The organism is Rhodococcus sp. 24CO (assembly GCF_050586165.1).
Classification (GTDB): Bacteria; Actinomycetota; Actinomycetes; order Mycobacteriales; family Mycobacteriaceae; genus Rhodococcus_F.
Window position 1 is genome coordinate 401,729 of the sequence record NZ_JAZFNF010000006.1, and the last position, 57,671, is coordinate 459,399.

Annotated in this window: 43 protein-coding genes and 1 pseudogene (2 of these 44 running past the window's edge); 22 read left to right on the plus strand and 22 right to left on the minus strand. The window is 63.2% G+C overall.

Translation table 11 applies throughout. From position 1 onward, the window contains the following. Positions 1-4,968, minus strand: the 5' end (the start) of a protein-coding gene (locus V2B23_RS17080; RefSeq protein ID WP_430951444.1) for an amino acid adenylation domain-containing protein. It extends 12,300 nt beyond the left edge of the window; only the first 4,968 of its 17,268 coding nucleotides appear in the window; its start codon is at positions 4,966-4,968; the stop codon falls past the left edge of the window. A 258-nt stretch (positions 4,969-5,226) separates the two neighbouring features. Between V2B23_RS17080 and V2B23_RS17085 the strand changes: the two genes are divergently transcribed. The 3 genes from V2B23_RS17085 to V2B23_RS17095 are packed head-to-tail and all read left to right on the plus strand — an operon-like array spanning position 5,227 to position 7,872. Beyond that, positions 5,227-6,192, plus strand: a complete 966-nt coding sequence (locus V2B23_RS17085; RefSeq protein WP_430951445.1) for an ATP-binding cassette domain-containing protein — start codon at positions 5,227-5,229, stop codon at positions 6,190-6,192. Continuing rightward, positions 6,185-7,000 carry an ABC transporter permease gene (locus V2B23_RS17090; protein ID WP_430951446.1) on the plus strand — a complete coding sequence of 272 codons (816 nt, stop codon included), beginning with the start codon at positions 6,185-6,187 and terminating at the stop codon, positions 6,998-7,000. Before V2B23_RS17085 ends, V2B23_RS17090 begins: the two co-directional genes overlap by 8 nt. Beyond that, positions 6,997-7,872 carry an ABC transporter permease gene (locus V2B23_RS17095; protein ID WP_430951447.1) on the plus strand — a complete coding sequence of 292 codons (876 nt, stop codon included), beginning with the start codon at positions 6,997-6,999 and terminating at the stop codon, positions 7,870-7,872. The genes V2B23_RS17090 and V2B23_RS17095 overlap by 4 nt, the downstream gene beginning before the upstream one ends. A gap of 1 nt (position 7,873) precedes the next feature. On the opposite strand, the gene V2B23_RS17100 is transcribed toward V2B23_RS17095, so the two are convergent. The 3 genes from V2B23_RS17100 to V2B23_RS17110 are packed head-to-tail and all read right to left on the minus strand — an operon-like array spanning position 7,874 to position 12,266. Further along, positions 7,874-8,767 (minus strand): glycosyltransferase, encoded by an 894-nt coding sequence (locus V2B23_RS17100; protein WP_430951448.1) that lies wholly within the window; start codon positions 8,765-8,767, stop codon positions 7,874-7,876. After that, positions 8,764-9,696, minus strand: coding sequence for a glycosyltransferase (locus tag V2B23_RS17105; RefSeq protein WP_430951449.1), 933 nt, complete (start codon positions 9,694-9,696; stop codon positions 8,764-8,766). The genes V2B23_RS17100 and V2B23_RS17105 overlap by 4 nt, the downstream gene beginning before the upstream one ends. Continuing rightward, positions 9,693-12,266 (minus strand): alpha/beta fold hydrolase, encoded by a 2,574-nt coding sequence (locus V2B23_RS17110; protein WP_430951450.1) that lies wholly within the window; start codon positions 12,264-12,266, stop codon positions 9,693-9,695. The genes V2B23_RS17105 and V2B23_RS17110 overlap by 4 nt, the downstream gene beginning before the upstream one ends. A gap of 78 nt (positions 12,267-12,344) precedes the next feature. Between V2B23_RS17110 and V2B23_RS17115 the strand changes: the two genes are divergently transcribed. Next, positions 12,345-13,328, plus strand: coding sequence for an LLM class F420-dependent oxidoreductase (locus V2B23_RS17115; RefSeq protein WP_430951451.1), 984 nt, complete (start codon positions 12,345-12,347; stop codon positions 13,326-13,328). A 7-nt stretch (positions 13,329-13,335) separates the two neighbouring features. On the opposite strand, the gene V2B23_RS17120 is transcribed toward V2B23_RS17115, so the two are convergent. Both V2B23_RS17120 and V2B23_RS17125 read right to left on the minus strand, forming a co-directional pair. Next, positions 13,336-15,381 carry a VanW family protein gene (locus V2B23_RS17120; RefSeq protein WP_430951452.1) on the minus strand — a complete coding sequence of 682 codons (2,046 nt, stop codon included), beginning with the start codon at positions 15,379-15,381 and terminating at the stop codon, positions 13,336-13,338. A gap of 284 nt (positions 15,382-15,665) precedes the next feature. Next, positions 15,666-17,009: an acetyl-CoA C-acetyltransferase gene (locus tag V2B23_RS17125; RefSeq protein WP_430951453.1), complete on the minus strand. Its 1,344-nt coding sequence runs from the start codon at positions 17,007-17,009 to the stop codon at positions 15,666-15,668. A gap of 131 nt (positions 17,010-17,140) precedes the next feature. Here V2B23_RS17125 and V2B23_RS17130 point away from each other — a divergent pair, with 131 nt between their 5' ends. Both V2B23_RS17130 and V2B23_RS17135 read left to right on the plus strand, forming a co-directional pair. Then, positions 17,141-18,487: a 3-oxoacyl-ACP reductase gene (locus tag V2B23_RS17130; RefSeq protein WP_092803132.1), complete on the plus strand. Its 1,347-nt coding sequence runs from the start codon at positions 17,141-17,143 to the stop codon at positions 18,485-18,487. After that, complete coding sequence (locus tag V2B23_RS17135) at positions 18,487-19,350, plus strand: MaoC/PaaZ C-terminal domain-containing protein (RefSeq protein ID WP_430951454.1); 864 nt, start codon at positions 18,487-18,489, stop codon at positions 19,348-19,350. The genes V2B23_RS17130 and V2B23_RS17135 overlap by 1 nt, the downstream gene beginning before the upstream one ends. A gap of 89 nt (positions 19,351-19,439) precedes the next feature. Here V2B23_RS17135 and V2B23_RS17140 read toward each other — a convergent pair whose 3' ends face one another. After that, complete coding sequence (locus V2B23_RS17140; protein WP_033231699.1) at positions 19,440-20,039, minus strand: TetR/AcrR family transcriptional regulator; 600 nt, start codon at positions 20,037-20,039, stop codon at positions 19,440-19,442. A 72-nt stretch (positions 20,040-20,111) separates the two neighbouring features. Continuing rightward, positions 20,112-21,293: a glycoside hydrolase family 3 N-terminal domain-containing protein gene (locus tag V2B23_RS17145; protein WP_430951455.1), complete on the minus strand. Its 1,182-nt coding sequence runs from the start codon at positions 21,291-21,293 to the stop codon at positions 20,112-20,114. A 102-nt stretch (positions 21,294-21,395) separates the two neighbouring features. On the opposite strand from V2B23_RS17145, the gene V2B23_RS17150 reads away from it, so the two are divergent. The 4 genes from V2B23_RS17150 (at position 21,396) to V2B23_RS17165 (ending at position 27,625) form a co-directional block, all read left to right on the plus strand. Beyond that, positions 21,396-21,863, plus strand: a complete 468-nt coding sequence (locus V2B23_RS17150) for a universal stress protein (RefSeq protein ID WP_430951567.1) — start codon at positions 21,396-21,398, stop codon at positions 21,861-21,863. Between the two features lie 34 nt (positions 21,864-21,897). Continuing rightward, entirely contained in the window at positions 21,898-22,986 is a 1,089-nt protein-coding gene (locus tag V2B23_RS17155) for an isochorismate synthase (protein ID WP_430951456.1), read from the plus strand. A 120-nt stretch (positions 22,987-23,106) separates the two neighbouring features. Continuing rightward, positions 23,107-23,280 carry a DUF2613 domain-containing protein gene (locus tag V2B23_RS17160; protein WP_072782243.1) on the plus strand — a complete coding sequence of 58 codons (174 nt, stop codon included), beginning with the start codon at positions 23,107-23,109 and terminating at the stop codon, positions 23,278-23,280. Positions 23,281-23,326: 46 nt separating this feature from the next. Continuing rightward, on the plus strand, positions 23,327-27,625 hold the full coding sequence (locus V2B23_RS17165; protein WP_430951457.1) for an alpha-(1->3)-arabinofuranosyltransferase domain-containing protein: 4,299 nt from the start codon (positions 23,327-23,329) through the stop codon (positions 27,623-27,625). A gap of 23 nt (positions 27,626-27,648) precedes the next feature. Here the strand turns inward: V2B23_RS17165 and V2B23_RS17170 are convergent. Next, positions 27,649-28,698, minus strand: a pseudogene (locus V2B23_RS17170) (acyltransferase family protein); the annotation flags it as partial. Positions 28,699-28,914: 216 nt separating this feature from the next. Between V2B23_RS17170 and V2B23_RS17175 the strand changes: the two are divergent. Further along, positions 28,915-30,039: a DUF3068 domain-containing protein gene (locus V2B23_RS17175; protein ID WP_430951458.1), complete on the plus strand. Its 1,125-nt coding sequence runs from the start codon at positions 28,915-28,917 to the stop codon at positions 30,037-30,039. Between the two features lie 158 nt (positions 30,040-30,197). Here V2B23_RS17175 and V2B23_RS17180 read toward each other — a convergent pair whose 3' ends face one another. Beyond that, the gene (locus V2B23_RS17180) at positions 30,198-31,394 is read right to left on the minus strand and encodes a polysaccharide biosynthesis protein (RefSeq protein ID WP_430951459.1); all 1,197 of its coding nucleotides are present in this window, start codon (positions 31,392-31,394) and stop codon (positions 30,198-30,200) included. A gap of 33 nt (positions 31,395-31,427) precedes the next feature. On the opposite strand from V2B23_RS17180, the gene V2B23_RS17185 reads away from it, so the two are divergent. Next, complete coding sequence (locus V2B23_RS17185; protein WP_430951460.1) at positions 31,428-33,161, plus strand: hypothetical protein; 1,734 nt, start codon at positions 31,428-31,430, stop codon at positions 33,159-33,161. Here V2B23_RS17185 and V2B23_RS17190 read toward each other — a convergent pair. Further along, positions 33,102-34,322, minus strand: a complete 1,221-nt coding sequence (locus V2B23_RS17190) for a glycosyltransferase family 4 protein (RefSeq protein WP_430951461.1) — start codon at positions 34,320-34,322, stop codon at positions 33,102-33,104. The two genes, V2B23_RS17185 and V2B23_RS17190, sit on opposite strands and share 60 nt — an antisense overlap. A gap of 191 nt (positions 34,323-34,513) precedes the next feature. Here V2B23_RS17190 and V2B23_RS17195 point away from each other — a divergent pair, with 191 nt between their 5' ends. The 7 genes from V2B23_RS17195 (at position 34,514) to V2B23_RS17225 (ending at position 41,486) form a co-directional block, all read left to right on the plus strand. Beyond that, the gene (locus V2B23_RS17195) at positions 34,514-35,284 is read left to right on the plus strand and encodes a class I SAM-dependent methyltransferase (RefSeq protein ID WP_116103707.1); all 771 of its coding nucleotides are present in this window, start codon (positions 34,514-34,516) and stop codon (positions 35,282-35,284) included. Position 35,285: 1 nt separating this feature from the next. Then, positions 35,286-36,176 carry an ROK family protein gene (locus V2B23_RS17200; RefSeq protein ID WP_430951462.1) on the plus strand — a complete coding sequence of 297 codons (891 nt, stop codon included), beginning with the start codon at positions 35,286-35,288 and terminating at the stop codon, positions 36,174-36,176. Between the two features lie 133 nt (positions 36,177-36,309). Then, positions 36,310-37,473 carry a phosphotransferase family protein gene (locus tag V2B23_RS17205; protein WP_430951463.1) on the plus strand — a complete coding sequence of 388 codons (1,164 nt, stop codon included), beginning with the start codon at positions 36,310-36,312 and terminating at the stop codon, positions 37,471-37,473. 1 nt (position 37,474) lies between these two features. Continuing rightward, entirely contained in the window at positions 37,475-38,632 is a 1,158-nt protein-coding gene (locus V2B23_RS17210) for a hypothetical protein (protein WP_430951464.1), read from the plus strand. Beyond that, entirely contained in the window at positions 38,632-40,080 is a 1,449-nt protein-coding gene (locus tag V2B23_RS17215) for an aldehyde dehydrogenase (RefSeq protein WP_430951465.1), read from the plus strand. Before V2B23_RS17210 ends, V2B23_RS17215 begins: the two co-directional genes overlap by 1 nt. Before the next feature lie 119 nt (positions 40,081-40,199). After that, complete coding sequence (locus V2B23_RS17220; RefSeq protein ID WP_430951466.1) at positions 40,200-41,147, plus strand: cation diffusion facilitator family transporter; 948 nt, start codon at positions 40,200-40,202, stop codon at positions 41,145-41,147. 27 nt (positions 41,148-41,174) lie between these two features. Beyond that, positions 41,175-41,486 (plus strand): hypothetical protein, encoded by a 312-nt coding sequence (locus tag V2B23_RS17225; RefSeq protein ID WP_430951467.1) that lies wholly within the window; start codon positions 41,175-41,177, stop codon positions 41,484-41,486. Positions 41,487-41,543: 57 nt separating this feature from the next. On the opposite strand, the gene epsC is transcribed toward V2B23_RS17225, so the two are convergent. The 6 genes from epsC to V2B23_RS17255 all read right to left on the minus strand — a co-directional run bounded on the left by epsC (position 41,544) and on the right by V2B23_RS17255 (position 48,228). After that, positions 41,544-42,122: a serine O-acetyltransferase EpsC gene (gene epsC / locus V2B23_RS17230; protein WP_095887015.1), complete on the minus strand. Its 579-nt coding sequence runs from the start codon at positions 42,120-42,122 to the stop codon at positions 41,544-41,546. Positions 42,123-42,127: 5 nt separating this feature from the next. After that, positions 42,128-43,063: a cysteine synthase A gene (cysK, locus tag V2B23_RS17235; protein ID WP_033231713.1), complete on the minus strand. Its 936-nt coding sequence runs from the start codon at positions 43,061-43,063 to the stop codon at positions 42,128-42,130. 197 nt (positions 43,064-43,260) lie between these two features. Beyond that, positions 43,261-45,090: a phosphoenolpyruvate carboxykinase (GTP) gene (locus tag V2B23_RS17240; RefSeq protein WP_430951468.1), complete on the minus strand. Its 1,830-nt coding sequence runs from the start codon at positions 45,088-45,090 to the stop codon at positions 43,261-43,263. 353 nt (positions 45,091-45,443) lie between these two features. Then, positions 45,444-45,809, minus strand: coding sequence for a DUF6802 family protein (locus V2B23_RS17245; RefSeq protein ID WP_430951469.1), 366 nt, complete (start codon positions 45,807-45,809; stop codon positions 45,444-45,446). A gap of 122 nt (positions 45,810-45,931) precedes the next feature. After that, entirely contained in the window at positions 45,932-47,287 is a 1,356-nt protein-coding gene (locus tag V2B23_RS17250; RefSeq protein ID WP_430951470.1) for a hypothetical protein, read from the minus strand. Beyond that, positions 47,284-48,228 carry a hypothetical protein gene (locus V2B23_RS17255; RefSeq protein ID WP_430951471.1) on the minus strand — a complete coding sequence of 315 codons (945 nt, stop codon included), beginning with the start codon at positions 48,226-48,228 and terminating at the stop codon, positions 47,284-47,286. Before V2B23_RS17255 ends, V2B23_RS17250 begins: the two co-directional genes overlap by 4 nt. A 172-nt stretch (positions 48,229-48,400) precedes the next feature. Here V2B23_RS17255 and trmB point away from each other — a divergent pair, with 172 nt between their 5' ends. Genes trmB through V2B23_RS17270 form a run of 3 tightly spaced genes read left to right on the plus strand, consistent with a single transcriptional unit; the run spans position 48,401 to position 52,741 of the window. Then, positions 48,401-49,159: a tRNA (guanosine(46)-N7)-methyltransferase TrmB gene (trmB, locus tag V2B23_RS17260; protein ID WP_430951472.1), complete on the plus strand. Its 759-nt coding sequence runs from the start codon at positions 48,401-48,403 to the stop codon at positions 49,157-49,159. Further along, complete coding sequence (locus tag V2B23_RS17265; RefSeq protein ID WP_033231717.1) at positions 49,156-49,863, plus strand: NYN domain-containing protein; 708 nt, start codon at positions 49,156-49,158, stop codon at positions 49,861-49,863. The genes trmB and V2B23_RS17265 overlap by 4 nt, the downstream gene beginning before the upstream one ends. A gap of 10 nt (positions 49,864-49,873) precedes the next feature. Continuing rightward, entirely contained in the window at positions 49,874-52,741 is a 2,868-nt protein-coding gene (locus V2B23_RS17270) for an MMPL family transporter (protein WP_430951473.1), read from the plus strand. On the opposite strand, the gene V2B23_RS17275 is transcribed toward V2B23_RS17270, so the two are convergent. The 5 genes from V2B23_RS17275 to V2B23_RS17295 form a co-directional block, all read right to left on the minus strand. Further along, positions 52,716-54,584, minus strand: a complete 1,869-nt coding sequence (locus tag V2B23_RS17275; protein ID WP_430951474.1) for a DUF2339 domain-containing protein — start codon at positions 54,582-54,584, stop codon at positions 52,716-52,718. The genes V2B23_RS17270 and V2B23_RS17275 overlap by 26 nt on opposite strands. Positions 54,585-54,667: 83 nt before the next feature. After that, a complete protein-coding gene (locus V2B23_RS17280) occupies positions 54,668-55,393 on the minus strand; it encodes a DUF1707 SHOCT-like domain-containing protein (protein ID WP_430951475.1) in 726 nt (241 codons plus the stop codon). Between the two features lie 37 nt (positions 55,394-55,430). Then, positions 55,431-56,063: a response regulator gene (locus tag V2B23_RS17285; protein ID WP_045066679.1), complete on the minus strand. Its 633-nt coding sequence runs from the start codon at positions 56,061-56,063 to the stop codon at positions 55,431-55,433. 46 nt (positions 56,064-56,109) lie between these two features. Beyond that, positions 56,110-57,315, minus strand: a complete 1,206-nt coding sequence (macS, locus tag V2B23_RS17290; RefSeq protein ID WP_430951476.1) for a MacS family sensor histidine kinase — start codon at positions 57,313-57,315, stop codon at positions 56,110-56,112. Further along, on the minus strand, positions 57,308-57,671 hold the 3' portion of the coding sequence (locus V2B23_RS17295; RefSeq protein ID WP_430951477.1) for an AI-2E family transporter. It continues 830 nt past the right edge of the window; the window shows 364 of its 1,194 coding nt (coding positions 831-1,194); its start codon lies beyond the right edge, outside the window; its stop codon occupies positions 57,308-57,310. Before V2B23_RS17295 ends, macS begins: the two co-directional genes overlap by 8 nt.

The window sequence follows — 57,671 nt, forward strand, 5'->3', positions numbered from 1 at the left end:
GGCCGGCACGCCTTGGCGATCCACCACGAACACGTCGACCGGGCTGACTCGAGTTGCAGCCTCACACTGGCTACGGGCCGCTTCTACGGTCAGCATCACGACGGGCGACGCGGAAGACAGTATCCGCCCAATCCGCTCGGCGGGAGCACTCGGGTCGACCGGTACGTACGCGGCACCCGATTGCAGAACCGCGCACAGTGCCACCATCATGGCCGGCGAACGCTCGATGGCAACGGCAACACGATCCTCGGTTCCGATCCCCCTCGCGATCAGCGTCCTGGCCAGGTTTTCGACCTGGGAAGCGAACTCGGCGTACGACATCGACATCGTGTCGGTGACAAGAGCAATCGCGTCGGGAGTGGCGCCCACCTGAGCGGAAAGCAGGTTGGCAAGGGTCGCGTGCGGTAGTGCATGGCGCGTGTTGTTGAGCGCACCGATTACGGCCGTCGATCGATCGGTGGTCAGATCGATATCGCCGATCACCCGATCCGACTGCGCGACTACTGCTTCCAGGATGTGCACGAACTTGTGAGAGAACCGGGCAACCGTTTCTTCGTCGAACAGTGCGTCGGCATAGTCCCACTGCATGTGCACCTCGGTCGGCGCAGTCGGGCTGGTCTTCTCGGACAACGTCAAGTGCAGGTCGAACTTCGAAATGCCAAGCGGCAGATCGATGATCTCGGCGTCGAGACCGTCGAGCACCAACGATCCGGAATTGAGATTCTGGTAGGAGAATCCAACTTGGAAAAGTGGATGATGTGCGGCCGACCGCTCCGGGTTGAGTAGTTCCACCAAACGCTCGAACGGTATGTCGGCATTCGCGAACGCCCCGAGGTCGACGTCTCGAACCTGGTCGAGAAGCGCCGAGAACGTCTCGTGCGCATACACCTTGGTACGTAAGACCACCGTTCCGACGAACATGCCGACAAGATCGTCGAGAGCCGGATCGCCGCGTCCTGCAACCGGAGTGCCCACCGAGATGTCGGACGTGGCACTGAGTCTGGCCAGCAGCACGGCCAATGCCGCATGCATGACCATGAAAGCCGTTGCACCGGAGCGTACTGCCAGCGCCGAGACCCGCGCGAACAGATCGGCGTCGATCGAGCCGGAGTACGCCTGCCCGCTGGTCGACGCGAGCGCTGGGCGCGTTCGGTCGGTGGGCAGATCCAACCGAACGGGAAGGCCGTCGAGTTGCCGTGACCAGTACTCGGTCTGCGTCCTCGACAACGAATGCGGATCGAGTTCGCTGCCCATCAATTCTCGGTGCCAGAGAGTGTAATCCGCGTACTGAACCGGCAACGGTTCGAAGCCTGGATCTCGGTTCTCCAGCCGAGCCAGGTACGCCTGGGCGATATCGCGCGCCAGGGGCGCCGTCGAGGATCCGTCGGCACTGATGTGGTGGATGACGAGGATCAGCACATGCTCGCTCGGCCCGACCTTGAACAAGGCTGCACGAAAAGGAATCTCGGTCGAAACGTCAAATCCTCGGCGCGCGAAGCGTTCGAGTTCGCCGGCCAGATCCTCCCGTGAGATCTCCTGCAACGGTACGTCCATCGCTTGGTCGCTGATCTGTGCGATGCTCTGAATCGGTCCGTCCGGTGAATCCGGATAGCTTGTGCGCAGTATCTCGTGTCGATCGACCACGTCTCCGAATGCACCGGCAAGAGCCGCATGATCGAGTTCGCCCGACAGTCGAACTGCCACCGGGATGTTGTATGCCGCTGAGTCGGTGTCGAACTGATTGAGAAACCACATGCGGTGTTGTGCGGGCGAGACACCGATAGTGCTGGTTCGAGCCATGTGCCGTAGTGGCGGTCGGCCGGACTCCGGCGAGAGATCGGCGAGCTTGCCGGCGAGCGCACGCACCGACGGCGCTTCGAAGATCGATCGCACCGAGACAGTGGTACCGATCACTCGTCCGAGCACACTCGCCACCCGAGTAGCCGTCAGCGAGTTTCCACCCAAGGCAAAAAATTCGTCGTGCGCGCCGACAGTGTCGGCGCCGGTTGTCTCGGAATAGGTGGCAGCAACCAATGCTTCGAGACCTGGTGCGGGTTCGACGTACGGGGCGCGGTTCCACACGGGCGCAGGCAGAGTCGCCCGATCGAGCTTTCCGGCCGAGGTGAGAGGTATCCGATCGATCACCATGAGCGCAGCGGGAATCATGTGCGACGCCAGGGGTGGTTGCACATGCGCGAGGACACCGGCAGTGTCGATCTCCCGGCCGGGGACGGGAAGCAGATACGAGACCAGTGACGCGGAATCACCGGACGGCCCACCTTCGTAGGTGATCGTGATTGCCGACTCCACGTCTCGGTGGCTGGTGAGCGCAGCGTCGATCTCACCCAACTCGATGCGAAAACCACGGATTTTCACCTGAAAGTCGGCGCGCCCGAGATAACGCAACGTGCCTTCTGGTGTCCACTGCACCAGGTCCCCGGTCCGATAGATCCGGGACCCGTTGGCTGCCAGTGGGTTTGCCACAAAATGTGCGGCAGTCAGGGATAGTCTCCGGTGGTAACCACGGGCTAGTCCCCTGCCACTGACATACAGCTCACCGGTGACGCCACGAGGAACCGGCTGCAAGAACTTGTCGAGCACCACCACTGACGTGCCGGTGATCGGATAACCGATATCTACGGGTGCGCCAGGATCCAACGGTCCGGCAACCGTTGCCATGATTGTCGACTCGGTCGGTCCGTACGCGTTGAACATCGCGCGCCCGCGCGCCCATTTTGCTGCCAGTTCCGGCGGACACGCTTCACCACCGACGATGACCACAGCAAGATCCGGGAGTTGATCGGGCTCCACCGAGGCCAGCGCGGAAGGCGTCAAGAACGCGTGGGTGATTCGCTCGGCACGCAGGAAATCGGTGAGCTGTTCACCGCCGTAGAGATACGGGGGTGCAATCACCATTGCCGCCCCGGCTCCGAATGCAAGAATCAGCTCGAGGATGGATGCGTCGAATCCGGGAGACGCGAATTGCAATGTGCGAGAGTGCGGTTTCACACCGTACCGATGCTGTTGCTCGGCCGCGAACGACGCGATCCCGGAATGGGTGATCGCCACACCTTTGGGCTTTCCAGTCGAACCGGAGGTGTAGATCAGGTATGCCACATCGCTGATCCGAACGCGAGGACGCTCAGTGTCGGTGATCGGAGCCGCTGAGGTGGAAGCGAATTCGGATCGCGCGGCCTCGTCGTCGAAATCCACAGTGACCGGGTGGTACGACCAGTTCCGACCTGCTGCGATCACCACGGCAGCGCCACAATCTGCGATCGTCGCTTCGATCCTGGCCGTCGGAAGTTCCGGATCGACGGGGACGAATGCGCCTCCCGACTGGAGCACTGCCAGTTCTGCGACAACCAGTCGCGGCCCCCTCGGCAGCACCACTGGCACAAAGCTTCCCGGCCCGACACCGCGGGCCAGCAGCATCCGGGTGAGCTTGTTCGCGCGGGCGCCGACTTCTCGGTAGGTCAGAACCTCGTCCCCGTGAACTATCGCCGGGCTGTCCGGATGACGGCTGACGGCAGCCGTGAGGACAGTCTGCATGAGAGTGGGTTCCGGAGCGGGTCGACCGTACGCGGGCACCAGGTCACGCCGATCGTGATCGCTGACAAGCGAAATCTCGGCGACGCGACGATCACTGGGCGCATTGACAAATCGGTCCAATAGCTGCAGGAAGCGACTGTGGTGATTCGCGAGTTCAGCTCGGCTGTACAGCGAGGGATTGGCCTCGAAGTCCACGCGCGATTCCTGGTCCGCGACGCTGGGATAGACGTTGATCGACAGGTCCTCGACCGGCCCGGTCGACAGAATGTGCAGTCGTCCGGTCATCGATCCGAAAGTGAGTTCGTTGCCGAACATCATGATATTGACGGCAGGTCCGAAAAGCCCACGCCGGCCCGAGGATTGAATCTCCCCTCGATCGGCTGCGTCCCGCCTCATATCTTCGAATCGGTACCGCTGATGACGGAGTGCACCCGTCAGTTCCAGCGACGCATCCGCCACCAGATCGGCAACCGTTGTTGTTGCGGTAACCGACAATCGGATCGGAACGACGTTGGAGACCATCCCGCCGGAGTTGCGCAACAAAGCACTCACTCGCGACGAGACCGGCAAGCTCAGTACGACATCGGAGCTGCCGGTCATCTTTGCGAAGTAGAGCGCAGTGGATGCGACGGCTATCGATGAAAACGTGGCCCTCAGACGCACTGCTGCACTGTCGATCGTGGTGGCCGTCTCCGCGGGCAATGCTCCGCTGACCACCACCGAGTGGGTGTCGAGCTTCCCGGTTCTATCGGCCAGACTGATCGGATCGGGTAGGTCGCGTAGCCGCTGTGCCCAGTGCTTCGCGTCCAGCTGGAATCTGCTCGACTGCCGGTACCGTTGTTCGTCGGAGACGATTTCCGGCAACGACACCGCCTTGCTCGGCCTGGGTTCACCACCGGCCACCGCCGCCGTGTAGCGCTCGGCAACTCTGTCGACAAGTGTCTTGGCGCCAAAACCGTCGAGCGCGATGTGATGGATGCGGGCGTACAGGAAGTGCCTGCGATCGGCGACACGAATCAGCGCCACCTCGATCGATCGATCCCGAACGATGTCGATGGGCCTGCTGTACTCGCCCTGCATCCACTCCTGAGCGGCGCCCTCGGGATCGGATTCGGAACGCAAGTCGAGTCTGATCAGTTCGTCACGCTGGGTGTCGTCGACGACTTGGTACGGCACCGGCTCAGCCGCGACAAAACGAATCATCGCCGTTCCGAGTTCACGAGCGGTGTGTCTGGCTGCCTCGGTGAGCAGATCAGCGTCGAGATCCCCGTCGATCGCGACGTACTGAGCAATCGTGATCGGAACGGAGCCGGCCGCATGTTGTGCGAACCAGATACTCTTCTGCGCTGCGGACAGCTCGAACGCCCCGGCCGGCAGATTCGAGAAATCTCGAGCGCCACCAACAACTACCGACATCGCTCGTCATCCCCAATTCACGCATCCGCGAAACTCGCTGTACACCCAAGCAGAAAAGCTTAGGCTAACCTATAGCTTCGTTCACGAATCGACGCGGTGGCGATTGGCACAGATCAGGTGACATCGCCTCAACTCGATGGACGCCACGCGAAACCTGGTCTGTACGCTCGTTCACGGCGAGCCGGCACGCCACCGGACTCACCCGATATCGACAAAGTGCTAGGTCGGTTCGAACCACCGACAGCGCATGGAGAGCAAATGCCCGAAGAGCCCAAAGCCGTCGTCGTCGAGGGCATCACCAAGTCATTCGGCGACGTCGAAGCGCTCCGTGGAATCTCCTTCGAAGTCGAACGGGGCAGCATCCTCGGGATACTCGGCCCCAACGGCGCAGGCAAGACCACGACCGTCGACGTCCTGTCCACACTGCTCACCCCGGATTCCGGACGCGCCACCGTCGCCGGCTTCGACGTCGTGGCAGATGCCGCTCAGGTGCGGGGGCTGATCATGATGACCGGCCAATACGCAGCCATCGACCCGACTCTGACCGGCCGCGAGAACCTGATGTTCTTCGGCAGAATGATGGGGCTCGGTCGCCGCACCGCAAAACTACGTGCGGACGATTTACTCGAACGATTCGAACTCACCGAAGCCGGCGTGCGCACGGTCGACGGATACTCGGGTGGCATGCGCCGACGACTCGACATCGCCTGCGGACTTGTCGTAGAACCCTTGGTGGTCTTTCTCGACGAACCCACCACAGGCCTCGATCCGCGCAGTCGCCAAGGTTTGTGGTCGCTCATCGGCTCACTCAAAGATCTCGGGATCACCACTCTCCTCACCACCCAATATCTCGAAGAAGCCGACGTTCTCAGCGACAACATCATCGTGATCGACAAGGGACGCGTCATCGCCGAAGGCACTTCGGACAGCCTCAAAGCCGAGATCGGTGATCGCTATTGCGAAATCGTGCCGGTCGATCCGGGCGCGATACCCGCCATCGTCGAACTGCTGGGAGATCTACTTCCCCCGGCTTACGAGTTCGATCCGTCGACGGCTGCCGCCGCGCTGTCCATTCCTGCCGAGTCAGGAGTCGACCTGATGGCCGAAGTCATCGCTCGCACCCGTCACGCCGGTATTCGACTCGCCGACATCGGATTGCGAAAGCCCTCACTCGACGATGTGTTCATGACGCTGACCGATCACGAAAACAGCAACCGTGGTTGATCGATCCGAACTGCGAGTTCCCGAAACCGAATTCGTCGCCCGCACACCCATCCGGCCGGCGTTTCTCCCCCAATGGCTCACCCTGACCGAGCGATCACTGCGATCGATGGTGGCGGAAGGCGAATTCGTCTCGGCTGTTGTCGCGCCTTTGGTGTTCGCTCTGGGTTTCTACCTGCCGCTGCGGATCGTCATGGAGGACCGCGGTCTCGACTACGCACAGTTCCTCATGCCGATCATCGTTCTGCAGGCAATGACGTTCACCGCGCTCTCAGCAGCCCAACGCTCGGCGATGGACTCCGTTCGAGGTATGAGTAAGCGACTGCAGACAATGCCGGTCGGACCCCTTACCCCGCTGGCGGCGCGAATGAGCGTCGCTCTGGTGCGCTCGGCGCTCTCGCTATTCGCCTCGATCGTCTACGGCTACGTACTCGGCTTCCGATTTGTCGGTCCAAGTGCAAATATCCTGTACTTCTGCGCGTTTGCCTTGATGTTCAGCCTCGTTCTCTCGCTCGGCGCCGACGCCATCGGATTGCTCTCGAAAAGTCCGGAGGCATCCGGGCAGGCGTTGGTTCTGCCACAGATGATTCTCGGCATGCTGTCCACCGGCTTTGTCCCCGAATCCGGCTTTCCCGAATGGGCGCGACCATTCGCTCGCAACCAGCCGATCTCGCATTTCTCTGCTGCCATGCGTGACATGGCAACCGGAACACTCACCTGGCCAACTCTGGCGCCGGCGTTGTTGTGGGCAGCGGGGTTGGCTGCCGTATTCGTTCCGTTGGCACTATGGGCAGGGGCACGTCGATCATGACCGATTCCACAGCGACGGAAGCATCCACCCCATCGGCACCGCCGTCGAACACCGCGGCGACGCCCTTCAGTTTTCGCCCGCGTGATCAAGCCCATCACGAGACCTCACTACGCGCGTTGTCGGTCCAGAGCGGACAGCAGTGCAAGCGAATCCTGATCAAGTGGTCACGCGATCCGGTCACTTTGGCGCAGTCGCTGTTGTATCCCGCGCTCATGGTGTTGATGTTCCGACTCGTACTGGGCGAATCGATCTCCGAACGAACCGGAGTGAGCAGTTCGTACGGAATGGTCCCGATGGTTGCGTTGGTGGGAGCCATGGCCGGTGCCTCCGTCAGCGGAATCGGCCTGCGCCGCGAGCTGGCGGGCGGAATGCTCCACAAGTTCTGGACGATGCCGGTGCATCGATCGTCGGCACTGCTCGGGCGTCTGTGCGCCGAGGTCGTGCGGATCCTCGTCACCACGGTGCTGATCTTCGTCGTCGGAACGTTCATCGGCTTCCGAATCGAGACCGGGATACCGGGTCTGCTCGGAATGCTGGGCGTCGCAGTGCTCTTCGGCATCTCGTTCTCGATCATGGTCACCGCGATCACGCTGCTGACGAACAAGTCGACCATCACCGAATGGATCGCGATCACGACCAATCTGCTGATGTTCTTCAACTCCGGATTCGTCCCGGTGGACGCCTACCCGACGTGGCTCCAGCCCATCGTGGAGTACCAACCACTCAGCTGCGCAGTCGATGCCATCCGTGGCCTCGCCGTGAACGGCGAGATCGCCCGCCCGATGTTCCTGACCTGTGCGTGGTCCGTCGGCATCCTCGCGGTGTTTCTGCGTCCTGCCGTCATCGGTTACCGCAAAGCGTCCCGCAAGTAGCTCAGAGGTAATACACGCGGTGGCGCACACTTCCGACAATTCGTCCCCACAGATTCCCGGCATGGAAGAGCCAACGTCCGGTGGGTACCCGCGAGATGAACTGTGGCAGTAGCGGGTTACGCAAGATCAGATAGGCAACAGTGTCTGCCAGCGCGAGCTGGCTGCGCCTGGGCATCCCGTACGCACGGTACTCGGCGTACAACCGAACATCGCCCTCACCGCACATCACCGATTGCTGCCAGATCCCAGCTAGCGTGTCGCGCTGCCGATAGGCGATCTGCGCGTCGGGGGCGTGACCGAAGGACATGCCCGCCAACTGGATCCGCAGACACATGTCGCTGTCTTCGCCGCCCCTGGTGAAGGTTTCGTCCCAGCCGCCGACACGCTCGAATGCCTCTCGCCAGATCCCGAAGCTTCCACTGAGGCCAACCGGCAGGAATCGGTACAACGAATAACCCTCGTGGCGATCCGGCATCTGCCGCCACGACTGCACCAATTCGCTGTTGATCGACTCGATTTCGGCAGTGCCGGTTACCGCATCGTGTTCGGCCGCCACCCTGACCAACTCCGACAGCCAGTTCGAATGCACCCGATCGTCGCCGTCGCAGAACGCCAGAAAATCTGCGACGGTACCACGCGCGGCGACATTGCGAGCGTGTGCGGCGCCAGGGCGATCCGAGGCATCAACCCGCCGCAGTGCCAACTCCTCAGCTCTCGGATGCCCGGTGAGATACTCGGCAAGCCCGTCGGTGGAACCGTTGTCGGCAACGATCACCTCGAAGGAACCCGAGTAGTCCTGTGCCGCCAACGCAGCGAGTTGAACGTCGATTGTCGCGAGTCCGTTGCGGACCGGAATGATCACGGCCACCGACTCGGGTTTCTTCGGTGCGCTCACGAGCGAGATCTCGACAGAACTGCCGCACGGCGCAACACAGCGCCGGGGACCTTTCCTCGTTCACCGCGAGCTGCGCCCCAGAATCCGCGCACAGTCAGATACGTTCGGGCCATTCTCTCGGTGCCGAAAAGCATTGCCCGTCCACGGCTGAGCACGTCCTTGGCCACAGAAACCATGCACCACAGCGGTTCCGTTCGCCAGTACCGCGCATACATGATCGCGCGGTTTCGGGCGATGTAGTAGTGCCGGAACGGCGCATCTTCGGTGAACGAAAACCCGCCACGCCGCGATCCGAGCACCAAGCGCAGTGGTCTCGGCGGAATCCATGTGGTCGGCGACCCGAAGCCGTGCTCGATATCGGTACCCGGCGTTATCAAGGAATGAACGCCCTGGGCGCGCGCCCGCAGATAGAACTCCGTCTCGACACAATCGATGAACAGTTCTTCCTCGAACAGTCCGACCTGCTCGAGCACTTCCCGGGGCAACAACATGCCGGACTGGATGGGCTCGAAGGCCAGCGTCAGTCCCCGTTCCGCATGCCAGAACGGAGCCACCTCGCCGTTGATCGTGCTGGTAGCCAGTATCGTTCGATCCAGACCGAGCGACCGAGCCAACTCGAGATGCTCATACATGCGACGCAGATATCCAGCCGAAAGAACCGTGTCCTGGTCCAGCGTCAGAACGTGGTCAGCGCCACCGGCCAACGCACGCTCGATGCCGCGATTGATGGCGTGCGCAATCCCACGATTGGTGCCCAACTCGATCACTTCGTAGCCCGCAGCACGGCACTGCCCGAGAACGGCGGACACGTCCTTGGTAGACCCGTCGTCCACGACGACAACAACATCGACCTGCTCACGCACAGCCCTGCACGTGTCGAGCAAACCTTCCGCCGGATTGAAACTGCTGACCACAGCCGCGGTTGTCATGACTTCTCGTTCCCCAGATTGCTCGCGCCTTGTCGGCCGGATACAGCTGCGTCCACCACCGCCGCCGTGCGAATGACAAACGGCTGCCGCAGAATTGACTGATGATCACCGGGAACACTCTCGATGTGCAGGTCGTTCGGCGCGAGGACTGCCCATAGCTTCGCCTCGGCGGCCACGTCTCTGTCCCCGATGTCACCCGGTTCGGATGCGGTGATCACCTGAACGCGGCCGACGTGCCGGCTCGGCTCGTACTTGGCCAGCATGCGCCGGCTCAGCTCGTAGTAGACGATCCATTGCGCCGACGCCCGCAGACGGAACAAGCCTGCAGTCGCGACCAACGAATTCATCAACACCTTGCTCCACAGTCGAGCAAACACGTTCTGCGGCACGTACTCCTGCGGTGTCTCACGCTGCGGCAGTGCGGCCGCAGTGCGGGACTTTGCTCCCCTACTGATCGGCAGGCGCGCGCCACCGAGCGCTCCCACCTTCGCTGCCACGTCGCCGTCGAGCACCGCATCCAGCAGCACCACTATGTCGACATGCTCGCCCTCGCGCTCGAGTAGCGACGCGATTTCGAGAGCGACAAATCCGCCGAAAGAGTATCCCCCCAGCCGATACGGACCGTGTGATTGCACCGTTCGAATGGAACGCAGGGCTCGGGCGGCAGCGGCGGCAATCGTCCGATCCGCGCGACCGCGGTGCTCGAGTCCGTGAGATTGGATTCCGTATACCGTTACGCCGCTGCGCATTTCCCGAACGAGGTGAGCAAAGACCGCGGCGGGTGCTCCGCCACCGGCAACCAGGAAGAGCGCAGGTTCGCTGCCGTCGGTTCGCAGCGGTACCAACGAGGAATCCGAAAGCGGCGAACGACGACGGCCCGCGGAATCGACCAGTTTTGCCAAACCCTCGATGGTCGGCGCCTGCGCGAACTCAGCCGACGAGATCTGAACGTAGAACTGTTCAGCCACTTCGCCGAGCATCTTTGCCGCAGCAAGCGAATCACCACCGAGCGCAGTGAAATCCTCGTCTCGTCCAACCGCCTCGATACCGAGAATCGGTTGCCAGATGAACGAGAGGAGCGTCTCGGTGGGGCCGCGCAACGGGACCGGTTCGCCGCGCATCGGCACGGGAGGAAGGCCGGCGCGATCCACCTTTCCCCGTTCGTTGCGAGGCAAAGCCGCAAGAATCACGATATCGCGTGGCACCATCCACGTCGGGATTCGCTGCCCAAGCGCGCTGCGCACCTCGGCGGCAGACGGCGTCCACTCCGATCCACCGACTGCTACATAGCCGATCAGAATCGGTTGCGGCACAGCCTTGTCCGCTACAACGACCGCGTCGGATACCCATTCGAGGGAGCGCAACGCCGCTTCCACTTCGGCAGGTTCGACAAGGTAGCCACGGATCTTCACCGCGTCGTCGCTACGACCGGAAAGATGCAGATCACCGTTCTCGTCGAAGCGTCCGAGATCTCCCATCCGGTAGCGCGTCGAACCGTCGGGCTGCACCACGAATTTCGACGCCCCCGACTGATCTTTGCCGTAGTAGCCGTTAGCCAAATACCTTGATACAACGTAAATTTCGCCAATGCACCCGACCTCGACGGGGTTCTGATCCGCATCGAGAATCAGAACGTCCTTGTTGGCCGCAGGACGGCCGACCGGAACCACACCGCCTGGAAGCTCTCGGTCACTCGGGTACGGATTGAAGGCGAGGTGCCCGGTCTCGGAAGATCCGGACCAGCTGCAGTACAACGCATCCGGTCGTAAGTGTGGCCGCAGAGCTGACACATCAGAGCTGTGAATCGACTCGCCGCAGGTTGTCAGCACGCGTAGCGAGGACAGAGCCGGAGTGTCTACGGAGGTGAGCTCCGGTAGCCAGGATCTCAGGAACGACGGAGTGCAATGCGCAGTGCTGACGCCGCACTCGGACAACCACTCGGCCAGCCCGGTTGTCGACTCGGTACGCGGATCCCAGTAGTACAGGCCGGCGCCGTTGAGCAGCGACATCACGATCACGTCCAGTCCGGCGCCGAAACTCATCGGCAGCAGCATTCCGACGCGATCACCCGGTCCGATCTCGAGCGCTTCCTTCGCTTCGAAGGCCTGGTTTATCCAATTCTCGTGACTGTGCAGAACGCCCTTCGGCTGCCCCGTCGAACCGGACGTGAACACGATAATCGCCGTGTCCTGCACATTCGGCTCGGGCAGCGTGACGTGCGAAGCCGGCGGGAGTTCGGTCAGCATCGGCACGTCGACGCGCAGTGCGCCGGTCAGTGAGAGGATATGTGTGCGTCGTTGCTCGGGCAGTAGAGGATCAAGCATGATCAGCGGATGTCCGGAAGCGATTACCGCTAGCGCAGCGACAACAGATTCCGCACCGGCGCCGGGCTCGAGCGCTATCGCACGCGATGTGTCCGGTTCACAATCGACCAATGCGCGTGCCCATGCTGTCGAGAGCGCGTGCGCCTGCGCAAACGTGAACTCACGATCACGGGTACGCACAGCAACCGCCTCGGGAGTATCGCCGCAGACGGCGTTCCATCTGGCAGTCATCGTCTCGGCATGCACCAGGCAAGGCTAACCTACTGAAGTTTTCGTAGTCTTTTCGCAGTTCATGTAGGCGGCCTAACGAGTAGCGTCGAACGAGTGAGTACTCGCCTCGGATACCAAATGCCCAATTTCAGCTACGGTGGCCCGGTCAAGGACCTCTTCCCCACCGTCATCGCGCAAGCTCGGGAAGCCGAAGCCGCCGGCTTCGACACCGCGTTCGTGATGGACCACTTCTACCAACTGCCCGGCATCGGAGACCCCGATGCACCCATGCTCGAGGCGTATTCAGCGCTCTCCGGACTGGCGACGGCCACCGACACCATCCAGCTGTCCGCCCTCGTCACCGGCAATACGTACCGAAACCCGCCGATGCTCGCCAAGACTGTCACCACACTCGATGTGGTGAGCGGTGGTCGCGCCATCCTCGGCATCGGAGCGGGCTGGTTCGAACTCGAACACGATTCCTTCGGCTACGAGTTCGGCACCTTCACCGAGCGGTTCCAGAAACTCGACGAGGCCCTGCAGATCATCGAACCGATGCTCCGCGGCAAACGGCCTACCTTCGACGGCACCTGGTACCACGTCAAGGAGGCCATCAACGAGCCCCGCGTCCGCGACGACCTGCCGATCCTGCTCGGTGGCGGCGGCGAGAAGAAGACGTTTGCCCTCGCCGCGCGCTTCGCCGACCACCTCAACATCATCTGTGACCCGTCCGAACTGCCACGCAAGATGGACGCCCTCGCAGCCCGATGCGACGAAGAAGGACGCGACCGCACCACCCTCGAAACCAGCTTCCTCACGTTCATGATGATCGACGAGGATGGCGACAAGGCTCGCGCGCATCAGCGAACATTCCTTGCCGAGCGCGGGCTCGACATCACCACAGCGCCGGACGACGTGGTCGCCAAGGCCACAGAACGTCACTTCGTCGGCAACCCCGACGACGTCGCCGAGCAGGTTCAGACGCGCATCCTCGACCACGGGATCGACGGAGTGGTCATCAACCTCATCACCAACGGCAACGAGCCGGGAATCGTCGACCTAGCCGGGCGCACACTCGGCCCACTGGTCGGCAAGTAGTAGTTTCCTACTCGCACTTCACGATCGGAACCGGATCGTATTTCACGGTGCGAGTATTCGAGGAAATCTCCGCGCCGGTGGCGTGATCGGTGATCACACGGGTATCACTCGCCGTGAAGCCGGGCGCGCCACTGGACGCGATACATCCGTCGCCCTTGGGTAGGACCACGGTATCGGGCGTTGTGGGAGACGTACGAGGACCGGTGATCGACTCCACGTCGACGGCCTTCGTTCCCCAGATCTTCACTGTCACATTCGATGACGTCGTGATCGTCTGGATCATCACACCGGTCTTCGACGGGTTGCGGAACTGCAGGTCGATCGCGCCGTCGAAGATCGTGGCCTCACGGGCCTCCGGGTACCGCGAGATGTAATAACTGTGCTCGGTGTGCGCGACGTCTTCCATTCCGGCGAAGTACGTTGCGTTGTAAAGCGTCGTCGCCAGCTGGCTGATGCCGCCGCCGACGGCTTTGTCCGGTCGACCGTTGTTGATGATTCCCGATTCCACGTACCCCTGGGCAGCGCCGCGCGGTCCGGTGTACTCGTTGAACGAGAACGTTTCTCCCGGTTTGACTATCGCACCGTCGAGCACCGACGCCGCCAACGCGATGTTCACGCCGGACGCGTACTCGAAGCCGCCAGTGGTGAACTCACCGATCACTTCCTTGATGCCGAGCGCCTCGGCTCCCTCGGTGGTGAGTGCCGGTGGAACCGCCGCGTACACCGCCGGAGTTGCCCGAGAACCCGTGCTGGCGAGCAGAACCGGGAGATCCTTCACGGTTTCCGGCCAGTTGATCAGGTCGCCGACTACACCCGGAACCACAGTCGGTGCACCGCCGGCCAGCGTGATCGACGCGTCCTTCGGTGCAACCTCCGTCGATACCAATTGCGGCGCCAAGATCTTCACGGCAGCTTCGGTGTTGTACTGCGGTGCCAGTCCGCCCGAACCGTCGGGAGCAAACGTCAGAATCTCGCCGATCTGGTCGACGCCGATGGTCGCTTCCTTGCCGTCGCGGCCGTTGACCACAACCTCGCCGGACACAGCGGGCTGAGCAACGTCCTGCAACGCACGATCGACACCGGCCTGCGTCACCGTAACGGGGGTGTCTTCCACGGGTAGGTCGACAACATCGCCCGAGGACCACTCGTCACTGAATGTTGCTGCCGCACCCGGCAGATCGAGGGCGCGGCCCACCACCGGCGACACACCAGATGCTTCACCACCGGAAATGACAACAGCACCTTCGACCGGCGCGCGATCACTGGTAGCCGCGACAACCGTCATCGACGCGTCCAATGCCGCCTGATCGACCGTCGACACCACCGGCACCTCACGCGAGCTGAAGAACGAGGTGATCCGGGTGATCGGATTGAGCGGTTGCTCATTCACGCCCGCCAACGTCGCCGACCAGTCCACGTCGATACCAGCCGACGCGGGAATGATCGTGGACTCCACATCGTCCGCCCTCACCGGGACGGGTTCGACAAGCTTCGGAGCCAACTCCGCGCGCAGGACTGTCTCCGCGTCGGCCGGCGAGCGGTTACCGATGTCGATCCCGGCAACCTGAGTTCCCCGAGGCGTGTTTCCGGACGACGTGAACACGTCCACCCCGTAGGCAAGAACTGCGACCGCAAAAATCCCGCCGACAATCAGAGCGGGCTTGACCCACTTCTTCGACGCCGGCTGATCAACTGCCACAGGCTCGGGCGCTACTGCCGGCAGAACCGGTTCGAACTGTTGGGTCGGCTCCGCTGCACCGGCGGGAACTTCAGCGTGGGTTGGAACAGCCGCAGTGGCTGGAACAGCCGGGCCAGTCGGAATCTCGGAGTTAGCTGGAACTACCGGAATGACGGTCGTGATCTCGTTGGCCGATTCATCCGGAGCCGGCTCGTCGAGGACTGGTTCCTCCGGTGTTGCTTGATCCGGCTCCGCTTGATCCGGCTCTGCTTGATCCGGCACTGATCCTTCCGGAACCGACGGGGAGAACTCGGGAGCTTCGGAGCCGTCCACACCGTTGTTTTTCTCCGGGGGTGAACCGTCTGCGTCACTCACTCGTTTGACTCCTCGCTGCATCGACCGGGGCTGCGGCGCGTACCCAGCACTACTCAACAGGATATCTGGACATACAAGAGCCCCGCGTTGCTGCCAGGTCGGGGGTCAGGCAGCAGCACGGGGCTGTCTTGAATATCGGTAGCTATCCGTCAGCGTTACACGGCCACAGAAATTTGTCCGAAAAAGAAAAGGAGATCCGGTCACCCCTCGCGACCGGATCTCCTTCTTCACCACCCCAGACCGACTGTTACCGCAGGTGAGCGCAGCAATTGCCAGTCACGGGACTACCGCTCGATGATTGCGGTGACGCCCTGTCCGCCCGCTGCACAAATCGAGATAAGACCGCGCCCTGAACCCTTCTCCGCAAGCATTTTTGCGAGAGTCGCCACAATGCGTCCGCCAGTCGCAGCAAACGGGTGTCCGGCGGCCAAAGACGAACCGTTGACGTTGAGTTTGCTGCGATCGATCGAGCCCAATGCGCCGTCGAGGCCCAGGCGTTCCTTGCAGTACTCGTCGGACTCGAAAGCCTGCAGTGTCGCGAGAACAACAGAGGCAAATGCCTCGTGGATTTCGTAGTAGTCGAAGTCCTGCAAGGTGAGTCCGTTGCGGGCCAACAGGCGCGGGATCGCGTACGTCGGCGCCATCAGCAGGCCGTCCTTGCCGTGGACGTAATCGACGGCAGCTGTCTCCGAGTCGACGAGATGCGCGAGGACGGGGAGGTTGCGCTCGGCTGCCCACTCGTCGGTCGAGAGGAGCACCGCCGACGCACCGTCGGTGAGAGGTGTCGAGTTGCCTGCCGTCATGGTGGCGTCGCCGAGCTTGGTGCCGAATACGGGCTTGAGCGTCGACAGTTTCTCGACGGTCGAACCGGGACGGAGGTTGTCGTCGCGGGTCAGGCCGAGGAACGGGGTGACGAGGTCGTCGAAGAAACCGCGGTCGTAGGCAGCCGCCATGTTCTTGTGGCTGGCAGCGGCAAGTTCGTCCTGGTCCTCGCGCTTCACGCCGAATTCCTTGGCGGTGATCGCAGCGTGGTCACCCATCGACTTGCCGGTGCGAGGCTCGCCGTTGCGCGGAATTTCGAGGCCGAGCATGCCCGCGCGGACGTTGCCGAGAAGCTTGATGCGGTCGCCCGTCGACTTCGCGCGATTGAGGGAGAGCAGGAACTCGCGTGCCTGATCGTTGACGCCGATCGGAGCGTCGGACGTGGTGTCCGTACCGCCGCCGATGCCGGAATCGATACGGCCGGCCGAGATGGCGTCGCCGACTGCGACGATCGACTGCAGGCCGGTGCCACAGGCCTGCTGAAGGTCGTACGCGGGTGTGTACGGGCTCAGCGCACTCCCGAGAACCGACTCACGGATGAGATTGAAATCACGGCTGTGCTTGAGCACCGCGCCACCGACCACCAGGCCGAGTTGCTCACCCTGCAGGTTGAAACGGCTCACCAATCCGTCGAGCGTGGCCGTGAACATGTCCTGATTGGACGCCTGCGCGTAGGCCTTGTCCGAACGGGCGAAAGGAATTCGATTGCCACCGACGATGGCAACGCGGCGGCGCTGACCTGCAGGCTTTGCGGCCGGCGTCGTTTTGGCTGCGGATTGTGTGTTCGAACGGGCTTTGCTGGTCACTTGCGTCTCCAAGGATGGTGCGATTACCTGTTGAAGACTATTCTTACTCAGTAGTAAGTTACTTGTCTATCGCCACATCCGATTCGGATACACGGCGCAAGGCACACCGAAACACGACAGAAGGTAGGACCGTGGCAGCCAGCAAGGGAGCTCCCGACCTCTATTCACAGTTCCTCTCGTCCGGCCCCGGCGCATTCATTGCGTCGAAGGCAGGCCTGCCCAGGCCCGAGAACCTGCGCCGCTACAAAGCCGGAGAACCGCCGTTGGCCGGACCGGTCCTCATCGGCGGTAAAGGCCGACTCGTAGAACCGCTGCGCGTCTTGCTCTCCGATTACCCCGCCGCGCAGGCCCACGACACGACCTTCGGCGCACTGGTATTCGACGCCACCGGAATCACGCAGGTCACCGAACTCGAGCAGCTGTTCGAGTTCTTCCAGCCCGTGATCCGCAACCTCGCATCGTGCGCTCGCGTTGTTGTGCTGGGCACGACGCCCGAAGAGACGTCGAGCGTCGACGAGCATGTCGCGCAGCGAGCCCTCGAAGGCTTCACCCGCAGCGTCGGCAAGGAGATCAAGCGCGGCTCCACCGCGCAGCTGGTCTACGTTTCCCCCAAGGCATCCACCGGCCTCTCGGGCGTCGAATCGACTCTGCGCTTCCTGCTTTCGGCCAAGTCCGCATTTGTCGACGGCCAGGTCATCGTCGTCGGAGACGAAGATTCCGTTGCGCCGGCCAACTGGGACAAGCCGCTCGACGGCAAGGTAGCAGTCGTGACCGGCGCAGCCCGCGGCATCGGCGCCACCATCGCCGAGGTCCTGGCCCGCGACGGCGCGCACGTGGTCTGCGCCGACATCCCCGCTGCGGGAGAAGCACTTTCGGCCACCGCCAACAAGGTCGGCGGAACCTCCCTCGCACTCGACGTCACAGCAGACGACGCAGCCGAGGTCCTCGCGGCGCATCTGCTCGAGCGTCACGGCGGCGCCGACATCATCGTCCACAACGCCGGAATCACCCGCGACAAAACCCTCGCCAACATGGACGAAGGCCGCTGGAACATGGTTATCGGCGTCAATCTTCTTGCACCGCAGAAGATCACCGAGCACCTCGTCGCGAAGGGCGCACTCAAGGAAGGCGGACGCGTCGTCGACGTGTCCTCCATCGCCGGTATCGCCGGCAACCGCGGCCAGACCAACTACGGAACCTCCAAGGCCGGCGTCATCGGCCTCGTCCACGCCGAAGCTCCGGTCCTGGCAAAGAAGAACATCACCATCAACGCGGTGGCACCCGGCTTCATCGAAACTGCCATGACCGCAGCCATCCCCTTCGCGACCCGCGAAGCCGGCCGCCGCATGAGCTCCCTACTGCAGGGCGGCGAGACCGTCGACGTTGCCGAGACTGTCGCCTACTTCGCCAGCCCGGCATCCAATGCCGTTACGGGACAGGTTGTTCGCGTGTGCGGCCAGAGCCTCCTGGGAGCATGATGGCAACCAAGACCGTCGCACTCACCGAGCAACCCAAAACCCTCGACATCTACTCCCGCGCAGTGCTCGGGTTGATGCCGTGGAACAAGTCGGACTCGCGCTCGGTGCCGCAGCAGAAAATCACCCTCACCGGACTGAAGGTCGACACCGACAATCTGGCGGCCTACTGCCGAGTCACCGGCCTGCGATTCGGTGATTCACTGCCGATCACCTACCCATTCACGTTGGCATTCCCGACGGTGATGAAATTGATGGTGTCGAAGGAATTCCCCTTCCCCGCAGTCGGTTCCGTGCACGCCGAGAATGTCATCGAATCACTGCGCCCCATCTCCGTGAGCGAACCGCTTGATCTCTCGGTGCACGCCGAGAACCTGCGCGAGCATCGCAAGGGTCTGCTGATCGACGTGATCACCGAAATTCGGGTGGGGCGGGAACTGGTGTGGCGTCAAACGTCGTCGTTCCTCAATCAGCAGAAGACCTCCCTGTCCGGCGAAACCCGACCGGAACCGAAGGCCGACGAGGTTCCGCCGACGCCGATGACCACCATCCGCGTCGACCAGACCACGATCAGCAAGTACGCATCCATTTCCGGGGACCGGAACCCCATCCACGTCTCGTCCCTGGGCGCCAAGGCTTTCGGATTCCCGAAGACCATCGCTCACGGAATGTGGAGCGCCGCGGCACTGCTGCGGACCGTCGAAGGGGATGTGGCCGACAAGGTCACGTACAGCGTGCGATTCGGTAAGCCGATTCTCCTGCCGGCAACACTGAACGCGTACGCCGATCGCGTCGACAACGGTTGGGATCTGGCGCTACTGCACCCGAAGAAGGGCTACCCGCACGTCACGGCGACGCTGCGCTGAGTCTGGTTTTCACCCACCCCGTTTGAGCGAACGTACCTTTCGGCGCATCCAAGGCGCTGAAAGGTACGTTCGCTCGATGCGGGTGGGGACTATTCGGACTTCTTCTTGCCCGACAGTCCGCGCCATGCCAAGGACTCGAGGAGATCGGCTGCCTCGTCTACTTCGATTTCTCCGCCGGCAACGCGGTCGGCCACAGCCTCACCTGCACCGACCAAGGCGATTGCGATGATCCCGAAGTCGTGAGACGCATCCGGATCCTTGGTGCTGGACTCGAGCAGGTGCGCTGTCAGTTCGATCAATCGATCGCGACTCGTCTGCACGGTGCCCGCAAAAGCCTGCTGTCCGACGGCCTGACGGTAGAGCACCATCCACGACTTTCGGTTGGCCCCCACAAATCCGAGGAAACCTTCGAGAGCGGCACGCAATTGCTCGCGTGGCGACAGATCAGGTGCACCTGCAGGAGCCAAGGCTTCGACAAATCGCAGACCTTCACGATGGATGCACGCGGCAAACAGTTCTTCCTTGGAGCCGTAGTACAGGTACAGCATCGGCTTGGAAATCTCTGCTTTGGCCGCAATGGCGTCCATCGAGGTTTCGTGAAAACCTCTGTCGGAGAACACGTCCACTGCCGCGTCGAGCATCTGCTGCTCGCGTACCGCGCGTGGCAGTCTCTTCGTGCCACCGGCCATGTATCCTCCAACCACAGGGTAAGTGTCTATCTTACTCTACGGTAAGATCCGGCGTCGAATCGCACTAGCGTCTCAGCAGGTAAGAGCGCCCTTCGCCTGCGCGACCGTCACCACGGCCTGATCCACGCGGGCCTGCGGCAACACACCCGACGCAACGGCGCCTTCGAGCTGATCGAGCACCCGCGGTACGTCATCGGTGGTGAGCCACAACGCCTGGTCCACGCCTGCCACCAATGCAGCCTGCACCGCGTCGGCAATATCGTATCGGTCGGTAATCGCCTGCATACCGCTGAGGTCGTCGGTGAAGATCGGCCCTGTGAACGGCGCTGCGCCGTAACCCACTCCGTCGCGAAGCAACGACACCGCGGCCGGACTGATACTTGCCGGGACACCCGGTTCTGTCAGACCCGGAACCTCGAGGTGACCGATCATGACACCGACCCCGGTGTTCACCAACTCCCGGAACGGAACAAGATCCGAGTTCATCAGTTCTTCCAGAGGAGGCGTCGTCACCGCGCCGGTGTGCGAATCGCCGGACGCGCTACCGTGTCCGGGGAAATGTTTGATCACCGGGAAGATTCCGGCGTCGCGCATTCCCTGGGCGTACGCACCGGCGTAGGCGATCACTGTTGCAGGATCATCCGAGTACGAGCGGTCACCGATTACCGAATTATCAGGCTGCGAGCTGACATCGACGTCCGGTGCGTAGTTGACGGTGATGCCGAGGTCCTTCAGACCCTGGCCCCGCTCGAGCGCCATCTGGTACGTCTGTTCCACTGTCATCGTCTCGGCAGTTTCCCGCGCCGACGGATCGGGTCCGAGAATGTCCTCGACGCGGGACACGCGGCCACCCTCCTCGTCGATTGTCACCATCAACGGAATTTTCGACGCCGAAGCCACTTGCGGCACTTCACGATTGGTCAGCATCGACTGATCGGTCCAGCTGCCGACAAAGATGCCGCCGATCTGCTCGCTCGCAACAATTGCCAACGCGTCGTCGGTACCGGTCACGCCGACGTTGAGGAGCTGGGCAAGTTTCTGCCTGGTGGACAACGACGCCAGGAGGTCACTGCCGCAGACCGTAGGTGCGGGGAGGGCGGTGGACGTCTGCGATGTTGTCGTGATGTCGGACGTGACACTCGCCGCAGCCGACGTCGACGGCGCTGCCACGTCCCCGCCGTCGCCCGAGCATCCCGCTACCAATCCACCACACAGGGCAAGAGTGGTTGCCGTTTTCACAAACTTGATCCGCATTCCTACGACGGTATCGGACTCCGTACCCATACACTCCCCTCACCGGCACGGCAGGAAGGTAACCTGGACGTGAACCGATTCCCCGCTGACGAGGAGGTCGTGATGCCACAAGGACTGATGCTCATCGCGTACGACGGTTCCGAGAACGCCCGACGTGCCGTCGAGTACGCAGGACGTTTCCTGTCCGCCAATCGCGCAATTCTCGTCACGGCCTGGGAGCCGATGGTTCGCCAAGCCGCCCGGATGTCCGGGCTCTCCGGTGTTATGCAGCCCGAGTGGATTCCCGACGACGATGTCGAGGACATCGCGTACACCGATGCCAAGGCAACTCTCGCGGAAGGCGTCGCACTGGCCGAGGCCTCCGGCTTGACCGTCGAAGGCCGTAGTGCCGAATGCCGGTCGGCCATCTGGTCCGCAATCGTGGAGACTGCCGACGAATTGGACGTCGACATCATCGTCACCGGCACTCGCGGCACTACCGGTTTGCGCTCGTTGTTGCAGAGCAGCGTGGCGGATCATGTTCTGCGTCACAGTCATCGGCCGGTGTTGATCGTCCCTCCTGGCAAGTGAGCGTCCGTCCCAGGCGACTAGTGTTCCAGTCACCATGAACGGTTTTGTTCTCTCTCGGCCTGATCACAGCGTGCTCACCCGCGGCGTACGACGCAGTTTCGACGACGCGGGCGCGGCGACGCACGCGCTGTCGGAAGGTTCGGCGACTCTGATCGTCGGGGCTCTCCCCTTCGACCCGTCGGGAGCGACGGCGTTGTACGAACCGGCCGAGGCAACCGTTACCGGTAGCGCGTGGCGGCCGGACAGTTCCGTGGACTTGCCGGACACGCGTGCGGTGCGGGAAATTCCGTCGTCGGCAGATCATCTTCGACGGGTCGAGAAACTTCTCACCCGCCTGCGTGACGGCGACCTCGGCAAAGTGGTCTCAGCTCGGACCGTCGAACTGCGTGCCGAATCTCCCATCTCACCAACAGCACTCGCGGCCCGGATGGCTGCGCTCAATCCCGCGGCCAATACATTTGCCGTCGACCTCAGCGCTGCCGGAACCGATTTTGTAGGCCACTCTCTTGTCGGCGCGACACCCGAGGTTCTGGTGAGCCGACGCGGAAATGTCGTGACCTGCCGTCCGCTGGCGGGTTCCGCGCGTCGGACAGCCGAATCCCAGCTGGATCGAGCGGCCGGGGAGAACCTCCTGGGTTCGACGAAGAATCTAGCCGAGCATGCCTTTGTCACCGACTGGATTCGGGACGTCCTCGGTCCGCTGTGCAGTGAGTTGTCGATACCGTCGACACCAGAATTGACCAGTACCCACGAGGTCTGGCACCTGGCCAGCCCGATCCGCGGCGTTCTGCGCGACTCCACCACTGCGCTCGAGCTGGCAATCGCGCTCCATCCGACACCCGCGCTGTGCGGAACACCCACCAGCGCGGCATTGAACGTCATCCGCGAGACCGAGGAGCCGAGACGCTTTTACGGCGGCGCAGTGGGGTGGTGCGACAACGCCGGCGACGGCGATTGGGTGGTCGCGATCCGATGCGCCGAAATCAGCGCCGACGGTCGAACTGCCTGGGCGAGCGCGGGAGGCGGGATCGTTGCAGATTCGGACCCACAGGACGAATTGGACGAGACAACCACCAAATTGCGGACATTGCTCACGGCGCTGGGCGTCTCGGACACAAACTAATCAGTCCGCTGCGGGGCCAATCGTCCGAATTCTCGGTGGCGAGTGATACCTTGACGCGAACAGTTCGTACGGACCGGTAAGTCCCGGACGACCGACACACGACCTATTGGGAGATCCACGATGACGAAGTTCCTTGTCCCCGGTGTGGCCAGCGCTGTCGTCGGCGTCGTTCTGGGCGCTGCTGCCATCTTCGGCGCCACGGCAGTAGCTGCGGACAACACTCGTCCCGACATCGACCGCAGCGGAAATGCCGATTCTTCCGTGCTGAACCAGGTTGAGTACGGCAGCCGCTGAGAGCGCAGGCTTCGCGAGTTCCCGTTCTTCCGCCGAAGGCACCGTTGTGCCTTCGGCAGAGCCTCTGTCGAAGCGGTGGCTGTTCGGCGCCTCCGTCGTAGCGTTTCTTCTCACCTTTCTCCAGTCGCCGGGGCTGATCACTGCCGACACCAAGTACGACCTGACGCAGAACCCGTTCGGCTTTCTCGAACGCGCTTCGCATCAGTGGAGTAGTCAGGCCCCGCTCGGCCAGGTGCAAAATCAGGCCTACGGTTACTTTTTCCCGCACGGGCCATTCTTTGCGTTGGGCGAACTCGCCCACATTCCGCCGTGGATCACGCAACGCATCTGGTGGGCGCTGCTGCTGATTGCCGGGTTCTGGGGCATCGTCCGCGTCGCCGAGGCGCTGGGTATCGGTAGCCGCAGTTCTCGTGTCATCGCTGCAGTTGCGTTTGCGCTCTCTCCACGCGTTCTGACAACTCTCGGATCGATTTCCTCGGAAACCTTGCCGATGATGTTGGCGCCGTGGGTCTTGTTGCCGGTGATTTGGGCATTCCGCCCCGTGCGCCTTTCCGGTAGCCCGGACTACCACAAACGCGCACAGTGGAAATTGGCCGCCCAATCCGGCCTTGCGGTTGCCCTCATGGGCTCGATCAATGCCATCGCTACTGCAGCCGCCTGCCTCGTCGCCGTCATCTGGTGGCTCTCGCACAAGCCGAACCGCGCGTGGCTGACCTTCACCGCGTGGTGGGCTCTGTTCGTCGCACTGGGCACCCTGTGGTGGATCGTCCCGCTCCTTCTGCTCGGCAAGGTCAGCCCACCGTTCCTCGACTACATCGAATCCGCCGGCGTCACGACGCAATGGGCGTCACTCGCGGAGATCCTGCGCGGCACGGACAGTTGGACGCCGTTCGTCTCACCCGAACGCATCGCAGGCGCGGTCCTCGTGACCCAACCGGCGGCCGTGGTCGCCACCGGACTGGTCGCCGCCGCCGGACTTGCCGGACTCTGTATGCGGTCGATGCCCGCCCGCGGACGCTTGACGCTCATCTTGTTTGTCGGCATCACCGGCTTGGCCGCGGGATACGTCGGCGAACTCAGCTCCCCGATCTCCGATCAAGTACGCCTGTTCCTGGACTCTGCGGGCGCACCGCTGCGCAATGTCCACAAGCTCGAACCCCTCGTGCGTCTGCCGTTGGTGCTCGGCCTCGCGCATCTCCTCGCAAAAGTTCCCTTGCCCGGTTCGGTTCCGATGCCGAGGTGGCGACGCGCCTTCGCTCATCCCGAACGCGAACCGATGGTCGCCCTGACCTCCCTGATCCTGGTTGCTCTCACCCTCTCGACCGCCTTGGCATGGACCGGCAAGCTCGCACCGCGCGGCGCATACCCCGAGGTGCCGTCGTACTGGACCGAAGCCGCGCAGTGGCTCGAGGACAACACCGCACCCGGCTCCGAAGCCGAGCGCGCCCTTGTTGTCCCCGGAGCGCCGTTCGGCAGCCAGGTATGGGGACTGACCCGAGACGAGCCGCTGCAGGCACTGGCCACCACACCGTGGGCGGTGCGCGACTCCGTCCCCCTGACCCCGCCCGGCGCCATCCGTGCCCTCGATTCCGTACAGCGCCTGATCGCCGACGGCCGCCCCTCCGCCGGTCTCGCGCAGACTCTGCTCGGCCAAGGCATCCACTACCTCGTGATGCGCAACGACCTCGACGGCGACACCTCACGCTCAGCCCGCCCGCTCCTCGTTCATCAAGCCGTCGACGGTTCCCCAGGCATCACGAAGGTCGCCGAGTTCGGTGAAAACGACAACCCCGAGCCCATCGAAGGGCTGGTTGCCGACAGCGACCTGCGACCCGGCTACTCACCGATCGAGATCTTCGCGGTCACGCCGCCTGATGGAAGCACGGCGGTCAGCGGCCCGTACTCGGTGGATCTCGATCAGGTTCCCGTGGTTCAGGGTGGACCGGAAGCCTTTCTCCGCCTTCATGAAAGTGGAACGCTCCCCGGCACCGGCCCCGTCGTTCTTGCCGCCGACGCCGCTGCGGCCGGACTGCCGGTCGACGCACTCACCGTCACCGACACACCACGTGATCGAGAAACCGATTTCGGTCAGGTCGACAATCACAGTTCTTCTCTGCGGACACCGGACAGCGAGCGACGCACGTACAACCTGGTTCCCGACTACCCTGTCGCCGATACGCCTCTGGTGCAGGGCCGTTGGAACGGCGCCGAGATCACCGTCTCCAGTAGCGCCTCCGACGCCACCCAACTGGGCGGAACATCGCCGTCGAGTAGCCCGGCTGCAACGGTGGACGGCGATCCGGGCACCGGATGGTTCAGCAACGGAATCGAACGCGCACTGGGACAGTGGCTGCAGATCGACTTCGACACTCCCATCTCGAGCGGACTCCTGCATCTGACAACCAGTGCAGCGGCGATCGGCGCTCCGGTCAAGTGGCTCGAGATATCCACCCCCAACGGAACGAAGGCTGTCAAGGTCGACCGGCCGGGTGAACCCGTCGCAGTATCGATTCCGGGCGGCACCACACCCTGGGTTCGGGTGACGGCAACACACACCGAAAATGGCTCGGCGGGAACACAGTTCGGCATCAGCGAACTGTCCGTGGAGGACTTCTCCGACCGTAGTGCGCCGACATTCGTGCCCATCACGTTCGACACCGTGCTGCCTGCGGTGCCGAACGACGCATCGGTGTCCTCCTGGAATCTGACGCAGGAGTTTCCGGGCCGAAATTCCTGCGCCGACAGCGCCGATCGCGTTCGCTGCAGCAACGCCTTCATGGCGATCCCCGAGGAACCGAACCGATTCCAGCGCACTCTGAGTGTCCCGGAAAATACCTCTGTCACAGCCGAACTGACAGTTCGGGCCCGACAGGGCAGCGAACTGGACTCACTTCTCACGATTCCCGGCCGCATCATGGCATCAGGCTCGAGCGACATCGGCGACACCCGTGGTTCAGCCTTTGCCGCCACCGACGGCGACGCTCGGACAACCTGGTCGGCGCCGCAGAGCACCACCGAGCCGGGTGGCCCGAAACCGACTCTCACGCTGACACTTCCGGAACCGACACTGGTGACAGCACTCGATATCACCCCCAGCGTCGGAATCCTGCCGTCACCGCCCACCAGTGTTGCCGTCAACCTCGGAAACGGGCCTCAGGTTCGCGAGTTGCCGCAAGGCGACACGCGGGTGCCCCTGTCCCCCTTTGTCACCGACACGATAGTCCTGAGCATCACCGACTGGGATCCCGTTCTCGATCAGAATGCGCTCGGCTTCGCTCAGGTGCAGCCCACCGGGTTTGCGGAAGTCGGCGTGATCGGCGGCGACGGCGCAACCGTCGCCGATTCCGGTGTGCAGACCGACAACACGCTCGACAACCGTCAGATCACGGTCCCCTGCGGCATCGGTCCCACGATCACCATTGCCGGGCAACAGTTCCCGACGTCGATCGACACCACGGCGCATGAACTCCGCACCGGCGCTCCCATCGCGGCGAGTGTCTGCGGCCCCACCGGAACGGCACTGTTGCCGGCGGGCCGGCCGGAGGTGTTGGTCGAGCCCGGAGCTGCGTTCTCCGTCGACAACCTGGATCTCACGACAGTTGGCTCCGATCCGCTCCCACTACAGAGCCAGAGCGCTCTCACATCGAGCGCGTGGACAGCAAACCATCGCGAACTTGCCGTCGCCGCATCGACGTCTGATCAGTTGATCGTGAATCCGGAAAGCACCAGCATCGGCTGGATCGCCACCGCGCCCGACGGTTCCGAACTGATTCCGGTAGTGGTGAACGGTTGGCAGCAAGGGTGGATCGTGCCCGCGGGCACGTCCGGAACGATCACCCTCGATTTCCCCAGCGACCGCTGGTACCGCCTGGGCATCTTCGGCGGCCTGGTGCTGCTGATCCCACTGTTGCTCGCTGCCCTGATTCCGGTGCGGCGTGTACCGAAGCCCACCGAGCCCCCGCGCCCGTGGCACAGCGTCGTAGCGGGGTGGCTGGGCGTGGCTGTGGCTGCCACCGTGATCGGCGGCGTCGTGGGAACCGGAATCTTCGTGGCGTGCTCACTCGTCGCGCTGGCGCTCGTGCGAGCAGTCGGCCCGGATCGCACGGCGCGCATTCTGGTCGGCACCGCCGGAGTGGCAGCGATTGCCGGAATCACGCTTCTTTCGACGGGACCGTGGCGAGCACCGGGTGGATACGTGGGCGATTCGTTCCTGATTCAGTTCGTGATGTTGCTGGCGTTGGTGGTCACGGGGTTGGCAGCGTTGCCCTTTGCGGGTTCACCGATGTGGCGACGATTCTCCCAGCGCTTGATTGCCACACGCGCAGGTTCCTCCACCAGGGCGTAACTCGCCGACGCCACAGCCACACTCAGGACAAGTGTCAAGGCAAGCACGTAGAAGAAGCTGCCGGAGAACGGCGCGATGCCGAATACCGGGAACACCGCGTTGAGCACTGCCAGATGCCAGATGAAAATTCCGTACGACCAGCGACCGATCGCCAAGGCAAGCGGACTTGCCAGGAATCGGTGCTGCGCCTCGTCCCGCAGAACCAACGGTGCGATCAGCGAAAAGCTGATGATTGCGCCGAGCGCGATCTTGACGGCGAACTGCCAAGGTTCCGGACGTACCAATCCCTCCGGGCCGGCGAGGTCGGTGCACGAGAGTACAAACGCCACCAACGCCACGCCGGTCAGCAGAAGCCGGCGATGCGCCAGACGATGCACCCACGTCGAATCTCCGACGGCGAGTTCGGCCAACACCATGCCGACCCCGAACCACGGAAGGTATCCCGGCAACCAATTGTCGTGATGGATGAAGTCCGGCGCGGGAATCGGCAGGAATGCCCAACTGAGAGCAATCACCGAGACAACGGTGAGAACTGGGATCCGGAACCTGGCGCTGCTCCCGCGAAGACGTACCAGCAGAACCGCGAACAACGGCAGCAACAGATAGAACATCACCTCGACCGACAGGCTCCACATCTGAGTGAGGCCCTCGGTGAGGGTGAGCGGAACAAAGACCTGCACCAGGCCGAGGTTCGCCAGCCACACCTGATAACCGCCGCCGGTACCTGGCAGGAACAGGAGAATCAGCGTCACTGCCACCCAGTACGCGGGCAGAATGCGCGTCGCTCGGGATATCCAGTACCGCACGGTGGCCTGTGGTCGACCGATTCCGCGGGCAGCGGCCGCATGCGGACGCCACAACAGAAACCCGGACAGCGCAAAGAACACTGCGACGGCCAGGTCGAGCCGTCCGAAAGCCCGGCCGATCGCGCCCGACTGAGCTTCACCCGTCTGGAACGCGACGTGGGTCACGAGAACCCCGAGCGCTGCCAAACCTCGCATACCGTCCAAGGCCGGAACGAAGCCACGGGCCTGCGGCGGGACGGCTGAGGAAGAATTCACGGGACTCATCATCACGGATAAGTGTGCACCGCGACGCGTTCGCCCTAAACCATCCGGACGCCCTGTAAAAAAATGCGAGGCCAAATCGCCACCTCATGCGACAAACCGGGCCGCTGGACTGTTAGTGTTCTGCCACACATGGGTTCTACTGTGACCCCATACGGCCAGCACAACTCATATTGTGCAGGTTGCACCACGTCTAAACTACTAACGGGTAGGAGTCCCAGCATGGCGGAACGCTCAGGGTCGAGCCGGATACTTCCTTGCATTCTGGTAGGTCTCGGCGCCTTCCTCTTGGCCATCGCTGTTCTCATTCCCACCTACATGGTCGGCAAGTTGGAGAAGACGCCGCTCGACCTCGAGGTCACCACGATCGCCACGGGTAACGGCAGCGTCCTCAACTCCGCCGCGCTACTTGCCGGCAAAGCTCAGGTCGACAAGAACGTCCCGATCGTTGCTCAGCGCTACGTCACGACGCAGGAACCGTCCAACGCCGACGACATCACCGTCCAGGCCGGCCAGACCGTCATCCGCACCGACAAGCAGGGCGAGAGCGGCCTGCTGACGGCAACCGTGGACACCGTCACCCTGGACCGCGTCAGCTCGATGCCGACCAACGATCCGGCCGGAACTATCCAGACGTCAGCTGATCAGCCGGCCGAGGAAGTTTCCCGCGACGGTCTGCAGTACAAGTTCCCGTTCAACACGGAGCAGCAGACCTACCCCTACTTCGATCTCAACGCTCGCGCGACCTACGACATCAACTTCGTCGAAGAGACCGAGATCAACGGCACGAAGGTCTACCACTTCAACCAGACCATCGAGCCCGTCGACCTCTCCAAGGTCGTCAACTCCCCCTCGAACAAGCTCACCTTGCCTGCCGATACCTGGGGCGTTCCCGGCGGCACCACCCCCGTCACGATGACGCGCTGGTACACCAACGTCCGTGACCTGTGGGTCGAGCCCAAGACCGGTGTTGTCATCAAGGGCCAGGAGCAGCTGCACCAGTACTACGGCCGCAACAAGAACTCCGTCGACGTCGACGTCCTCAACGTCACGCTGCCGTTCGACGAAGAGACCATCGAGTACCAGATTCAGCAGGCCAAGGACGGCACAGACCTGCTCAACCTGGTCGGCCGCACCGTTCCGATCATCGCCGGCATCCTCGGCGTGATCGCTCTGATCGCCGGTATCTTCCTCGGCGTACGCGGCGGCAAGGGTGGAACCCCGGCGCCTGCACACGGCGGCGGTGGCCAGTCTCCGAGCGGAGCAGGTACCCCCGCTCCCGGCGAGCACGACTGGACCAACGACGACACCCAGGTGATCCCGCGCCCGGATCTGCGCAAGGAATAGCACGTCGCCAGTGAACCTGGCACAGGTTGTATAAAGCGAGCACCCCTTCCAGCCAGTCGGAAGGGGTGCTCGCTTTGCAGTGGGGGTGCTAGCTACAGGGGTGCTCGCTTTGCAGTGGGGGTGCTAGCTACAGGGGTGCTCGCTTTGCAGTGGGGGTGCTAGCTTGCGCTTGCCCGGTCCGCGCTGCGCACAGCGGCAACAGAGACCGCCAGAGCTGTCGCCGACGCCACGACAACCGCTGTCCCGATCAGCTGCCCCGGCGTCGTTGCCCACAGGAGCATCACGACGGCTTCGACGGCCAATCCAATCCAGGCCAGCACGGCGACTCTCGTGCGTTCCGACGCGATGGCGGACAGCAGGGCGCACTGCAGCACCGCGAGGACGGCACCGTGCAGTGCAAAGGCCCACAGCATCGGTGCCACCCCGGCGTAGGCGTCGCCCACCAGGATCGGTACCAACGGTCCGGCGAGGGCCGCGCCGAGCACCAGCACAGCCCCGATTCCCACCAACACAGCCAAAGCTGTGCGAACGGCCTGCGCCGACTGCGCTGGATTTGCCATCTTCGGGTACAGGACAACACCAACCGCTTGCGGCAGCCAGAACGCGGCTTTGGTCGCGACGGCGCCCAGTGCGTACACACCCGCGTCGTATTCGCTCAGAACCACACGCACGACAAGCAGGTCAAGCGACGACAACGCAATCAGGGCGAGCTGAACCTGGGAGGCCGCGAGCACCGAGACAACACCGATCCTCGAGGTCGCGTTCTTGCTCACCGGCGCCGTACGGTCCAGCACCCGGACAACCGCGACCAGAACCGCGGTTCCGGCCGCGCTCGCCACCAATGCCGCGGCCGCAGCGCCGCCCAGCGCCAGGACTGCCACTGCGGGAAGAACTTTCATCACACCCGCACCCGCCAACACCGCGCTGAGCACGCCAAACCGGCCGTGCCCCTGCAACAATCCCTGTTCCGTCGCCAGCAGCACCAGCATCGGCGCCGTCACCAGAGCCGAGAACGCTGCGACCATTCCGGTGTCGAGTAGCCACGCCATCGCCGGGGTCAGCACCACCGCCAGAACAGCCACGATCGCTGCGCATCTGTACCCGAGTGATCGCAATGTGTCAGCACTCTTGCCGCGCACAGCCTCTCGGGCGACCACTGTCTGCAGGGCCAACGCCGGCACGGCCAGCACCAACTGCGCGGCGAGAAGACTGGCGAATTCTCCGTAGCCCGCCGGACCCAACCAGCGACTCGCCAACCAGGCCAGCAGGTACGACGCAACATTTGCCGTCATCGAACCGGCCAACACCATACTGACCCCGGCCGCAGCGGAACGATCAAGAGGTTGGCGGGCCATGCGACCAATGATGCACCACGTATCGTGCCCGTCATGACAGTGCGGCCGAAACACCACAGCGTCGTGGCCGCGATGTACAGCCTGGCGTTGACGCTGTTGATTCTCGGGCCGCTGCTCGGTCCCGGTTATCTACTGCTGCGCGACGCTGTCAGCACTCCCCGCTCGTACCTCACCGACTCCGCGCTCGGACTCACCGACGCCGCCGCCCGCGCAGTTCCGCAGGATGCGCTGATCGCCGCATTGAGCACGGTCGTCGACGGCGGGTTGGTGGTGAAGGCGCTACTCCTCGCCGCACTGTGGTTGGCGGGGTGGGGCGCTGCCCGCTTGGTCGCGGCGCTACTGCCGACGGCCGGTCTCGGGCCGCAATTAGTGGCGTCGACGGTGATGCTGTGGAACCCGTACGTGGCCGAGCGTCTGCTGCAAGGACATTGGAGCCTGCTGGCCGGGTACGGAGCGTTGCCGTGGATCGTGATCGCGGGCATCGGGGTGCGACGCGCTCAGCCCGGCGCCTGGTGGGCCTTGGCCGCATCGCTGGCATTCGCGGGTCTGACACCTACCGGCGCGCTCCTGGGATTGACAATCGCATTGGTGGTCGTGGCCTCCCCCGGCGGGCGAACGTCGGTTCCGCGACGCGTCAGCGGCGTTTTCGCACTCTTCCTGATCACTGCCTCACCCTGGCTCGCGGCAACACTTCTGTCGAGCGGCGCCGCCGACGGTTCCGATCCGGCCGGTGTGGCAGCCTTTGCCGCCCGCGCGGAACCGGGCCTCGGAACGCTCGGCAGCCTCGCCGGGTTGGGCGGCGTCTGGAACTCGGCTGCCGTCCCGGACTCTCGCACAACACTCTTCGCGGTGGTTGGGACGCTATTTCTCCTGATCGTTGTTCTCGGCGGTATTCCCGCGCTGTGGCGACGGCGTCGCAATCCTGTGATTACCGCCCTGGGCTTGCTGGCACTCGTCGCGATTCTCGCCCCGGCGCTCGGCGCGACACCATGGGGCCTGGGCGTTGGGCGCTGGTCGGTCGAATACTTCTCCGGCGCAGGCCTGCTCCGCGATTCCCAGAAATGGGTGGCGCTTGCCGCACCGTTCTACGCACTGTCCGCGGCAGCCGGCGTGACGTGGGCACAGCGCCGCTTCACTCTTGCGCGCCCGACCTGGTCGATCGCCGCCGTTGTCGTGACGGTCATGGCTCTGCCCGACCTCGCATGGGGCGTCGGCGGGGCTCTGAAGCCGGTGCAGTATCCGCAGTCCTGGACCGTTGTCGCCGAGCAACTGCGGGGCGAAACCGGTGATGTGGCAGTGCTTCCCGCTGGAATGTTCCGCGCCTTCTCCTACACCGGTGATGCTCCGGTTCTCGATCCGGCGCCGCGATTTCTTCCCCTCGACGTACTGCAGACCGGCGAACTGATCGTGGCCGGCGGCTCTGTCGGGGGCGAGGGAACACGCGCCGCCCAGGTCGAGGAACTCCTCCTCGCGGGCGGAAGCAGCACCGAACTCGCCGCCCTGGGCGTTGGCTGGGTGCTGGTGGAACTCGACACACCTGGCCGATCCGACGATGCGGCACTACTCAGCCTGGAAAGAGTGTTTGAAGACAACTACCTCGAGTTGTACCGGGTACCGGCAGATGTTGCGCTGCACCAGGCTTCGACGTCCGCACGGATCATCGTCACGCTCGCCCACATTGCCTGGGTGATGACGGGCGTTGTGGCTCTACTCGTGCTCGGACTGAACCAGAACAGAATTCGACTCGCGCGCCGTCACCAGCCCTGAAACGCGCCGTCCGGCCGTCGTCGCCGACAGCACCTCGAAAACACCGGTTCCCGTTTGCTCCCACGAGAATTCGCTCGACCACACCCGAGCTTTCTCGCCGAGCACCGTCCGCAATTCGTGATCACGCAGCAGGGTGCCTGCAGCCTGCGTCAATTCCGCCACGTCGCCGTTGCCGACACTTTCGCCGCCTACCAGCAGACCCGTCACGCCATCGACGATGGAATCGGTCAACCCCTTGGAACTGCGGTAACCGACGGTCGGAACTCCGTGTTGCGCAGCCTCGATGACGGCGAGGCCCCACCCTTCCTTGCGGGACGGCATGAGGTGAATCCAGGACTGCGCCAACAATTCATGCTTGCGCGACTCGTCGACGTGCCCGTGGAATGTCACCGCGTCGCCGATTCCGAGTTCGGCTGCGCGATCACGCAGGTTCTGCTCCCACCAACCGCCGCCGATGACGTCGAGGTGAAGTTCGGGCTCCGTCGGACGAAGTGTCGCAACCGCTTCGAGAGCGTCTTCGATCTGCTTGTGCGGCACCAACCGCGAGAGCACCGACATCGTGGGCCGACTCGCCCGGGTGATCGAACCACCGGCGTCGACGCCCATCGGAAGGCGATCAGCTCCGTTGCGCACCACGGCAATTCGATCGCGCTCGACACCCAGATCCACCAGTTCCTCCGCCGAGGGCAGTGACACCGTCAAGTACTGGTTGTCACTGTGCCGTTTCGGCGAGAGTCGGGATTCCACCCACCACCCGATCCGTCCGACGAGTGTGCCTGCGACCGGCCACTGTTCGCGATGGCAATGGTGCACGAGCAGCGTGACCGGCGCACCGGCCACCATCTTCGAGAAGAAGGGGATCCCGTTCTGCGTGTCGACGACAGCGTCGGGGCGAATGCCCTTCAACGAACCGAACCCGAGACGGCCGGCCGCAATCGCGGCCAGTGCCCGCGGGTACACGCTGAAACGTCCGCCGGAACGACTGATGGTGATGCCGTCTCGATACTCGGTGGCGGACGCACCCGGGTACGACGCCGTCCGCAGAGTCACCTTGATTCCGCGCGCCGCCAACTGGGTTCCGACCTGCTCGAGGTACCGCTCACTTCCGCCGCCCTGCGGATGCCCGGTGTCACGCCAACAGAGCAACAGAACCTCGTGCACGTGCGTTACTCCCTAGAGCTCGTCGGTGACCGGCGCGGATGCGAGTGGTCCTGCGGGGGATGCCCACCCTGACCGGTCGGTAACCCTGCGGAACACCCTAACTGTTTCCGCGTCCGTATTGCCGCGCTCCTCACATTGAAAATCGACGGTGTTCATGGAGTAAGAACTCGCAGTCGCTAAAGTTGATTCTCGTGACCAAGCCCGCAGTGACCCGCATTTTCGGCCGACGGGCAACCCTCAAACGATCCGTCGGCTTGCTCAGCGACTTCCGCCACGAGCAGACCGCGCCGGATATCTTCTACGGCGCGCTCGCTCGCGATTCCGTCGAATTGATCTCCGACCTGCATGAAGGTCACACCGGCCACACGCTCGACGGCCTCACCGTCCTCGACGTCGGCGGCGGACCGGGCTACTTCGCGGAAGTGTTCCAAGCTGCCGGTGCCCGCTACATCCCGGTCGAACCCGATCCGTCGGAAATGCATGCCGCCGGCTTGACCGTCGGCGGTGCGGTGCGCGGATCAGGCCTGGCGTTGCCGTTCCGGGACTCGTCGGTCGATATCTGCTTCTCCTCGAACGTGGCGGAACACGTCAGCGAGCCGTGGCTCATGGCGGAGGAAATGCTGCGCGTCACCAAACCCGGCGGACTGATGGTCCTCTCCTACACCCTGTGGTGGGGTCCCTTCGGAGGGCACGAGACGGGGCCGTGGCACGCATTCGGTGGTGAATACGCAGCCAAGCGGTACCGCCGCACTACCGGCCGCGAACCGAAGAACAAGTACGGGGAGTCCCTGTTCAAAGTTGGTGCCACCGACGGCTTGCGCTGGGCCCGCGGAACAGACCAAGGCGAACTACTCGCCGCGATCCCCCGATATCACCCGTCCTGGGCATGGTGGATGGTTCGCGTTCCCGGCCTTCGCGAATTCCTCGTGAGCAACCTCGTTGTGGTTCTCGAGAAGCGTTGACATGATTCGCGTCGCCCTCGACATCGGTGGCACCAAGATGGCTGCCGGCGTGGCTTCCGAGGACGGGCGCGTTCGGGAACCCCGCACGGTTCCCACACCGAAAACGGATACGTGGGCGGCGTGCGCGGCATTACTTCGGAGTGTCGCCGACGGACGTGCGGTCGACGCCGTCGGAATCGCCTGCGCCGGCCCGGTTGATGCCGCCGGCGGTGTTGTGGCACCCATCAACATCTCCGAGTGGGCCGGCGGATTCTCCCTGCAGGACGCGATTCGCAGCATTTTCCCCGGCGCTCGAACCGCTCTGGCCATGGACGGGGCCGCCGCCGCCCTGGCCGAACATCACCACGGCGCGGGACGCGGAACACCGGACCTGTTGAGTCTGGTCGTCTCCACCGGCGTCGGCGGCGGAGTTGTCATGGGCGGACACATCGCACCTGGTCGTACGGGAAATGCGGGCCACATCGGGCACCTGGTTGTTCCTGGGACTGACGAACCCTGCTCGTGCGGTGGCGTCGGCTGCCTCGAGACGGTCGCGAGTGGCCCGGCTGCGGTTCGCTGGGCTCGCAGTCAGGGGTGGACCGGCACCACCGGCCTCGAACTTGCCGACGACGCCAACAGCGGCGACGCAATCGCCCGGGCTGCGCTGCACCGTGCCGGAACCGCGCTGGGAATTGCCATCGCATCGGCTGCGGCGCTACTGGATGTGAATCTTGCTGTGGTGGGCGGCGGATTTTCCCAGTCCGGCTCAGCCTTGTGGAAACCCCTCCGAGAATCCGCTGCCCGACATGCCCGTTTGTCGTTCATCGAGGACCTACGAATCGTCTCCGCCGAACTGGGTGAGCGTGGAACTCTGACCGGCGCGGGGCTCCTGTCGCTCGTCGCCGCCATCTGACACGCGTTCTTCTGCGAGAAATCCGCAGGGAGTCCCACTAAACGGGTGCCACCTGTTCCTAATTTCTGTAACGTGTTTTAGTGTTCTGACTCACACCGTTGCGGGCATTGCGCGTGACACAAGCGGGAAGGAGGTGACCGTGAGCCCCGATGTTTCCTCGACTGAAGCCGAGCATCACGCACAGGTCGCCCGACCAAGTGATTCCCTCCGCGATACCGAAGACCTCCGCGAACGCCTGGAACGCTGGATGGCTGGGAAGGTGCCGACCGGATCAACCGTGACCGTCGCCGATGTCACCCTGCCCGCAGCCAACGGCATGTCCAGCGAAACCATCCTCTTCGACGCGACCTGGGACGGCGATCATCATCCACTCGTCGCCCGTGTTGCCCCGGCCGAGACCACCATGCCGGTGTTTCCTACCTACGACCTCGAATCCCAGTTCCGCACCATGGCGCAGGTGCACGAGCATTCCGCCGTGCCCGTACCGACGGTGTACTGGTCCGAATCCGACCCGGACGCGTTGGGTGCGCCGTTCTTCGTCATGGAACGCATCTCCGGTGACGTGCCTCCCGACGTCATGCCGTACAACTTCGGATCGTGGGTCACCGAAGCGTCCCCGGCGCAGCGAAAGACTCTCCAGCAGAACTCGGTAGACGTCCTGGCGCAATTGCACGCCATCGACAATCCGATCGAGCGCTTCGATTTCCTTCAACTGCCTGGTTCGGGACCGACTGCGCGAGAGTCATTTTCGGCGCACATCGCCGAGCAGCGTGCCTATTACGAGTGGGTCGTCAAGGATGGCGTCCGGTCGCCGCTGATCGAGCGTGCCCTCGACTGGGTCGAAGCACACAATCCCGCCGACGATTCACCGGCAGTGCTTTGTTGGGGCGACTCTCGCATCGGCAACGTCATGTATCAGGACTTTGCCCCGGTCGCCGTACTCGACTGGGAAATGGCAACTCTCGGCCCGCGTGAAATGGACCTGGGCTGGATGGCGTTCCTGCACAGGTTCTTCGAGGACATCGCCGGCTTGGCAAACCTGCCCGGTCTTCCCGACTTCCTGCGACTGCCGGACATCGCGGCAACCTACGCGGACATCACCGGTCACACGCCACATGATCTGGAGTTCTACGTTACCTACGCCGCGCTGCGCCAGGCCGTGATCATGTGGCGGATTCAGGCCCGCGCCATAGCTTTCGGCCAAGCCGAGCAACCCGCAGACCCCGACGACATGATCATGCACCGTGCATCGCTCACGGCGATGCTCGACGGCACCTACTGGGAGAGGTTGAACTGACATGTTGTCGCCGATGGACGATTACCCCATTCACCAGATCGCAGAACCGGTCCGCCACGTCGCCACCTCGGACCGAAACTTCTACGACCGCTACTACTTCAACTGCTACCCCACCGACAACAACGACACATTTCTCATCGTCGGTCTGGGCCAGTACCCCAACCTGGGTGTCATGGACGGCTTTGCGGTCCTGCGCCACGGCGATCATCACATCGTGGCCCGCATGTCGAAAGCCCTCGGCGCCGATCGCACCGACACCACGGTCGGACCACTACGCATCGAGGTTTTAGAAGGCCTGCAGAAACTTCGTGTCGTGCTCGAACCCGGCAGCGAATACGACCTCTCCTTCGACATCACCTTCGACGCCACCATCCCGGCGGCGCTCGAGCCCAAACACTTTCGACGCCAACTCGAACGCGTCACCTTCGACACGTCCCGCTTCCTGCAGACCGGAACGTGGACGGGCCACCTCACCGTCGACGGGGAGAGAATCTCGATCGACCCCGACACCTGGCGCGGAAACCGTGACCGCTCCTGGGGCGTGCGCCCGGTCGGTGAAGCCGAGCCACCCGGCCGACGCGCCGTCGACGGTATCCAGAACTTCTTCTGGGTCTACTCCGTCATGCAATTCGACGAGTTCACCATTTCCGTCATCATGCAGGAAGACGAGCAAGGCCGTCGCATCGTCGAGGAAGCGATGCGAATCTGGCCGGAGGAAGGACGCGATCCGGAATGGCTCGGCCGGCCCGAGCACGACCTGATCTTCTGCCCCGCCACCCGCGACGTCACCGGAGCTACCCTCACCTTCCATCGTCCCAGCGGCGAGGTTCTGACCGTCGACTGTGAACTGTTGCTGGCCAACCACATCGGTATCGGAACCGGGTACGGCCTCGAACAGGACTGGCGCCACGGCATGTGGCAAGGCGAGCTGGTTGTCCAAGGCCTGCGGCACAAGGTCCACGAATTCGAACCGATGCAGCGCATGTTCTCGCCCGTGGACAATCTCAGCAAATTCCATCTCACCGAGGGTGATCAGACCTTCGATGGCACCGGCCTTTTCGAAGTCGCTGCCATCGGACCCCACGAGCGTTACGGCTTCACCAGTTTCATCGATATGGCACCAGAGCGCGAGACCGACAACACCGAGGAAAGATTGTGATGACGAACTACGACAAGCTCTACATCGGCGGCGAGTGGGTAACCCCCGCCACCGACCAGGTACTCGAGGTGTTCTCACCGGCAACGGAGGAGCGCGTCGGAAGCTGTCCCGTCGCCGCTCCGGCAGACATCGACGCCGCAGTCTCCGCTGCGCGCAACGCTTTCGACAACGGACCATGGGCCAAGACGACCCCTTCCGAGCGCGGTGCGATCCTCGCGAAGGCAGCCAAGCTCCTCGAAGAGCGCAGCGCAGATCTCAACCAGCTCATCTCCAACGAGATGGGCCAGCCGCCCGCCATGGTCGGCATGATGCAGCAGACCCCGTCGATGGCGACGCTCGGTTTCTACTCCGAACTGGCCGACAAGTTCGCGTGGGAAGAGAAGCGCACCGGCGTCTTCGGGCAGACCAAGGTCACCCGCGAGCCCGTCGGCGTTGTCGCTGCCGTTCTCGCGTGGAATGTTCCGCTGTTCCTCGCGATCAACAAGCTGGCCCCCGCGCTGCTCGCCGGCTGCACCGTCCTGCTCAAGCCCGCCCCCGAGTCACCGCTCTCGGTCCATGTGATCGCGGAGATCTTCGCTGAGGCAGGCGTTCCCGCCGGCGTCATCTCCGTGCTTCCCGGCGGCGCCGAGACCGGCGAATACCTGGTCTCGCATCCTGACATCGACAAGATCACCTTCACCGGCTCCAGTGCGGTCGGGCGCAAGATCGGCGCCATCGCCGCACAGAACCTCAAGCGCTGCTCCCTCGAACTCGGTGGCAAGTCCGCCGCCATCATCCTCGAGGACGCCGATCTCGCTGCCGGGATGCCGATGCTTGTCATGTCTGGCCTGATGAACACCGGTCAGGCGTGCGTCGCGCAGACCCGAATCCTCGCTCCCCGTTCACGTTACGACGAGGTCATCGAGGGACTCAAGACCGCGGCTGGTTACATGACCGTCGGCGATCCGTCCGATCCGGCCGCGCAGCTCGGCCCGCTGATCTCCGAGAAGCAGCGCGAGCGCGTCGAGGGCTACATCGCCAAGGGCAAGGAAGAAGGCGCTCGACTGGTCCTCGGTGGCGGTCGTCCCGCCGGCCTCGACAAGGGCTGGTACGTCGAGCCGACCATCTTCGCCGACGTCGACAACTCCATGACCATCGCCCGCGAAGAGATCTTCGGACCCGTGCTCTCGGTGATTCCGTACGACTCCGAGGACGAGGCCGTCAAGATCGCCAACGATTCCGACTACGGCCTCGCCGGATCCGTCTGGACCACCGACATCGATCACGGCCTCGAAATCGCGGCGCAGATCCGTACGGGCACCTACGCGATCAACTGGTATGCCTTCGACGCCGGTTCACCGTTCGGCGGTTACAAGAACTCCGGCATCGGCCGCGAGAACGGACCTGAGGGCCTCGAAGCCTTCTGCGAAACCAAGTCCGTGCTCATGCCGCCCGGATACACGAGCTGAGTTAGCACCCGTTGTGCACAGTGAGCACCCCTTCCAGCACGACGGAAGGGGTGCTCACTTCACAGAAGCTGTGCTCACTCCCCAGACATAACCGTCCGAGCGGGCTTAGCCTTAGCTCCGTGACCACCGAAACGGAAGCATCGGCCGACGAGAGCACCACCACCGTTGTACTGGCCTTTGCCGCAAACGCGCTGATCGCCGGAGCAAAAACAGTGGCCGCGATCGTCACCGGATCGGCGTCGATGGTTGCCGAAGCCACACACTCGTGGGCCGACACCGGCAACGAGATCCTGCTCCTGATCGCCAACCGACGATCCAAGCGCGTGCCCGATCGCGATCAACCCCTCGGTTACGGCCGCGAAGCGTACATCTGGTCGATGTTCGCGGCCCTCGGACTCTTTGCGCTTGGTGCCGGAGTATCGATCACGCACGGAATCCAGGAACTCTTCCATTCGGAACCGGCCACCGATTTCGGAGTTGCCTACGCGGTTCTCGGAGTCTCGTTCATCCTCGAAGGCATCTCGTTCCGCCAGGCCTACAAACAATTGCGGGCAGAAGCGTCAGCCGTCAACAGCGACGTTCTGACACAAGCACTCAACACTTCCGACCCCACTACCCGGGCCGTGTTCGCCGAAGATGCAGCGGCACTTATCGGTTTGATCATCGCCTTTACCGGCGTCCTGCTCCACCAGATCACCGGTTCACCGATCCCCGACGCACTGGGATCCATCTTCGTCGGCATCCTGCTTGGCGTCATCGCGATCATCCTGATCGACCGCAACCGGCGTTTCCTGGTCGGCGAGGAAGCGTCACCGACCTTGCGCGCCGCCGGCATCGAAGCACTGTCACAGCTACCCGACGTCAACCGAATCACGTTCCTGCGCATGGAATACCTCGGGCCACGGCAGGTCTACCTGGTTGCCAGCATCGACGTCGTCGGGGACTACGCCGAATCACGAGTAGCCCACACACTGCGCGACCTCGAGCGCACACTCGAGCAGAGCCCACGCGTCGTACGGGCGATCCTGACGCTCTCGACGCCGGAAGAACCGTCGATCACGGTCTGAACCGAACCTGGGCGATACGCTCATTCGATGCGCGCACTGGTCGTTGTACTGATGGTCCTAGGTCTTGTCGTCGGAGGAATTCCCTTGTTGGGCGTCCTGATCGACGTAATGACCAGTTCGGACGACAACAACATCGTCTATCAGGGTGCGTACGCACCGCTAACGAACGTGCAGATGAGCCGGGATTACGAATCGTCGCTGAACCTTTACTTCGATTCTCAATCGAATGCGTCCAGAAATTGGTTCATCCTCGCCAGTTTCCCATTCCTCGGAGCAGGTTTGGGCGCTCTGACGGCGGCGCTGATGGGGCGCCGCGGGTGGCGCCTGACGCGAGCCTGAACAGACGCCGATGGCCGCCCACCGTCGAAACGAGGGGCGGCCACCGTCAGAACAGAGTCAGATGTACATCGCAGGATCGATGTAGCTGTTCGGATCCACCAACTTCTCCTTGGCGGTCCGCGGCCGAGCCACTGCCGGAATACCCGTTGCAATGGAATCGGCTGGAACATCACGCGTCACAACAGCATTGGCGCCGATAGCACTACCTTCGCCGATGAGAACAGGTCCCAGGATCTTGGCACCCGCACCCACGGTGACCCGATCGCCGAGCGTCGGATGGCGCTTGACCTGCTCGAGTGAACGGCCGCCGAGCGTGACACCGTGATAAAGCATGACGTCGTTGCCGATTTCAGCCGTCTCACCGATTACCACGCCCATGCCGTGGTCGATGAAAAACCGTCGACCGATGGTCGCGCCGGGATGAATCTCGATGCCCGTGGCAAAACGTGTCAGCTGCGACAACACCCGGGCCGGACCGCGCAGAGCGGGCACAGCCCACAGCTTGTGTGCGATCCGATGCGACCAGATGGCATGCAGCCCTGAGTAAACGAGGGCATTCTCCACATTGCTGCGCGCGGCAGGATCCTGACCGCGCGCAGCCTGTAGGTCCTCGCGAATGACGCCGAGGATACTCACGTATCTCAGTCCCGGATGTGTTCGAACAGCGGGGTGGAGATGTAACGCTCACCGAAGTCGCAAACAACCGCCACGATCAGTTTGCCCGCATTCTCGGGGCGCTTTGCCAACTCGAGGGCGGCCCACACGATGGCGCCGGACGAGATGCCACCCAGGATGCCTTCCTGAGTTCCGAGAGCGCGAGCGACCTCGATGGAATCGGGGAACGACACGTCGATGATCTCGTCGTAGATTTCACGATCGAGGATCTCGGGTACGAAGTTCGCACCGATTCCCTGGATCTTGTGGGGGCCGGGCTGGCCACCGTTGAGGATCGGCGAATCGATGGGCTCGACGCCGACGATCTTGACCTCGGGCTTGTACTTCTTGAGAGTGCGTCCGACGCCGGTGATGGTGCCGCCGGTGCCGATACCGGAAACGAAGATGTCGACGGCGCCGTCAGTGTCGGCCCAGACCTCTTCACCGGTCGTCACCTCGTGGATGGCCGGGTTGGCGGGGTTTGCGAACTGGCTGGCCGAGACAGCGTTTTCAGTCTGCTCGACAATTTCCTTGGCCTTGGCGACTGCGCCGGCCATGCCCTCGGAGCCCGGGGTCAGCACGATCTCGGCGCCGTACGCACGCAGCATGACGCGACGCTCGGTGGACATCGTCTCCGGCATGGTCAGGATGACCTTGTAGCCACGAGCAGCACCGACCATGGCAAGTGCGATACCGGTGTTACCACTGGTGCCCTCGACAATGGTTCCGCCGGGCTTGAGTGCTCCGGACTTCTCGGCGGCGTCGATGATCGCAACACCGATCCGGTCCTTGACGCTGTTGGCCGGATTGTAGAACTCGAGCTTCACTACAACCTGTGCGTCCAGACCCTCGGTCAGGCGGTTGAGTCGCACCAGCGGGGTGCGCCCGACCAATTCGGTGACGTTGTTGTAAATACCGGTCATTTCCGTACCTCCATGTGGCCGCAGTCTCGACCGGGTCGTTTCGTTAATGACGTTATTGCATCATTCGGTGTGTCCTATAGCTCAACCGGGCCGGTAAAAACCCGAGAACTACCAAAATAATCTCCTCGAATGCCGAATGCCGCATCTGTTCGATCAGATGCGGCATTCGGGTTACGCAGTACAGAATCGCGAGGGACTCAGCCCAGGCGCTGCTTCAGAGCTTCGAACTCGTCACGGATGCCGGTGGGCAGCTTCTCGCCGACGAAGTCGAACCACTCCTCGATCAGCGGGATCTCGGCCTTCCACTCGTCGATGTTCACAGCGAGGGCCTCGGTGATGTCGGCGTCCGACACGTCCAAGCCGTCGATGTCGAGAGCCGAACCCGTGGGAACGACGCCGATCGGGGTGTCGATACCGGCAGCCTTGTGCTCGATACGCTCGACGATCCACTTCAGGACGCGAGAGTTCTCGCCGAAGCCTGGCCACAGGAAGCGTCCGTCGTCGCCGCGGCGGAACCAGTTCACGTAGAAGACCTTGGGCAGCTTGGACTCGTCGGCAGACTTGCCGAGGTCGATCCAGTGCTGGAAGTAGTCGCCCACGTTGTAGCCGAGGAACGGAAGCATTGCCATCGGGTCGCGGCGAACCGTACCGACCTGGCCTTCGGCTGCTGCGGTCTGCTCAGAGCCGACCGTGGCACCCATGAAGACGCCGTGCTGCCAGTCGCGGGCCTCGGTGACCAGCGGAACCGTCGTCTTACGACGTCCACCGAACAGGATTGCCGAGATCGGCACGCCCTTCGGGTCGTCCCACTCGGGAGCCATGATCGGGCACTGCGACATCGGGGTGCAGTAACGCGAGTTGGGGTGAGCGGCCTGCGTACCGGATTCAGGCGTCCACTCGTTGCCCTTCCAGTCGATCAGGTGCTGCGGGTCGCCTTCGAGGCCTTCCCACCAGACGTCGCCGTCGTCGGTCAGTGCAACGTTGGTGAACACGGTGTTGCCCTGGTCGATGGTGCGCATCGCGTTGGGGTTCGAGGACCAGTTGGTGCCCGGTGCCACGCCGAAGAAACCGAATTCGGGGTTGACGGCGTACAGCTGTCCGTCGTCACCGAAACGCATCCATGCAATGTCGTCACCGAGGGTCTCGGCGCGCCATCCGGGGATGGTCGGCTGGATCATCGCGAGGTTGGTCTTGCCACACGCAGACGGGAATGCCGCCGCGATGTAGTAGGCCTTGTCCTCGGGGGAGATCAGCTTGAGGATGAGCATGTGCTCGGCCAGCCAGCCCTCGTCGTGCGCCATTGCCGAAGCGATACGCAGCGAGTAGCACTTCTTGCCGAGGAGAGCGTTTCCGCCGTAGCCGGAACCGAAGCTCCAGATCTCACGATCCTCGGGGAAGTGAGTGATGTACTTGGTGTCGTTGCACGGCCACGCGACATCGGCTTCGCCGTCGGCGAGCGGAGCGCCCAACGAGTGCAGCGCCTTGACGAAGAATCCGTCGGTGCCGAGCTTGTCGAGAACCTTGCTGCCCATGCGGGTCATGACGCGCATGGAGACGACGACGTACTCGGAGTCCGTGAGCTCGACACCCAGCTTCGGATCCTCGGCGTCGAGGGGACCCATGCAGAACGGCACGACGTACATGGTGCGTCCGCGCATGGAACCGCGGTACAGGTCACCCATGAGGGTGCGCATCTCCGACGGGTCCATCCAGTTGTTGGTGGGGCCTGCGTCGATTTCTTCCTTCGAGCAGATGTAGGTGCGCGATTCGACGCGAGCCACATCGGAAGGATCGGAATTACCGAGGAACGAGTTCGGCTTCTTCTCGTCGTTGAGGCGCGTGAACGTGCCTGCCTCGACCAGCTTGTTGGTCAGCCGGTCCCACTCTTCGTCCGAGCCGTCCGCAAAGACGACGCGAGCGGGCTGGGTGAGTTCGGCAACCTCTTGCACCCATGCAAGCAGTTCCTTGTGCTGCGTGGGGGGCGTGCCGTCAGTTCCGTTGAGACCGGGAATGGTCGCTGAGGTCATCAAACTCTCCTGGGGTGAGCCGGAACCGGGTTCTCGTGACACCGGATGCGAACTGCAGCGCCCCGATACCAGTCGATCCCGGTGTCCCCCTCTCGACGGGGTCCAGCCGCGTCATCCACTCACGTGGATTTCACGGACGCCGGGTGTCCTATGTATTGAGGTTAACGCTGGCTGTTCACCTGCAGGTAATCGGGTGCGGTCAGAAATGTCACAGAAACGATTCAGATGGTGTATCCACACCGCGTACCCGGCTTCGAATAGAGGCAAACGGTCCCGGATCGCAAGGCGAACAGTCCTCTAGGCACGTCACTCAGTGCCTCTTTTCGGTGTCACACAGTGCCAGATTTTGTGTGTCACACAGTGCCAGAATCGATGCGGTCCCACACCAATGCACCGTGCGTGTCTCGGTGGCATTCCCACGCCGCGAAGTCTCCGTCCGACTCCACCATCGTCACGCGGTCGGCAGCGCCGTCACGATCGAAATCCGACACCACGATGATGGCAGCGGCATCGTTGTCAGGCGCCACGACGCGACTGTCGACGATCCCGTCGCCATCGAGATCGAATGCGTCGAATGTCGTCGTCAGATCACCGACGTCGACAGTCCCCGCACCCGGCCCGAAGGTTGCCGGGTCGATGCCCTCTGCCGGTAGTTGATCTGCCGGCACGTCGAACCGCCCCATGTCGACGACGTCGGCGGTGATCAGAAATCCGTCCATTACTTCCCCCTGTGCTTGATCTTGCTGGTGTCTTCTCCCGGCAACCCCTACCGAGATGCATCAGTACTACCAGATTTCCGTCGACATTCACCGACAAAAATCCGAGCCTGTGGACAACTCGTTCAGGCCCCGGCACCGTTCAGAATTGCCAGGTCACGTTCACAGGCGGCCAATTGTCCGGAACGTGCCTGTCCCAGTGCTCGGAGCTCGACATCGATCTCCGCAATTCGCGCTTGCGCCGACGCAACCAGCTCTCGGCTCTCGGCCAGGATCGCGCTGCCGAGATCCACTTCTGCGTCAAGGAGCCGGTTCAGCACGCGCTGCTCCCATTGCGCTCTGACAGTGGCCATCGTTTCCGCCAGCCACGCACGAGCGTGCGCCCGATCTGCCGCAACGCCTCTCGTGCGGCTCAACCACCACGCCGCAGTTGCGCCCAGCACCAGAGTTACCGGAATACTCGCAATGTCCAGGGCCGGCACCATCTCCAGCGGAATGACCGCGATCCGCCCCAAGCCGAGCCCCGCCGACGCACCGATCAACACGGTGATGCGCTCTTCGTTACTACGCGGCCGTATTGCCGGATCGCCGGGAAAATGTGGGAGCGCGACGCTTCCACCCGTTTCGCCGATTCCGACCGCTGTGGCGATCGCAGCGTCGAAAGCCACTGTGTTGCTCTCGACTTCGTGTTGCAGCCGTGCCGGTAAACTGTCGAGTTCACTTCGGGTGGACTCGTCGATCCACAGGCGCGCCGACGCCACTGTCGTTCGAGTGGTGTCCGCGATCTGCTGCGAAAGCTCCGCTCGCGCTCGCTGGAGCCTGGTCCTCATCTGAGCAAGTCGTTCACTACGTCGACCGTCACGGTCGGTGAGTAACTCACTGCGCTCCGCGCGAAGTTCGGCACCGGGATCGCTCTCACGCAGGTTACGGATCTCGAGGTCGATCATCCGTCGGGTTTCCGCGATCACACCGCCGCCAGGCTGCGATACGGCACGTCGACGAACTGCGTCGACGACGCGGAACAACGGTGCGATACCGCCACCTTCGGACAGGACGATGATTGCCGCCCCACTGTAAATATCACTGTGATCTGCAAGAATGCGCCGATCACGGTCGCGAACCGATTCCCAGTCCTGGCTCACTTCCGTCTTGGTCATCACAACCACGAACGGCAAGCCGCCAACGCCGGACTCGTCGAGCAGTTCCAACTCTTCCCGCCCGATCACGCTTGCCGCGTCGACCACCAGCAGCGCGATGATCGCGTCGCTCGCCTGATCGACGCTCGTGTATCCGCCCGCCACGCTCAAGAGCTTTTCAACGTCTTCCCGACCACATCGCGGCAGACCCAGAACGAAAATACTTGCATTACTTGATGATTCATCAGCCCACGCCACATCGACATCACCGGAGAGTCCAGCTGGGTTCCATCTCCGAACCACAGGATGGATCGCCGCGGGCAGAACCGAAGCCACATCACTCACGCGCTCACCTCCGACCGCTCTCGCTCGCCACCGAGAAGCACCCACCGCCTGACGTACGCCCGGTGGATCAGCGATATCGCGTCGGCCCAGGCGGGATGTTCACGTTGCGTAGGCCCGCCCCACCACTGAGCGCATCTGCGTGCTTCCTCGACCGTTGTGGGCGCAGGTGGTGCGCTTGCCACGAACCCACGCAGTTCCGGACGCACCAGCGCACCCGTCGCGGCAAAGATCAGACCGGAATCGGTCCGTAGATACTGTTCGACCTCATCCCGGGCACCGGCGACCTCCTCCGCCTCGGCGCCGGCAGCAACGCGCTCCAGTATCGATCGAATTCCGTCGACTCTGCTCCACCACCACATCTCGAGTAACGGTGACAACTCACCGAAGAACGCCTCTCGACCTTGTCCGGTCGACGCGACCAGAGGAACTGTGACGGCGGAGAGCTCTCCGGAAATCTCGGCGGCACGCGTGAGCGCATCCTCCCACCCGTCACCGATGTGGTCGGCTTTGTTCAGAACGGCAATGCAGTGATCGGACACTCGGCCGACCGCGCGTCGATCTGCGTCTCGGAGTGCGTCGACCACGACGACCACCACGCAGTGACTGCTCAGATCCGGATCGATCGCGCCGGGCACGTCGAACGCCCTCGCCTCCGTCGGAATCACCGGCGCTCCGCCGACGCGGCGGCTCGCGAAGACATCACTCTCGAGCAACGTGGTCACCGTAGAGCGGCCGACTCCGCTACGACCGGCAACCAGTACCTGCAACGGCGCGGTCAGCGATCCGACTATCGAATGCACCGCCTCCGCGGCGTGCTGATCGATCGACATCAACCGGTATGCAAGCCGTCGTAACTCGTCCATCGGCGGCGCGCAAGCGTCATCGAGTGAGACTGCGGGCACAATTCGAGCCCACATCTTCACATTTTCCCCTGTGTTCATCCCCACCCCACGTTCCCCCTCGTGCTGGGCAGATTCTGTCAGGTTTACGACGACACGGCTGTTCCCGGCAGGTCATCTCTCGTTCAGCTGTCCGTTTTCGCGGGCCGTTCTCCGGATTTTTCCCAGAAAGTCTCAACTCGAACTTCAGACCCGTCTGCGCTATACGGCAGTCATGCGTGACAATGGACGCGTGAACGAAGCCGATCAGCACGCACTGCCAACCCCGAACGCGGGCGAGACGGAAGACTCCAAGGGTTCCCGTCTCCATCCGCGCGTGACAAGTTTCCGTTCGCGCAGGGGTGCGCTGACCGACGCACAGCAGAAGTCCTGGGACCGCCAGTGGCCGCTTATCGGTGCCGATGTGTCCGACACTCCCCTCGACGCGACCACCTGGTTCGGACGCGATGCCCCACTGATCATCGAGATCGGATCGGGCACCGGAACCGCGACCGCTGCGATGGCCAAAGCCGAACCACACGTCAATCTCATCGCCATCGAGGTCTACCGTCCCGGGCTCGCGCAACTCCTCCAGCAGGTCGAACGCGAAGAGATCCCGAACGTCCGCGTTCTGCGCGGTGACGCGATGGACGTACTCGAGAACATGGTTGCCCCGGAGTCACTGACGGGTGTTCGGGTGTTCTTCCCGGATCCGTGGCCCAAGGCTCGCCATCACAAGCGTCGCCTGTTGCAGTCCCCGACGTTCTCGTTGATCGCCAATCGCCTCAAGCCCGGCGGAGTCCTCCACGTCGCCACCGACCACGCTGAATACGCGGAGTGGATCGAGGAAACCGGAAACGACGAACCGCTCTTGACCGCTCTCGACTGGGAATCCCCGATGACTCACGAGCGCCCCGTCACGAAGTTCGAAGACAAGGCCCATAAGGTCGGAAGTGCAATTACCGAGCTTATATGGGGGAAGATCAGAGCATGAGCGTCAGCGAACAGCTATCCGACGACCTCGAGTCGTCAGGATCTCCCCTCGACCTCGGTCGTGACTCCCGCCACCCCAAGCGGGTTCTCCTGGTGTGGGATGCCCCCAACCTGGACATGGGCCTCGGCGCCATCCTCGGCGGCCGACCTACCGCTGCCTACCGGCCACGATTCGACGCACTCGGACGTTGGTTGCTGTCACGGACCGCTGAACTCTCCGCGCGTGAATCCGGCAACCTCGAACCCGAAGCAACGGTCTTCACCAACATCGCCACGGGCAGCGCCGACGTTGTGCGCCCCTGGGTCGAAGCGTTGCGTAACGTGGGTTTTGCGGTGTTCGCCAAGCCGAAGGTCGATGAGGACAGCGATGTCGATTCAGACATGCTCGAGCACATCGCTCTGCGGTACGGCGAGGGACTGGCCGGAATCATGGTCGCGTCCGCCGACGGTCAAGCATTCCGCGAACCGTTGGAAGACATCGCAGCGACCGGCATTCCGGTTCAGGTACTCGGATTCCGCGAGCACGCCAGCTGGGCTGTGTCGTCCGACATCCTGGACTTCGTCGATCTCGAGGACATTCCCGGTGTCTTCCGCGAGCCTCTGCCGCGGGTAAGCCTGGATACTTTGCCCGACGAGGGCGCCTGGTTGCAGCCGTTCCGACCGCTTTCCGCCCTGCTCATCGGGCGAAAAAGTGTTGCCGAGTAGGAGTTGATCAGTGTTCGCCAGCTGGGGAAGCATCGTCTATCGTGCCCGCTTCACCGTCATCGCTGTCATGGTGGCGGGACTCCTCGGGCTTGCCGCGTACGGCATGAGCCTGCAGGACCATCTCAGCCAGAGCGGCTGGGACGATCCGGGGTCACAATCGGTCGAGGCTGCAAAGCTCGCCGACGGCACGTTCGGACGTAGCACCGCCGGCGACGTTCTGGCGCTGTACACAGCGCCCGAAGGAAAAACCGTCGACGACCCCGAGTTCCAAGCGAAGGTCATCGACAGCCTGCAACGACTGGTCTCGGACAATCCGGATCAGATCATGAAGATCAACGGTTCCTACTTCAAGGTCGGCGACGGACTTTCCGTCGCCGCCTTGGCGGACCCGACAAAGCAACATGCCGTTGCCAGCGTGGCCATTGCCGGCGACAACGACACCGCGGTGTCCAACAACTTCCGCGATGTCGAGAGCGAGTTCTACATCGACGGCGTCAACGTGCAGTTGGCCGGCCTGCAGCCGGTCGCGAACTCGTTGAACGACACGATGGCCAACGACATCAAGCGCATGGAAATGCTCGCAATTCCAGCTGTCGGTGTGCTGCTCTTCTTCGTGTTCGGTGGCGTCGTCGCTGCTGCACTGCCCCTGATCGTGGGCGGCCTGACCGTCATCGGCGCCAACGGCATCATCCGCCTGATCACCAATTTCACCGAAGTCAACGCGTTTGTCGCGCCGGTGGTGTCCCTGGTCGGGCTGGGTCTGGCCATCGACTACGGACTGTTCATCGTCAGTCGTTTCCGTGAAGAAATCGCCGAAGGGCACGAGACGCCGACGGCGGTCCGCAGAACGGTCATGACCGCCGGCCGAACTGTCATGTTCTCGGCGACAATGGTTGCCGTCAGCCTCGGCGGCCTTCTGCTGTTCCCCCAGGGCTTCCTGAAATCCGTCGCGTACGGCGCAATCGCGGCTGTCATGCTTGCGGCCATTTCGTCCGTCACGATCCTGCCTGCCATCCTCGGAATCCTCGGCAAGCGGATCGATGCGTTGACCTTCAAGAGGCTTCGCCAGACCAAGACCAACGAGGAAATCGAGAACGGCTTCTGGGGCAACCTCACCAGGTTCGTGATGCGGCATCCGCTCAAGGTCGCTGTTCCGATCGTTGCCGCACTGCTCCTCATGATCATTCCGCTCACCGGTATCAAGTTCGGTGGCATCAACGAGACGTACCTGCCGCCCGACAGCCCCACGCGCGTAGCTCAGGCCGAGTTCGACGAACTCTTCCCGGGCAACCGCACCGAACCTGTCCGTCTGGTCATCCAGGGCGCAGACAACACCGCTCTCGGCCAGATCGCGAAGACCGCCAACAACGCACCGGGCCTGGTCGAGAAGTTCACCCCCGAAGTGGCTACCAAGGACGGCGTCAACGTCCTCAAAGCCGGCCTGACCGAGCGCAACGAAGCTCGCCCCACCATCGACTACCTCCGCGCCGCGGACTGGCCGGAAGGCACGACAGTCCTTGTCGGCGGCACCCCCGCCATCGAGCAGGACAGCGTCGACGCTCTACTCGACCGTCTACCGCTGATGGTCGTCACGGTCATTTTGCTGACCACACTGCTCATGTTCCTGACCTTCGGATCGTTGGTCCTGCCGATCAAGGCAGCTCTGATGAGCGCTCTCGGACTGGGTTCGACGCTGGGCATCTTGACGTGGATCTTCATCGACGGCCACGGCAGCGAACTGCTCAACTTCACACCCGGCCCGATCATGTCGCCAGTTCTGGTGCTGATCATCGCAATCGTCTACGGGCTTTCCACCGACTACGAAGTCTTCCTGCTCTCACGAATGGTGGAAGCGCGCGCCCAGGGCGCGAGCACCACCGAATCCATCCGCATCGGAACAGCGCACACCGGCCGTATCATCACCGCGGCGGCGTTGATCCTCATCGTGGTGACCGGCGCGTTCGGCCTGTCCGAACTGGTGATGATGAAGTACATCTCGTACGGCATGATCGCGGCCCTGGTCATCGACGCCACCCTCATCCGCATGTTCCTCGTGCCCGCCACGATGAAACTGCTCGGCGACGACTGCTGGTGGGCTCCGGCCTGGATGAAACGAATCCAGGAGAAGATCGGCCTGGGCGAGCCGATCCTCGACAACGAACTTGCACTCGTCAACGTCCCAGAGCTAACGCCCGTCGGCGCGATCGCCGGACCGGCGCAGGCAAAAGCTGCGATGCCGTCGCGGGTACTCCCGCCCTCTGCACCGGTCGGGGGCAAGCGCGAACCCGATCCCCTCACCGAGCCCATCCCCCTCAGCGAGATGTCGGTCAAGGCGCCAACGCCCAAGACGTACGCGCCCGGTGAGACACCCCGCCGGCGCAGTACCGACCGACCGGCCGGTGCGCCGCAGGATCTGATCGAAGCACCGGTCCCCAACCCGACGTACAAGGCGGCCAAGCCGGAACCAACGGCAACACCGACACCGGCTCCGACCGCTCGCCGCACCTCCCCCGCTACACCGGCTCCCACCGAACGACCGATCGAAAGCTGGTTGTCGGACCTGCGCACCCCGGGTGAGGCGCAGCCTGCATCGAGGCCATTGCCCGCCGTCCACACTTCGGCACCGACCAACGGTGCAGCAGCAAACGGTGCGGCCACAAACGGTGCTTCAACCAACGGTGCCGGCACCAATGGTGCTTCAACCAACGGTGCAGCGACCAACGGCGCAGGCAGTAACGGCGCAGCCACCAACGGCGCGGCGTCCGAATCCACGCCCAACGGTCCGTCCTCCGGCAACGCAGCCAGCGGACGCCACCGCCCCGACGACGGTAATGCCGTGAGCGTCAGCGAGCTCATCGCGCGGCAGAAGCGGAGTTGATCTGGTCCGCCTTGCCGAAGGCGCGTGCATAACGCGTCCCGACAAGGAGGAGCAGTAGCCCGACCACCAGGAACGCGATACCGCGAACCAGCCCGCTCAGTGTGGCCAGATCGAACAGGAAGAGTTTTGCCAGCGCTGCGCAGGTCAACGTCAGGCCGGTTCCCAGCATCGTGTGTGCGTACTCACGGTTGTTGAGTCCGAATACGAGTGCGGATGTGGCGGCCAACATCCACACCACCGTTGCTGCACTGTGGCCGAACACAAATCCTGTTGTGCCGCCCCATATCTCGATGCCCGAAGCAACCAGTGCGCAGGTAGCGGCGTAGAGAATACCCATACCGCTGATGGCCCAGGCGACGGCGATGTTGTTCTCCGAGACCACTGTCAATCGCCTCATGACCCACACGAATGCCACGAGCACGCCGATCGCAGTCAGGCTCGTGAGTGCCGTCAGCGCATCGAGATGGGCAGACGCGGCACGGGAAGTCATCAACATGGACGGCGATGCGGATTCCAGGAATCCGATCAATCCGATTGCGGCAAAGACGGATCCGAGCGCACAGACGAAACGTGATCCGGTCGAACCTGCAACCACGATGAAGACGGTGGCGACGGCGAGCAGAACAGCAGCAGTCAACGACTGCGGCGATCCGGCAACACAGCACAGCAGCAGAGCCACAGCGCCGGTACCGGCGACGCTCATGCGCAGGTGAGTCGACAAATCCGTGCCGACCGCAGCACCGGACAGGAACACCAGAGCCATGACGCCGTAGAGCAGGGCGGCCACCTGATCACCGAGGAGTACGTTCACTCCCAGCAGTGGGAGCGTTGCGACAATGAACGTTGCACTCGACCAGGCGCCCGCAACACCGTCACGCGACGGTGATTCCTTCCACTGCAAGGCAACTGCTGTGCCCAGTCCGATCAGGGAGACAACAACAGCACTGATCGTCAATGCCGATGAATCAACCTGCATTCCATCGAAGAGGGACACTGCGATGATTGCTGCGACCAATACGAACGCAACCGGCGCTGTCCGAGCCATGCCGAGATATTTCCAGTCGCGACCGAGTTGAGCGGAGAACCCTGCCACTTGGAGAGCAACAAGAAAACCGATGAGCGACAACGTCAGTGCGCCGGCCAAAGCGGGAGCCGCCAATGCGGCGCCGAGCACGATCAGCAGTGCAAGAGGCTCGGAGTTCCACCTGACCGCGACCGAGACTCCGGCAGCAGCGATACCGAAGGCAATCACCATCGACACCGGCGAGACGATCCAGCCGTACAGGACCGACGCTGCCATCACGTCGAGGTACAGACCGGCAAATCCGGTGGCCGCCAGCGCGATTGCTCCCACCCTGCCGCCCGGGCGTCCGTACACCCGGAACCCGGCGAAGATCAACGCACCGGACAGGGCTGCTCCGCCGATCACGCGAAGCGGTGGTCCGAAGAAACCGGCCTGGGCTGCCAGAACCAACAGCATGACAACACCGATCAAGGTGACTGCCACCCCGGCAATCGCGAGGAGTCGGCTGATCATGCCGTCACGTTGCCACCACGGCACAGTGGGCTGCTTGGGTGGACTCGGTTGCATCGGCGGACTTTGCGGACGCAGGTACTGCGGCTGCGGTTGCGGGGCAACGTGCTGCGGAGCCGGTTGGGGAACGTACGCGGGAACCTGAACGGGCGCCGCGGCCGGCGCTGCAGGCCGCATCGTGGTCAGCTGCGTCTGCAGAATCGACAGGTTCTGCCCCATGTGGCGCAACTGCCGTCCGATGCTTTCGCATTCGTCCGACAGAGCGGTCACCAGTCGCGGATCGACGGCAGGAGAACTTGGTGTGGTCATACACCGAGCCTGCTCCAGTGCGCCCTCGATTGAATGAGTAGTACTACTCGACCGGCATAGGGGCTTTCGGTGAGGACCGCGATCTAGGACCCCAGGAATTTGCGGAAGGTGGTCCCGAAGGGGTGCTTTGCGGTGACGCTGCCGAAGCGCACCTTGCCGTGCACCACAACGTGAAGGGGACCCATCTGTGGCCCTGACCGCACCTTGTTGGAAGCGCTGCCACCAATGGCTTCGATGTCATTCATGTCCACCGTGGCCTCTTCGGGGACGATCAGCGAGATCGAGCTTGCATAGTCGTTGATCGAGACGTGCACGATCTGCGTTTGCATGACAGCACGCGTGAAATCGACGGTGACACTGGACATTCGAGTATCGATCACAACGGCCGGCGGAACAATCCACGCGCCGTTGCGCGTCACTGTCGACATCCGTCCGCGGATGATCGCGGCATTGGCTGCGCCGTAGGCACCGGCCGCGGGATCCCCACTCTGTCCGGCATAGGGCTGCGGCTGCGGGTACTGAATCTGCTGATGAACCGGCGGCTGCTGGTACCCCGGTGCGGGATACTGATAGCCGGGCTGGCCTGCCGACGTGGGATACGCGGGAGGTTCGTAGTCCGAGATCAAGGTGATGCCCGGGAGATCGGCAAGTACGACGTTGAGTTCGCCCCTGGTCTTTGCAGCCAGCGCGGTGTCCATACGTTCGGTGAACTCACCGAGTGAGAGCATCCCCTGCCCGACGGCTTTCTGCAGCAATTCGCCGACGTGCTCTCGTTCTGCATCCGATACGCGTAGATTCCTGGCCTCCATGGTTTCCAGGATAAGCGTTAATCGAGACTTCCCGGTATCAATCCAGGCCCTGCTCGATTGCGTAACGCGTCAACTCGACACGGTTGGCCAATTGAAGTTTGCGCAGCGTGGCTTGTACGTGGTTTTCGACGGTCCGGTGGCTCAGCGAGAGCCTGGTCGCAATCTGCTTGGCGCTGAGTCCTTTCGCGACCAGTCGCAGCACTTCGGTCTCCCGTTCGGTGAGCTTGGGGACCTCGGGCGCACGGTCGTCGGCGGGGGCTGTGGACATGCGTCGGTACTCACCGAGTACCAGTCCGGCGAGGCCAGGGGTGAAGACGGCTTGTCCGTCGTAGGTTGCGCGTACGGCTCCCAGGAGTTCGTCGACGGAAGCACTCTTGACCAGGTAACCGGACGCTCCCGCCTTGATCGCGTCCAGTACGTCGTCGCGTTCCGACGACGCCGACAGCACAAGGATCTTGCTGTGGGGCGAGACTTCGAGCACGGCTGCGGTTGCGTCGGCGCCGTTTCCGTCGGGGAGGTGCATGTCCATGAGAACAACGTCCGGTGTCACTGCGGCAGCGCGGTTTCGGGCACGCTCGACGCCGTCTGCGGTGGCTGCGACGATGAATCCGGCTGCTTCGAGGTCGCGGGACACTCCGTCTCGCCACATCGGGTGATCGTCGACCACCATGACGGACACCCCGGTCACACCTTGTTGCCCGGTCACACCTTGTTGCTCAGTCACTTCCACTACTTTCCTTCGGCACCGTGATTTCCCATTCTGTGCCCTCCCCCGGTCCGGTATGCAGGCTCGCGGTACCACCGAGCAGCGCGACGCGTCCGAGAATGGACTTCGATACTCCCATGCGGCCTTCGGCTTCGGCTTCGGCCAACCGGCCGTCGGGGATACCGACTCCGTCGTCGCGAATGCTGACGATAACCTCGCCCGGTAAGTCTTCGAGCAGTACGAACACCTTGGCGCCCGGCCCGGCGTGGAGGGCCGCGTTGGACAGGGCGTTGTCGACGATCGCCGCCAGTTCGATGGCGCGGTCGCGCTCGAGGATCACAGGGTCGGCGGGTGTCGAGACGGATACCGTCGCACTCGCCCCGGTGGTGAGCAGTGGGCACAGATCGACGCTCTGACCGCCGGTGTCGGCTGTTGCGCCGGAGCCCTGCTCGGAGATGAGCATGCGCAGTGCCACTTCCTGCTCTCCGGCCAGTTCTGCGAGTTCTGCGGCTTCACCGCCGAGCGCTGCGCCTCGTCTGCGGACCATCGCAAGAACTTGGAGAACTCCGTCGTGTACTTCACGGGCGAGTCTTTCGCGTTCTTCGGTGGCTGCGGCGAGGCGCACGGCTTGTTCGAGTTGGCGATGTGCGCGCCGTGCGGTGGTGGTGGCGAGGCCGAGTGCCAGGCCGACCGATACGAGGACTGGGGCTGTGGCGTCGCGCCAGAGATCAAGATTGATCTGGTCCCGGATGATCGCGCTGGCCGAGGAGATGACAACGCCTGACGCGATTCCAAGCCACGGCCCACCGAGGATCGCTGCCGAGATGACGGCGTTGGTGGCCCACAGCGTCGTCGGCAGGGTCTGGTGATTCTGGTACCACTCGTGGTCTGACACAAGCCTCGTCGACGCCATGAGCGCGATGACGATCAGCTGATCTGCCAGCACGACGTACTTTCGTGGGACCGTTTCGGCGGCCAGCATGACTGCGGAGGCACCGGACCACACCGCCATGAGCGCGACGAAGAACCAACTCAGCCGTGCGTTTGTGTAGTCCGACGCCGAAGCGAACTGGTAGCTGATCGCGTAGACCAGCGTGACCAGTCGAAATGCCTGCGCGGCCCGCCACAGCGGTGCGTCAGGGTCGGTGTCTATTCCGGACGCTTCGCGGACGGTGGGCCGGTAGTGCAATCGGCGTCGGCGGGTCGGGTCAGTCATCGCGCGAGGCCTGGTCGGGTGGGATCGGATTTTCGATGCGCGGTTCGGTTCGTGGTTCGTCAGGTTCCGCAGGATAGAGCGGTGTCTCCGGATCTTCGACGAGCAGTTGCGCGTACACGGCGTCGGGATCGTCGGCGAGCAGTGAGCGGATTGCCGTATTGAGGACCGCGACGATCGGTACCGCAAGGAGACCGCCGACTATCCCGGCAAGAACGATGCCCGCGGTGATCGCGAGAACCACTGCCAGTGGGTGGAGCCTGACGGCGCGGCCGAGCAACAACGGCTGCATGACGTGTGCTTCGAGCTGCATGACGCCGATGATGATGCCGAGCACGATCAGGGCGGTCAGGAATCCC

What these genes read in the sequence shown, in the direction of transcription:
- V2B23_RS17085 (WP_430951445.1), top strand. Translation starts at nt 5,227, where the DNA reads ATGCCCGAAGAGCCCAAAGCCGTCGTCGTCGAGGGCATCACCAAGTCA.
- V2B23_RS17095 (WP_430951447.1), top strand. Translation starts at nt 6,997, where the DNA reads ATGACCGATTCCACAGCGACGGAAGCATCCACCCCATCGGCACCGCCG.
- V2B23_RS17105 (WP_430951449.1), bottom strand. Translation starts at nt 9,696, where the DNA reads ATGACAACCGCGGCTGTGGTCAGCAGTTTCAATCCGGCGGAAGGTTTG.
- V2B23_RS17135 (WP_430951454.1), top strand. Translation starts at nt 18,487, where the DNA reads ATGGCAACCAAGACCGTCGCACTCACCGAGCAACCCAAAACCCTCGAC.
- V2B23_RS17140 (WP_033231699.1), bottom strand. Translation starts at nt 20,039, where the DNA reads ATGGCCGGTGGCACGAAGAGACTGCCACGCGCGGTACGCGAGCAGCAG.
- V2B23_RS17145 (WP_430951455.1), bottom strand. Translation starts at nt 21,293, where the DNA reads ATGCGGATCAAGTTTGTGAAAACGGCAACCACTCTTGCCCTGTGTGGT.
- V2B23_RS17150 (WP_430951567.1), top strand. Translation starts at nt 21,396, where the DNA reads ATGCCACAAGGACTGATGCTCATCGCGTACGACGGTTCCGAGAACGCC.
- V2B23_RS17155 (WP_430951456.1), top strand. Translation starts at nt 21,898, where the DNA reads ATGAACGGTTTTGTTCTCTCTCGGCCTGATCACAGCGTGCTCACCCGC.
- V2B23_RS17160 (WP_072782243.1), top strand. Translation starts at nt 23,107, where the DNA reads ATGACGAAGTTCCTTGTCCCCGGTGTGGCCAGCGCTGTCGTCGGCGTC.
- V2B23_RS17175 (WP_430951458.1), top strand. Translation starts at nt 28,915, where the DNA reads ATGGCGGAACGCTCAGGGTCGAGCCGGATACTTCCTTGCATTCTGGTA.
- V2B23_RS17180 (WP_430951459.1), bottom strand. Translation starts at nt 31,394, where the DNA reads ATGGCCCGCCAACCTCTTGATCGTTCCGCTGCGGCCGGGGTCAGTATG.
- V2B23_RS17185 (WP_430951460.1), top strand. Translation starts at nt 31,428, where the DNA reads ATGACAGTGCGGCCGAAACACCACAGCGTCGTGGCCGCGATGTACAGC.
- V2B23_RS17200 (WP_430951462.1), top strand. Translation starts at nt 35,286, where the DNA reads ATGATTCGCGTCGCCCTCGACATCGGTGGCACCAAGATGGCTGCCGGC.
- V2B23_RS17210 (WP_430951464.1), top strand. Translation starts at nt 37,475, where the DNA reads ATGTTGTCGCCGATGGACGATTACCCCATTCACCAGATCGCAGAACCG.
- V2B23_RS17215 (WP_430951465.1), top strand. Translation starts at nt 38,632, where the DNA reads ATGACGAACTACGACAAGCTCTACATCGGCGGCGAGTGGGTAACCCCC.
- V2B23_RS17225 (WP_430951467.1), top strand. Translation starts at nt 41,175, where the DNA reads ATGCGCGCACTGGTCGTTGTACTGATGGTCCTAGGTCTTGTCGTCGGA.
- cysK (WP_033231713.1), bottom strand. Translation starts at nt 43,063, where the DNA reads ATGACCGGTATTTACAACAACGTCACCGAATTGGTCGGGCGCACCCCG.
- V2B23_RS17240 (WP_430951468.1), bottom strand. Translation starts at nt 45,090, where the DNA reads ATGACCTCAGCGACCATTCCCGGTCTCAACGGAACTGACGGCACGCCC.
- V2B23_RS17245 (WP_430951469.1), bottom strand. Translation starts at nt 45,809, where the DNA reads ATGGACGGATTTCTGATCACCGCCGACGTCGTCGACATGGGGCGGTTC.
- V2B23_RS17255 (WP_430951471.1), bottom strand. Translation starts at nt 48,228, where the DNA reads ATGAACACAGGGGAAAATGTGAAGATGTGGGCTCGAATTGTGCCCGCA.
- trmB (WP_430951472.1), top strand. Translation starts at nt 48,401, where the DNA reads ATGCGTGACAATGGACGCGTGAACGAAGCCGATCAGCACGCACTGCCA.
- V2B23_RS17265 (WP_033231717.1), top strand. Translation starts at nt 49,156, where the DNA reads ATGAGCGTCAGCGAACAGCTATCCGACGACCTCGAGTCGTCAGGATCT.
- V2B23_RS17275 (WP_430951474.1), bottom strand. Translation starts at nt 54,584, where the DNA reads ATGACCACACCAAGTTCTCCTGCCGTCGATCCGCGACTGGTGACCGCT.
- V2B23_RS17280 (WP_430951475.1), bottom strand. Translation starts at nt 55,393, where the DNA reads ATGGAGGCCAGGAATCTACGCGTATCGGATGCAGAACGAGAGCACGTC.
- V2B23_RS17285 (WP_045066679.1), bottom strand. Translation starts at nt 56,063, where the DNA reads ATGGTGGTCGACGATCACCCGATGTGGCGAGACGGAGTGTCCCGCGAC.
- macS (WP_430951476.1), bottom strand. Translation starts at nt 57,315, where the DNA reads ATGACTGACCCGACCCGCCGACGCCGATTGCACTACCGGCCCACCGTC.